Source organism: Ruegeria faecimaris (assembly GCF_900182615.1).
GTDB lineage: Bacteria > Pseudomonadota > Alphaproteobacteria > Rhodobacterales > Rhodobacteraceae > Ruegeria > Ruegeria faecimaris.
In genome coordinates, this window is sequence record NZ_FXTE01000001.1 from 338764 (window position 1) to 395050 (window position 56287).

Below are 56287 nucleotides of genomic sequence, written 5' to 3' on the forward strand. Positions count from 1 at the left end.
GCCGAGATGGCGCAATGACCGGCGGCCAGACAGCGGCTCAGGCCATGGTGGCCGCTACGGCAAGATTGCGTGCGGCTGGTGTGGCTGATCCGGCGCGGGATGCGCGGGTTCTACTCGCCCACGCCGCCAGGATCGAAGCAAGTCGCGTGACACTGATTACACCCGAAGAGCTTTTACCGGATATTGCTGAGCGATACGAGCAACTGATCTCGCTTCGGGCCATTCGTGTGCCCGTTTCTCATCTGTTGGGGGAACGTGAGTTTTACGGCCGTCGGTTCAAAGTTAGCCGGGACGTTCTGGATCCACGCCCGGAAACAGAGACCCTGATCGAGGCCGCGCTGAGCGAACCCTTTGACTATGTCCTCGATCTGGGGGTTGGATCGGGGTGCATCCTGATCACATTGCTGGCCGAACGCACCAGTGCATCGGGTATTGGTGTGGATCTGAGCGAGGCGGCCTGCCTACAGGCCAGTGCAAATGCCGTGCAACACGATGTTCAGAACCGGATCGAAATTAAGCAATCCGATTGGTTTGGAAACATTGAGGCTAAATTTGACCTGATTGTTTCAAACCCGCCCTATATTTCCCTTCCGGAAATGGACACCCTGGCACCTGAAGTGCGGGACCATGAGCCGCGGATGGCATTGACAGACGAAGGTGACGGCTTGGGGGCCTACCGCAGGATTGCTGCCGCCGCCCCGGATTTTCTATTGCCCCATGGTCGGTTACTTGTCGAAATCGGACCCGAGCAAGGGCAGAGCGTCGCATCTTTGTTCGACGCAGCAGGATTGACAGACGTACGGATCATTCCCGATCTGGACGGTCGCGACCGCGTCGTTTTCGCCAGAATGCCTTCATGACGGAACGTTCTGAGGCCGAAATGCGCCGATTGATACAAAAAAGGTACAAAAATTGGGACAAACCTCTTGTCTGCACGCTCTGGACGTGTTTACTCAGGTGTAGTCAGAGAGGTTGACGCTGTTACAGCGGGCCCCTGACGCCAAGCCCAAAAAGCCGACATCGTGTCATAGCTAAGCCCTTGAGCAGTGCAAGACGCGAACTGATCGGCAGCGAACGACAAGGCTGACTAAAGTAGATGAGATCTTCCAAATCCCGCTCTCGGGCAAAGAATAACCGCAATCGTCCTTCTGGCGGCAACGTCGTAAACCGAGTTTTCGACAGTTCGGGCCCAGAGGGCAAAGTGCGTGGCACGCCGCAACAGATTATTGATAAATATAATCAGCTTGCACGCGATGCTCAGTTGTCTAACGACCGTGTAGCTGCCGAAAACTTTCAGCAGCACGCCGAACATTACCTGCGATTGCTTAGCGAAGCTCAGCGTGAAATGGATGCACGCCGTGAGGAGCAAGAGCGTCAGAATCGCGAACGCCAGGCTGAACGAGATCGTGAGCGTACCGAGCGTCAGGAACGCGAAACCGTCCGCCAGTCGGATCCCGCTGAGGCACCTCAACCTGATGTGATGGGGTTTGCCGCTGACGCAGCTGCTCCGGAATCCGGGCTTGTAGAAACGCCTGAAAGCAAAAGCCCTGAAGAGGCCGAGAAAAAAGAAAAACCGGCCCGCCGGCCTCGGGCGCGCAAGCCCAAAGCCGCACCTGCTGCGACTGAGGACGCGCCCTCTGGCAACGGTGATACGCCTGAAGCGGCAGAGTAAATCAGCCAGTATAGAAAAGAAAAACCCTGCGGTCTGTTAGGCCGCAGGGTTTTTTGTTTCAGGATCTTTTGACTTCGCGGGCCAATGCGCAGAACGCTTCTAAAGGCACTTGTTCCGCACGTTCGGTGGGTTTGATCCCGGCGGTTATCAGGCGGTCTTCGATATCGGGTGCGACGCCTTTCAGTGAAGCCCGCAGCATCTTGCGGCGCTGATTAAATGCGGCGGCAACCACGCGGGACAGGGTGGCAGGGTCAGCCGGATATCGTGGTTGAGGCAGGGCGGTCAGGTGGACCACAGCGCTTGAAACCTTGGGGGGCGGGGTGAACGCGCCGGGTGGCAGTGACATGGCGATGCGCGCGTCGGCCCGCCATTGGGCAAGGATGGCCAAGCGGCCATAGGCTTTTCCGCCGGGTTGGGCGACGATCCGTTCCGCCACTTCGCGCTGAAACATCAGGGTCAGGCTTTGCCAGAACGGAGGCCATTGCGGCGGAGTCAACCAGCGGACCAGCAATTCGGTACCGACGTTATAGGGCAGGTTCGCCGCCACACGGATCGGAGGGGTCAGATGCGTAAGCGGATCAATCTCAAGCGCGTCACCGTTGATGACCTCAAGCCTGCCGGGATAGGCGGCGGAGATGTCATTCAGGGCAGCGATACAGCGGGTATCTTTTTCAACTGCAACAACCTTGCGCGCACCTTCTGAAAGTAGCCCACGGGTCAGCCCGCCGGGGCCGGGGCCGATTTCCAGAACATCGCATTCCGCAAGATCTCCGGCCTGCCGCGCGATCTTGGCGGTCAGGTTCAGGTCCAGCAAAAAGTTCTGGCCCAGCGACTTGCGAGCCGAGAGTTGATGCGAAGCGATAACCTCGCGCAGAGGGGGAAGGTTGTCGATAGTGCTCATGATCCGATCACCCTGGCGCGGTTTGATAGGAGAGCGCCAGAGAATTTTTACCTCTGGTCGGGATATTTTCAGCCTGCTGAAGGATCAAGAGCTTTGTGCCATCTTCTGGGCAAGTTTCAACGCTTCGATCAGGCTGGTGGGGTTTGCAAGGCCTTGCCCCGCAATGTCCAGTGCAGTCCCGTGATCGGGTGAGGTTCGGATAAATGGAAGGCCTAGGGTAACGTTCACACCGCGATCGAAATCCAGCGTCTTGATCGGAATCAGAGCCTGATCGTGATACATGGCGATGGCGGCGTCATAGCGCGCGCGCGCTGCGGCGTGGAACAATGTATCCGCGGGGTGCGGGCCGGTTACGGTATACTCTTTGCGGGGCAGCTCTGTGATCAGCGGCGCAATCCAGTCCAGTTCTTCTTGCCCCATCTTGCCGCCTTCACCGGCATGCGGGTTGAGGCCCGCGACGGCTATCCGCGGGGTGGCAATACCGAACTGTGATTGTAGTCCCTGGGCGGTGATTTCGATGGTTTCCCGCAAAAGCTCGGGCGTAAGCTCGCAAGGAACGCGTGAGAGCGGGATGTGGATGGTTGCTGGTACAACGCGCAGCTGGTCGCTGGCCAGCATCATCACAACACGTTGGGACCCAGCCAAGGCGCCCAGAAATTCCGTATGGCCGGGGAATGAGAAACCTGCCCCGTCGATAAGTGCTTTCTTGTGGATCGGTGCGGTACATAGCGCCGATGCAGAACCGGACTGAACCAGCGCTACGCCGGTTTCAATGGCAGTGACAACTGATCTGGCGTTGGCTGGATTAGGGTGCCCAGGCCGGTTGGGGGCTGGAAAGTCCAGTTGCAGTACGGGCAGGGCAGAGCCACAGATCTCGACCGCCTGAGAGGCGTAGCTGATCTGTACCGACGGTGTCTCGGGCGGCAAATGCGCGGCATCGCCAATATAGAAGAAAGGGCAGGTGGTTCTAAGGCTGGCCCAAGCTTTTGCGGCGATCTCGGGCCCAATTCCGGCCGGATCGCCGCAGCTGAGCGCGATTGGCTTCATTGTTCAACAATAGTTGCGTCGGCACGCATTTGCCCCAACAGGCTTTCTGCAAGTGTTTGCAGCCTTTGCTGGGTCAGAGCATTGGCGACATCTGCACGCGTTGTCTCTTCGCCAAGGTTGCGGGTACGTGTGCACAACATCACAAAAGCCAGTGTTTGGCCGTTGTTGCGGGTCAACGTGGTTGAAACTTCGTTCAGGTCCAGTTTGGCCAGTTCCAATGCGATATCGCGCGGGATTTCCGACGGTTTGCTGACATTCCGCTCTAAGACTTCTGCTGGCTTGTTTTGCACGATACCGTACAGATCATCGCAAGTGTCTATTTCTTCTTTCAGCTTTTCGGCTGCGGCCAGTGTTTCCGCACTACGACCACCGGGCATGTAATAGACAGCATAGTCGATCTCGGAATAGGTGGGCGTACTCGCAGCGGTCTCACGCAAACCGCGCATCTGAAACAGTGCAACGGCATTGGGCAGAGGAATGGGCTGGGTGACGTCACCATTTTTGAGCCCGATGATGACCGGCTGCAGCGCCGGGGGCAGATCGGTCAAGTTCAACCAGTCGAGGCGCCCCCCATTGGTGCGAGTTCCGGCCGCCGAGTACTGTGTTGCGGCGGTTGAAAAGGAATCATAGCCCTCGATCAAGGCGATCTCTTCGGCCAGCAGTTGAACCTGTGGCAGGTTTTGTTGGTTCACAGGAATAATGATTTCCGAAAGAAGGACTTGCAGGCCGCCACTTCCAGATTGTCCAAGTGCGCGATTGATCTCGTCTTCCGATGGTCTCGCCTGCGACAGAAAACGCGCGCTGACGAATTCACGCCAGGAAATCTGATCCTCGATGAAATCCCGAACCGTCTCACGGTCAACACCGGCATCCGCCAGAAGCTGCAGGAATTCGTCGCTCGAAAGCTGACCGCGGGCTGCAAATTGGTCTATTCCAACCTGAACGTCTTCGGGGGCGACCACGATTCCAGCGTCGCGCATCGCCTGTTTGCGCAGGCGGTCGTCTATCAGAGCTTTGCGCACGTCTTCCTCGGTTGCGCCGGGAACACCCAGAATCGACAGGAATTGCAGGCGCTGTTCCAGCTCATACCAGGTCACGATGTCTTGATTGACCTTTATGGCAGGCGAGAACAGGTTCTGCGCCACTGCCTTTACAGGTGCTATGGCAATCGAAACTGCAACCAGTGCCGGAGCAACCAGCCCGATATGGCTGGAACGAAAGAAACGTGAAAAACCTGTTATCAACTGCATCTTCTCTTGTACTGTTTGCCGCCACCTTCGACAGAATATCCTGTCAGAGCTACGGTAAAGCCGAATTCGGTCGAAGGCTCAATACTTGATGACGAGGTATAGCGCCTGCTGACCGACATGTTAACCTGAACACACTCGTTCCGGTACGTGATACCCAACCCATATCTGATCGGTTCAGATTCGCTCAGGTCATACCGCGCCTGAGCACGGGTTTGCCAGTTCTGATCGATGTCGTACCGCCCGCGCAACCAGATCTCAGAAATCTCATCGTCGACATTTTCTGCGGGATCGGGTTCTTGCCAGACATAGCTTCCGCTGAGGGCCGTTGTTTCCTTTTGCCATGCTGCACGCAGCTCGGCCTTGGCAAAGCTGAAATCTCCGTTCACCAAACCTCGCCCGGCCAGAGACCACCCATTGGGCGTTTCAAGTTGACCGGCGATCAACACATCGGACGAAGTGCCCTGAAGGCCCGATGTAAGGTTAAAGTCGGGATCAGCATCCGCACGAAAGACCTGACCGATCGTGGCACGCGCTTGCCAGCCCCTGGAGCCATAACGCGCCCAATTCATCCCAACAACGCCGCTGACTCCATCTTCGCGCCTGTCCTCGGCAGGGAATCGGGACAGGGATAACAGGTTACCCTGGTCAAACTCCTGAAACGTACTTTCGTCGATAGGAACATCATTGTCGGAGACATGCGTCCACCCGATCTGCGCGATGGGTTCCAGCAACTGGGTTGCGCCCGACGCCTCGCGGCGAGTCATTGGAAGGCGCAGCGTCAGTGCGGCACGCGGGGTCGTGCGGGTCACCTGATCGGGATAGGCGCTGTCGTGGCGGATATTGAACGTGTCGATTGACGCGCCTACTTGGGCATCTGCACGCAGCCCCCAGCCCAGTATCCAGCTGCGCAGCCATTCGGTATCGAAGGTCGCTCGGGCAACATCGCGCCCGATAACGTCCTCATTGCTCGTTCTTTCATGGGCATGGCCGATGAAAGCCATCCGCACCTCTCCTCCGACAGCTGCCGGGAAGAAGCGTTTGCGATAGTTCAGGTCGAAGATGCGAGAAGGAATCTGATCCTGATCCTCGCTATCTCGCAAGGTTTTATAGTGGTTTAGGCTGGTCCGGAAAGCGGTATCGCGCTTGATCCTTTCCAGGGCAATTTCGCTGCGCAGACGGTCAAAGTCGGGCAGGCCGTAATCAGCCAGATAGGAATCGTCGGACGTGGTTCGGATGTTGAAGGTCAGGCGATAGTCGTCCGGCAGATCAAACCAGCCGTTGGTAAAGAAATATCCGCGCGCCTCGTCCCGTTGAAGGTCATCGCGAGTATGCGCGCCTTCGATTTTGATCCGTCCGTTCTTAAAGGCCTGACGATAGCGATAGCCCAGAGTTCTGGTCTTACCGGAAAGGTAAGGTGTCAGCGTGAGGTCCTTTTGATCTCCAAGCTTGAAGAAATAGGGAACCTTTATGCCTGTGCCCAACTGCGAGGTGGTGCGGACCGATGGGACCAGAAAACCAGTCGCCCGGTCCAGCGTTGGGTCGGGGAGACGCAGGTAAGGGAAATAGAAGACCGGCACATCCAGCACCCGGAATTGCGCACCTTCGAAATAGAGCTGTCGTTCCAACTGATCATGGGTCACCTTGCGGGCACGGATTTGCCAGAGCGGTGGCCGCCCATCCGTGCAGACATGGCAAGACGTCGCCGAGACTTTGCTGAACTGGGTGTATCTGCCGCCAGCACGTGTCGCCTGCACCGAGGCAATTTGCACCTGTTGGTCGAACACCATTCGGGCGCCGATCAAAAGGCCGTTGAGCAAACCCCGGTCGAGTTCTGCGGAATCCGCCAGAACTGTCGTTCGATTGCCCTGATCAATCCGGATCGGTCCTTCCAGTGTAAGCTCACCGCTTTCGCGGTCGTACAAAATCCGACTGGCCGTCATTTTGACGTCACCCTGAAACGCTTCGACATTGCCCTCTGCGATCAGCACACGCTCTGGGGTTATGAAAATCTTGTCGGCGACAAGTAAGGCTGGTGGCTCTTGCTGGGACGCGTCCGTCGTTTGATCCTGTTCCGGCAAAGTCTGGGCCAGGACACCCGAAGGCAAAGACAATGCAACCGCACCCGAGAGCAATAGCAGAGCGAATTTGCGCATCAGCCATCCTCCGCGTGCAACAGCAGGCCAAGAGAAAGAAGGATGGCCGCAAATGGCGGGGCCCAGGCTGCAACGAAGATAGGCAACTGACCGTTTTCTCCCAATATTTGCGCGAAATTACGGACGAAATAGATGGCGAAGCCCAGTAACACAGCCGTCAGCACCGCTATTCCGGTGCCGCCGAACCGGACATGCCGCATGGTAAAGGCCGCGCCAATCAAGACCATTGCGACCAGAAACAGAGGTCTTGCCAGTTGGACCTGAAACCAGACCTCGTATTGCTTGGTCGAAAAGCCCGCCTCGCGCAGGTCTCTGATCAACTGGGGCAAATCGTAGACAGACATCGAATCCTGGTTGGCCAGCCTGTCCAGAATGCGCTGACGTGTCAGGGTGGTCGGAATCTCCAGACGATCATGCTCTTTCGAGCCAGCTTCGGGATTGATGCCGTTCATAAGCGGCCAGATCTTGGCATCCTGTAAAACCCAAAAACCGTCTTCCAACTTGGCCTGTTTGGCAGAGATTTGGCGTGTCGGCTGACCAATCGCGTCGAATGTTATTATGGTGACGTCCTTCAACAGCAGGGTGTTACCGTTGGACGTTCGGCGCGCGTGGACAACCGATTGGCCCTCTTCTGTAGCTTGCCGTAACCACAAACCCTCACTGCTGATCGAAAGAGCTGAGCTGGTGCGGTTACGGTAGGAATCGGAAAGCCGTTGGAATTCTTCGGAAGTTGCGGCAGCAAACGGGTTAAGCACCGCAACCGCCAAGGCTCCGATCAACAGGGCCAAAGTTACAGGTGCAAGCAGGACGCGAATTCCAGATCGCCCGATCGAGCGCGTCACCACCAATTCCGAGCTGCGCGCCAATCCGATGAACAACGCAATCGTGGACAGGATGATCAGCAGAGGCAGCATCTCACCGATGGCGGCGGGCGTATTCAATAGGGTCAGATACAAAAGCCGGCCAAATGACAGATCGACCTCATCAAAGCGCCGTACCTGTTCAATCAGGTCGATCAGAATCATCAGCGTCAAAAAGATACAGCCAATGACCAGAAAGCTCTGGGTGAACCGGCGGGCAAAATATCGATCCAGGATCACAAACGCGCCCCCGGCATCACTGCGTTGCCTGCAGCGGAGGCCTTGAAGTTAAGAGAATCAGCGGTACATGCGCCAGCGCGCAACGGCCTATGCCTGCCCCGATTTGCCAATTCGCCCTCCCGCTCTCCGACCCTGCCGGAACTTTTTCCGCGACTGTAATGCAAATGCCCGGCGGGGAAAACTGCTATCTGGTCAATGCGGTCGCCGCGGGCTAGGTCTTGGGAAACAGATTTTCAGGAGTTCCCAATGAGCAGTCTTGTTCCAATTCAGTTTAAGGCTTTTGACGTGGACGTGATGGCGCAGACCAAAGGGCGCGTCGTGATTATTGTCTCGGATGAAGGCAAGATGAACCCAGCCGCACGCCGCGCCAACCGTCTGACCCGGGGCGCAGTCGCGCGACTTGTCGAAAGCGACCGGTTCGAAAAGGTGAAATCCGGCGATGTAGTCTCTCTTGCCTGGCCAGGCGGAATGGCCGCTGAAGCGCTTGATATTCTCGTGCTGTCGCGCCGTGCCGATGCTGCAGAGGCGCGCAAGGCCGGGGCGAAGCTGGCCAAATTGTCTGATCACCAGCCCTTGTTGGTCATGGCCGGAAATCAGGCTCGGACCGAAGAACTGGCATTGGGGATCGTTTTGCGCAGCTATGATTTCGATGCCCATAAAACCCGAGATTCGGATGAAGCCGGACCAGTAACAATCAGTCATCAGAAACATGATGAGGTCGAAGCCGCATTCGCACCGCTGTATGCGATTGCCGATGGCGTTCGGATGACACGGGACCTGACCAATGAACCCGCCAATGTGCTGACAACGACCGAATTCGCGGATCGTTTGTCCGAAATGAAGGCACTTGGCCTGGACGTCGAAGTGCTCGACGAAGACAAACTGGCCGAATTGGGTATGCGCACCTTGTTAAGCGTCGGGCAGGGCTCGGTCAGCCCGTCCAAGGTTGTGGTGATGCAGTGGAATGGAGGCGACAAGGATGATGCGCCGCTGGCGCTGGTGGGTAAGGGCGTCGTGTTTGACACCGGCGGCATTTCCTTGAAACCCGCTGCAGGCATGGAAGACATGACTATGGACATGGGTGGGGCAGGTGTGGTCGCCGGCACCATGCGGGCGCTGGCCAAGCGCAAGGCCAAAGCCAATGTCGTGGGCCTTGTCGGGCTAGTGGAAAACATGCCTTCGGGCAATGCCACGCGCCCCGGCGATGTCGTCAAGTCGATGAAGGGCGACACGGTCGAGGTCATCAATACCGACGCCGAGGGCCGTTTGGTCCTGTGTGATGTGATGTGGTACGCGCAAGAGCGGTTTGCCCCCGTGGGCATGATCGACCTGGCAACATTGACCGGCGCGATCATCATTGGGCTTGGGCATGAGAATGCCGGTGTCTTTTCGAACAATGACACGTTCTGCAACGCCTTCCTAAAGGCTGCCGGGGCCGAGGATGAGGGCGCATGGCGGATGCCGCTGGGCAAAGCCTATGACGAGCAGCTGAAATCGCGCATCGCCGATATGAAGAATGTCGGTGGACGACCTGCCGGATCTATCACTGCTGCGCAGTTCCTGCAGCGGTTCGTGAAGGACGAAACCCCCTGGATCCATCTGGACATTGCTGGGGTGGCTTCGATTGCAACCGAGACATCCTATGCGCCCAAAGGGGCCACCGGTTGGGGTGTCCGCGCACTGAGCCGGTTCGTGCAGGACAATTTCGAATAATCCAATGGGCGCCGTTTATTTCTATCACCTGACCCGCCAACCGCTGGAAAACACCTTGCCCGTGTTGCTGGACAAGGCGCGGCAGGCCGGGTGGAAGATAGCCGTGCGGGGAACTGATCCCGCACGGATGGATTGGTTGGACGAAAAGCTGTGGCAGGGCCCCGAGGAAGGGTTCCTGCCACATGGCCGCACCGGGGGGCCGCATGACAGGGACCAGCCCATATTGCTGACGACAGGGGCCGAGGCCGCAAATGATCCGGCTTGCGTGATGGCCGTCGATGGCGCGACGGTTGAACCCGAGGAAGTGAACGCGCTGGAACGCGTGTGCATCCTGTTCGATGGGAATGATGATCAGGCTCTCCAACATGCTCGCGGGCAATGGAAAACACTGACCGGGGCGGGCTGTTCGGCGCAATATTGGTCCGAGGAATCGGGCCGGTGGGAAAAAAAGGCCGAGGCATAGGGCCTCCGCAGATTTCAGGAGAATGAGCGATGGAAATGAAGCCCCTGGGCCGTACTGGAATCATGGTGACAGACCTGTGTCTGGGTACGATGACATTTGGTACGCAGACATCCGAGGCCGACGCGCATACTCAGATGGACATGGCACTTGATGGGGGCATTAATTTCGTCGATGCCGCCGAGATGTATCCGGTGAATCCCATCTCGAAAGAGACGGTGGGCCGGACCGAAGAAATTCTGGGCAACTGGAACGCCGCCAACCCGTCACGGCGTGGTGAATATGTTCTGGCAACCAAGCATTCTGGGGCAGGGTTCGCACATGCGCGCGATGGCGCACCGATTTCACCGCAGACAATCCCCGAGGCGGTCGAAGGTTCCTTGCGCCGACTGCAAACGGATTGCATCGACCTTTATCAGTTTCACTGGCCGAACCGCGGCAGCTATATGTTCCGGCAAAACTGGACCTATGCGCCTTCGGGGCACAATACCGATGAGGTTCTGGACAATATGCACGAGTGCCTTGTTGCCCTGAAGGAACAGGTCAACAAAGGAAATATCCGAGCGTTTGGCCTTTCGAACGAAAGCGCTTGGGGCACCGCTCAGTGGTTGCGGATCGCCGAAGCCACCGGCACGCCTCGCGTGGCATCGGTTCAGAATGAGTATTCTTTGATGTGCCGGCATTTCGACACCGATATGGCCGAGCTGAGCGCGCATGAGGATGTGGGGCTGATGGCCTTTTCACCGCTTGCCGCCGGATTTTTGACCGGGAAATACCAAAACGGCATGGTGCCCGAGGGTTCGCGGATGTCATTGGTGCCTGAGGTGGGTGGACGTCATCGCAGACGGGCATTTGAGGCGGTTGCGGCCTATCTAGAGATCGCTGACCGCCACGATCTGGACCCGGTCCATATGGCGCTGGCCTGGTGCCGGACGCGGCCCTTCATGATGTCGGCCATTTTCGGCGCGACAACGGTGGCGCAGCTTGGGCATATTCTCGACGGTAAGGAACTTCGCCTTTCTGGGGAAATTCTGACTGAAATCACCGAAGCGCATCGCGCGCATCCTATGCCGTTTTAGGGACGCTGGCCTCGTCTCCGCAGGCGGAGCCTCCCCCGAGGTATTTCAGCCAGATGAAGCAGATCCGCTTAGTGATGGCTGGGTTGTGTCCTGTCTTGCCTCAGGTCCCGGGCCGAAAGGCCGTGCGCTGTGCGAAAGGCGCGGGAAAAGCTGGATTGCGAGGCGAAACCCGTCGCCAGAGCCACATCCATCAGTGACATATCGGTGTCCGTCACCAATCTGCGCGCCTCGGCCAGTCGGAGCTGCAGGTAATGGTCCTGCGGCGTGGTGTTCAGGCGCAGGCGGAATTGCTGTTGCAGGGTGCGTGAACTGGTGCCCAGGGTTTCGGCGATATCTGCCAATGGCATAGGGTCGTCCAGTGCGGATTGCATCAGCGTATTGGCTTTGGCGGTCAAAGCTGTGTGGCGGTGCGGCGCACCGGTGCGGCTTTGTGGTTTTGTGGGATCAGGCGCACCGTCATAGAGGAACAGACCCGAGACGCGGGCGGCAAATCCGGCGCCATGGCGGGCGGCGATGATATGCAGCATCATCTCGACCGCTGGGATCGCCCCGCCCGAGGTCAGGCGGCCTTCAGAAACGGTAAACCGGTCAGGGCGCACGTCCACTTCGGGGAAGCGGGCAGAGAAGTTCTCCAAATCTTCCCAATGGGTGGTGGCGGCGTGGCCGTCCAGCAGGCCTGCCTCGGCCAGCAGCCAAGGACCGCCATCAATACCTGCCATTGTGGCGCCGGTCTTGGCGATGCGGCGTAGGCCGGCCAGCAAGCTGGGTGTGGCATGGCGGGCCAGTTGGAACCCGGCAACGACAATCATCAGATCGCAGGATTGCAGCCGGGCCAAAGGTACACCCGGAACCGAAAGCGCACTGGTCAGCATGGCCGGTTCAGCAGTGGCTGTCACATAATCCCAGTCAAAGGCCGGACGATCCGCCAACCGATTGGCGGCGCGCATTGGATCAACGGCCGATGCAAAGCTGAGCGTGTTGCATTCGTCCAGCACCAGCACAGCCGTTTTCAGGGCACGATGTTCGGGCTGCAATATGTTTTTTGCGGATTTCATCAAGTTCGATTCGCATTCTGACAAGTGTTTGACCAAAGCTGCGCCAAACTCGGGGGCGAAAGCAAATCGGAATCCGTGGAGAAGCCTGGGGAAAACTCAGGGTTAACCGGGTATAAGCTGGGGAGAACGCCATGCCTTTGGAAATGAACCGCGAAGTCTTCATTACGTGCGCCGTCACAGGCTCGGGTGGGACGCAGGATCGCAGCCCGCATGTGCCGCGTTCGCCAAAGCAGATCGCCGACAGCGCGATAGCTGCAGCCAAGGCAGGGGCGGCGGTGGTGCATTGCCATGTGCGCGACCCTGAGACCGGAGCGCCTTCGCGTGATCTGGCACTGTATCGTGAGGTCACAGATCGCATTCGCGATGCCGAGGTCGACGCCGTGCTGAACCTGACTGCTGGCATGGGCGGCGACATGGTGTTTGGCGGTATCGAAAACCCGCTGCCGCTGGCCGAGGCGGGAACTGATTTGGTTGGCGCGACCGAGCGTGTGGCCCATGTGGCCGAATGCCTGCCGGAAATCTGCACCCTCGACTGCGGCACCATGAATTTTGCCGAGGCCGATTATGTGATGACCAACACGCCGGGTGCGTTGCGCGCGATGGGCCAGATGATGACCGATCTGGGTGTAAAGCCGGAGATTGAGGCCTTTGATACCGGCCATCTTTGGTTCGCCAAGCAGTTGGTGAAAGAAGGCGTTTTGGAACCGAACGCTCTGGTTCAGCTGTGCATGGGCGTGCCGTGGGGCGCGCCGGACGATCTGAACACCTTCATGGCGATGGTGAACAACGTGCCGGACGACTGGACCTTCAGCGCCTTTTCACTGGGTCGGAACGAGATGGCCTATGTGGCCGCCTCGGTTCTGGCGGGCGGCAATGTACGGGTCGGGTTGGAGGACAACCTGTGGCTGGACAAAGGCGTGCTGGCCGAGAACTGGCAACTGGTTGAACGCGCGGGCAGCATCATCGAGAACATGGGTGCGCGCGTGATTGGCCCCGCAGAAGTGCGTGAGAAGCTGGGCTTGGTGAAGCGGGCGCCGAAAAGCTAGGCGCGCCATGTTCCGCCGAGTTCTTTCATGGGTAGTTGGATGCTTGCTCGTTGGATTGATTCCAACGTGTGGCTTGGTAGACAATGAGGGCTTTCGAGCACGTCAATTTAATATTCAACCCGTCGAAGCGGTGAACTGGTCGATCTTTGACGAACCGTATTTTGAGGTTGCTGCGTCCAGACGTAAAAGCAAGGGCAAGCAGCGGCTTTTTGTGAGGCTTGAGGGACAGCCATACCCTAGCTATCAATTGCGTGACCCGGACCGGACCGAATGTTTTGGGTACATCGCAGGAGCAAGTGATTGCTTTGAAAACCACCTGAGCGTGCCTACCCGGCGATCCGAGTCTGCACTTGAATATGACATCACTGCCGCAAGCCCCACAAAGTTTCACATCATCTACGTGGGTGACGGGGAGCAGATGGTTGTATTGGCCCGCCCAGATAGGTCGTTTGCAGTTGTACTGAGCAGAGATTTAACGATCACACAAAATCAACTGACGATTGCGCGTGACGTACTGAGCGAAAATGGGTTTGACCCTCAAGAGTTGAAAGTAGTGAAGTGATGACAAACACAGCAGCAATCATTGGCGGTGGGGTAATCGGTGGTGGATGGGCCGCGCGGTTCCTGCTGAACGGCTGGGATGTCCGGGTATTCGACCCGGACCCGGAAGCCGAGCGTAAGATCGGAGAAGTTCTGGACAATGCGCGCCGCTCGTTGCCGGGGCTAAGCGATGTGCCGTTGCCTCCCGAAGGGGCGCTATCGTTTCATGAGGAAATGGCCGATGCGGTGCAGGGTGCCGCTTGGATTCAGGAAAGCGTGCCGGAACGTCTGGATCTGAAGCTGAAGGTTTACAAGGGCTTGCAAGAGGCTTGTGATCCGGGTGCGATCATCGGGTCCTCAACCAGCGGGTTCAAGCCGTCAGAGTTACAGGAGGGCGCGCTGCGCCCCGAACAGATCGTGGTGACGCATCCGTTCAACCCGGTCTACCTGCTGCCGCTGATCGAACTGGTGCCAACTGGTGCGAACCCGCTGGAGATGATCGAACGGGCGCAAGAGGTCCTGAAATCGGTCGGATTCTTCCCGCTGCACGTCAAGAAAGAGATCGACGCGCATATCGCTGATCGGTTCCTTGAGGCCGTCTGGCGCGAGGCGCTGTGGCTGGTCAAGGACGGTGTCGCCACGACCGAGGAAATCGACGAGGCGATCCGTATGGGGTTTGGCATCCGTTGGGGGCAGATGGGTCTGTTCGAAACCTATCGTGTCGCCGGCGGCGAGGCTGGGATGCGGCATTTCATGGCGCAGTTCGGCCCGGCACTGAAATGGCCCTGGACCAAGCTGATGGATGTGCCCGAATTCACTGACGAGCTTGTCGACCTGATTGCGGATCAGTCGGATGCGCAATCCGGCATGCATTCGATCCGCGAGCTGGAGCGTATCCGCGACAACAACCTTGTGGGGATGATGCGCGCGCTCAAGGCGCAGAACTGGGGCGCGGGGGCGGTGCTGAACCAGCATGACGCGCTACTGAAACCGGGCGCGCTGCCATCATTGGAGCAAGCGGATCTGAGCCAACCGATCCTGACTCTGTCTCGTGCCGTGCCTTTGGACTGGACCGATTACAACGGTCATATGAACGAAGCCAAATACCTTGAGGCCTTCGCCGCCGCCACCGACCGGTTCATGGAGATCATCGGCTGCGATATGGAATATATCTCGTCCGGGGGCAGCTATTTCACCGCGGAAAACCACATTCGTTACATGAATGAGGTCCATGCGGGCGCAAAGATTGAGGTGCGCACCCAGATGCTGTTGGGGCAGGGCAAGAAACTGCACGTGTTCCACAGCATGTATAGCGGTGAGACGCTGCTGGCGACCGGGGAGAGCTTTTTGCTGCATGTCAGCTTGGAAACACGCCGCCCCAGCCCGCCATCGCCCAGCATTGAGGCCGCTATGGCCCGCATCGCCGAAGCGCAGGCCGGATTGCCTTATCCCGAAGGGGCCGGGGTTGCGATCAGGAAACCCTCATGACCTGCCGGGTGTTGGTGACGGCTGGCGCTTCGGGTGTTGGTCGGGCTATGGCAGAGGCGTTTGATGCGGCCGGGTATGATGTCTGGATCACAGATATTGATCGGGCGGCGCTAGATGGCGTGCCGGATCATTGGACAGCCCACCATGCTGACGTGTCGGATGAGGGTGATATGCATGCCGTGTTCGCCGCGATTTCTGATGCGGGTGGTCTGGATTCGCTCTGCGCCAATGCGGGAATTGCCGGGCCAACCAGCGCTATCGAGGATATTGACCTCAAGGACTGGCGGGGGTGCGTTGCGGTCAATCTGGACGGGGCGTTTCTGGCCGCCAAATACGCCGCGCCTATGATGAAATCTGCCGGTGCCGGCAGCATTATCCTGACCTCATCCACGGCGGGGCAATATGGCTATCCCTTTCGTGCGCCCTATGCCGCGGCCAAATGGGCGGTGATCGGATTGATGAAAACACTGGCGATGGAGCTTGGTCCCCACGGCGTCCGCGCCAATGCGATTTGTCCCGGCGCGGTGGAGGGCCCAAGGATGGAAGGCGTTCTGGCACGCGAGGCGGCGACCAAAGGCATGAGCCGGGACGAGGTCTATCAGGGCTATGCCTCGGGCACGTCCATGGGTCGTTTCGTCGAAGCGCAGGACATCGCCAATATGGCTGTCTTTCTGGCCTCTGGCGCGGCGCGGTTGGTGTCGGGTCAGGTGATCGCGGTGGATGGCCACACGGTCAATCCTGACCCGAAGTTGTAAGCTAGCCCTGGTTCGGGCCGCGGATCTGGCGGATGGTTTGACGAACGGCTTGCCAATCGCGGGCTTGCTGGGCGTTTCCGGCAGCCTCGCATTCGCGCATTTTCATCGCGGCTTCTGCCTCGGCCTGGTCACCGTGCGCCGTGTACAAAGCCCGTGCATATTGGGCTGTTTTCAGTGCGTCCATTCCTGTGGTCCTCCGTCTGTGGTCGGAATGCCCGAAAGTTCGCGCCCGGCGACGATACCACAGGTTGTACGGGGATGCATCACATGTCGCGGGAAATCGCTGCTCTGAGCTGTTGCAGGTGCTCTGGAAAGTCCCGCGCGGTCACGACCGCCTCGCGAACCAGAGTGTCGAAATGGCGGCTGAAAATTTCAATCCGGTCGCGATCGCGAAAGGCCATGTAATGGCTTCCTGCGTAAAACACGCAAAGAAGGGGACCGAAAATCGTTACGGGAGCCGAATACAGCCGTTTGGCATCGAACAGATAGATACGCAGCCGTGGGTAGAGCTGTTCACACAACTCCAAAAGGTGGTCAATCTGATCCAGCCGCTTGCGAAGGCTAAGACCTTGATAATAGCCGGTTGCATGCGCAAAGCTGTCGATTTCGTACATCGGCATTGCGATCTCATAATCGGACTGGGCGCTGCGCATCCAGGTCAGTCGATCTTCGGACGCACCTATGGCCTGATCTGCCGTGCGCCCCAGATGCGGTGCGTATTCCCATTCCAGAACGGTGCGGGTCTTGAGCATGTCGGGCAAGGTCGCAGGAACATATCTGATTTTGTAACCCGCTGCCTCTTGGTGCCACTCGAATATGCGCTCATCTACCAGGGCGCGGGGGGCCTCAGTCATGCTCAGCGACAAAGCCAGCAACTCGGCTGCGCTTTCCGGCCGGTCAGACAGGCTCAGCAACCAGTCCGCCGAAACACCCAATGCTGTCGCGCAGCTTCCTACAACATGGGCATTCGGCAACCGTGCCCCGTGATCGGTCAACAGTTGCGATACGGTTGAGCGGTCAACACCGATCTGGCGCGCGAGGGCGCTTCGGCTGATTTGGCGTTCTTCCATTGCGCGGGCCAGGCGCAAACGGAATTGAGCGGCGCGGTCGCGTTTGTCTATTTTATCCTGCATGTGGTGATAAATATCACGTTTGATGAGTTTTGTTAATCATATTCAGAATGTTCAACCTAAGCGGCGGGCCGTATTTCTTAAGCCATAACAATATTATGGGTGACGGAATGGAAACACGACGCAGATCGGTCGTGAAGGCGGTTTTGTGGAACGTGATGGGCCTGATCATCATGTCGGTGGTTGGGCTGGTTGCGACAGGGTCCGCCGCGATTGGCGGAACTCTGGCCGTAGTAAACACGGCGATCGGGCTGACACTCTATGTGGTTTATGAGAGGGTCTGGGCGGGCATTTCGTGGGGGCGCAATGTCTGAGCGCCCGGGTCCGGAATGGGTCACTTTCACGCTGATGCTGGCCTGTTATGCTGCCTGGTTGGCCGTGATCTTCTTCCTGCCCATCTGGTTAGCGGTTCCAGTGATGGGCGCGGTGGCCGCGTTACATTCATCATTGACGCATGAAGCACTGCACGGGCATCCTTTTCGCGCCAGATGGCTAAACGAGGCGCTGATGGCGCTGCCCTTGACCTTGTTCATCCCATATCAGCGGTTTAGGGACCTGCATTTGGCGCATCATCGGGATGCAACGCTGACCGATCCCTATGATGATCCTGAATCAAACTATCTGGACCCAAAAGTTTGGTCGGGGCTAGGTCATTGGCACAGGCGATTGTTATCGGTGAACAATACTCTGTTGGGGCGGATCGTTTTGGGCCCTGCAATCGGACAGGTTGCCTTTGTCAGGGACGAGTTGCGAGGGGCCGCGCGTGGCGAATGGGACATATTGCGCGCATGGGCTTTGCATATGGCAGGCGTGGTTGCGGTTATCTGGATCGTGACCTTGTCGCCCATGCCGGTCTGGGCCTATGTCCTGTCCGCGTATTTGGGGCTTGGCCTTGTCAAAATACGCACTTTTCTGGAACACCGTGCGCATGAAGATGTGGGGGCAAGAACCGTTATCATCGAAGATCGCGGGATACTGTCTTTTCTGTTTTTGAACAACAATTTACATGTAGTTCATCATCTGAACCCGCGTACCCCCTGGTATCAACTTCCGAAGATCTACCAGCAGGGTAAAGAGGGCTATCTGGCCACGAACAAGGCCTATGTATACCCTTCCTATGCCGATGTTTTCCGGGCCTATTTCTGGAAGGTAAAAGACCCGGTGGCGCATCCGCTCTGGCCAAAGGGTTGATTTGCGGCCACAAAAGGCGGCATGAGCCTCTGGATACCTGTCACTATCGCGGCTGCAACGTTTCAGACGGTGCGGTTCATGCTGCAAAAATCGCTGAGCAGTGTAAAGCTGACGGCCGCCGGGGCGACATTTGCCCGGTTTGCCTATTCAATCCCGCTGGTTCTAATCGCTCTGATCGCGGCGCTGCAGTTGACGGGGTATTCCTTGCCGCCGCTGACCGCCCGGTTCTGGGTGTTTGCCACCATTGGAGGAACGGCTCAGATCCTTGCCACGATCTGTGTCGTCGCCTTGTTCAAACAGCGCAATTTTGCTGTCGGCATAACTTTTAAGAAAACCGAAGTAATCCAGACCGCCATCGTTGGTTTTCTGGTCCTGGGCGATCAGGTCTCGTTCTGGGCGCTTGGTGCGATCTTTCTGGGGCTGACGGCTGTGTTGCTGCTGTCGAAAAGTCCCGGAGGAGACGGGGCGTGGTGGCGACATCTGACGAACCGGGCCTCGCGGCTTGGCCTGGGATCAGGTGTGCTGTTTGCGTTTTCCTCGGTCAGTTATCGGGGTGCCTCGCTTGAACTGGGCGAGATTGATGCGTGGTTTCGGGCACTTGTGACGCTGGCAGTCGTTGTCTCGCTTCAGTTCGTCAGCATGGGCCTGTGGCTGTTGTGGCGAGACAGGGCCGAGCTGCGCGCCGTGTGGCAGACACGCCGAACAGGCGTATTTGTCGGACTGACCAGCCTGTGCGGATCGTTCTGCTGGTTCTTGGCATTCACCTTGCAAAACGCCGCCTACGTCAAGGCTCTGGGGCAGGTCGAGCTGATCCTCAGCCTGTTCGCGTCGATCTTGTTTTTCCGCGAAACCATCACCCGGCGCGAGATCGCCGGGATGACGTTATTGGGCGCATCAATTCTGGCGCTGGTTTTGTCTATTTAACCCGTGCGGCGTTCGTCGAAGCTGAGCGCGATAAAGCTGGGCAGGTGATCGCCCATTCCCACGACCGAAGGACCGTTGTCAGCGCGCCGTCCACGGCCTCTGACTTCTTTATCCTTCTTGCGATCTTCTCTTTTATCGTCGCGTTTGGGGGCCTCTGTTGGTCGGACCTCAGTTGGCCGGGTCTTTTTCTCGGGCTTTGGCCTCTCGGGTTTCGGCTCTTCCTTTACCGGATTGTCCAAGCGAGGAATTTCTTTTTGAATCAGCTTCTCGATCGCGGCCAGTGCTTTTTCATCGCGACCCGAACAGATAGTGATCGCTTTGCCTTCGCGTCCGGCGCGACCTGTACGACCGATCCGGTGCACATAATCCTCGGGGTGGCCGGGGACGTCGAAATTGATCACATGACTGACCGAGGGCACATCCAATCCGCGCGCGGCAACGTCCGAGGCGACAAGCAGACGTAGTGTTCCGTCACGGAAACCGTCCAGTGTTTTCGTCCGTTGTGACTGATCGAGATCGCCATGGATCGCGGCAGCATCATAGCCGTATTTCTTCAGCGATTTCGCACAGATATCCACATCGGTCTTACGATTGCAGAAGATGATCGCGTTGGTGCATTTTTCGCCCTCGGAGTCGATCAGCGAACGCAGGACCTGGCGCTTGGCGCTGGCCTCGCGGTCACGGCGACCACCTTTGAACATAACCACACTTTGCTCGATGGTTTCCGAGGCCGTCGCCTGACGGGCAACTTCGATCCGGGTTGGGGCCGACAGGAATGTATCGGTGATCCGCTCAATCTCGGGCGCCATGGTGGCTGAGAAGAACAGCGTTTGGCGTGTGAACGGCGTCAGCGAAAAAATGCGTTCGATATCGGGGATAAAGCCCATATCCAGCATTCGGTCGGCCTCATCCACCACCATGATCTGGACGCCGGTCAACAGCAGTTTGCCGCGTTCGAAATGATCCAGCAGGCGACCTGGTGTGGCGATCAGAACGTCGACGCCACGGTCGATCAGCGCATCTTGTTCCTTAAAGCTGACGCCGCCGATCAACAGCGCTTTGGTCAGCTTTACATTTTTGGCATAGGTGTCGAAATTCTCGGCCACCTGCGCGGCCAGTTCCCGTGTCGGGCACAGCACCAGCGACCGCGGCATGCGCGCACGTGCGCGGCCACGGGCCAGCAACGTGATCATCGGTAGCGTGAAGCTGGCGGTTTTGCCTGTACCGGTCTGGGCGATACCCAGAACGTCCTTGCCCTCAAGCGCGGGTGGGATTGCGCCTTCCTGGATCGGTGTTGGCGTTTCGTATCCGGCTTCCTCAATGGCTTTGAGGACCTTCGGGTTCAGGTTCAGTTCGTTAAACTTTGTCATGTATGTCCGGTTGTTGCGGACACTAAAACCTGGCCCGCGCGTAAAGAATGTGCCGGGCCCGGATGGCCATGCGATGTTTTGTGCATTTCGGCTTGGCGGGACATAACAAAATCACGGGGCAGGGTCAAATGAAGTCACTTTTACACTGCAACACCGGCTGACCATGCGGATTTATCGCAACAATTCAGGTACTTCCGGGGAAATGTTTCGCGACTTTTCCATCCAAATCCAACGGACGGTGCTTAATCAGCCCAAACTTTTCGAGGCGGGTGCGAACTTCTTGGTCGGCGCCACTGATTTCATCATAGAAAGCCCGCAGGCCGTGAGCCCCATCTTCTTCTTCGATCCAGCTCAGCAATTCATTCATGTTCATCCCGCCTTGTTCGCGCGGAACATTGGGTGACATGCCTGGCTGATACGAGCCCTTTTCGAACCGGAACTGATAATGGGCTAGCCAATGATCCCAGTCAGGTGCATGACGGTGGCATAGATCAACCTGGGGCAGCTCGACCTTGGTCGGGAGGATTTCGCCATCCTGAAACAGATTGTGAATCCGGAAATTGATCTTAGGTAAGCCTTTGCGAACAAACAGTTTACCCTGAACATGGCTGAGGAATCCAGCAAGAACAAATCCGCCAAAATTCGGATATAGTGCCTGAACGATCCCATCACGGCCCTGACCAGCGGGGATATAGGCTTTGTACAGGTCTTCGGTTCCGCCCACGGGCTCGATCGGACGAACGCGCACCGCTGGTATATGTTGCGGAATCTCCGCTAATATCACGCCAAGGTCGGATTGCGGCCAGAGGAACTCGTCCAGATCAATATGGGCAAGCCAGTCGACCTCAGCCTTTCTGTAAGTAAAGCTGGCATTTGCGGTTTGCCGGACCTGATGTTTGTCGGGCCTCTCGCGCTTTCGGTTCGACCAGTACCCTTCGTCGCAGTTGCGTATTTCGATCCGTGGGTGGCGGTTCAGGGCGTTGAACGCAGCCGGGCAGGGCTCGTCCAGATACAGATACATCCGGTCGGCCCCGAGATCGAGGTGATAGGCCGCAAACCGAAGTATGTCCGGGGCCGAGCCCCGGATCGTTGATACAATGCCCCAGCTTGGGACATTATCCGGCATATGAAGCTCGTGACCCTGTCACGCCATCATCTCTTTGGTGGCGGTCAGGTTCAGGTCGGGATAGTCCCGCACGACCCGGTCAATGTCCCACTGCAGGCGAGTCAAATAGACGATGTCGCCGTCATGATCATGAGCGATGTGCTGCTTGTTGGCATTGACGAATTTCTCGACCTCAACCTTTTCACCACTGACCCAGCGGGCGGAGGTGAACTGAGACGCCTCGAACCGTACCGGCAGGCCGTATTCCATCTCAATCCGGCTGGCCAGAACCTCGAATTGCAGCGCGCCAACGACGCCGACGATAAAGCCCGATCCGATCGACGGTTTGAACACCTTGGCCGCGCCTTCCTCGGCGAATTGCATCAGGGCTTTTTCCAGATGCTTGGCTTTCATCGGATCGCCTGGTCGCACGGTTTGCAGCAGTTCCGGCGCAAAGGAAGGGATGCCGGTTACCCGGATCGCTTCGCCCTCGGTCAGCGTGTCGCCGATGCGCAGCTGGCCGTGGTTTGGGATGCCGATGATGTCTCCGGCCCAGGCCTCTTCGGCCAGTTCCCGGTCGGATGCAAGAAACAGCACAGGGTTCGAGATTGCCATCGGCTTTTTCGATCGAACATGGGTCAGCTTCATGCCGCGTTTGAAATGGCCCGAGGCCATGCGCACAAATGCCACCCGGTCGCGGTGCTTGGGGTCCATATTGGCCTGAACCTTGAAGACGAACCCAGAGACTTTCTTTTCTTCTGGCGCGATCTGACGGGGTTCCGCGGACTGTACCTGCGGCTGTGGACCATAGGCGCCGATGCCTTCCATCAGTTCCTTGACGCCGAACGAATTGATCGCCGAGCCGAACCAGATCGGGGTCATGTGGCCTTCCAATACCGCTTGGGGGTCAAGCGCGGGCAGCAATTCGCGCGCCATCTCGACCTCTTCCAGGAACTTTTCCAACAGGTGCTCGGGCACGTGTTCGGCCAGTTTCGGGTCGTCCAGCCCATTGATTTCGATGCTTTCGGCCACCTTGTTGCGGTCGGCGCGGTCCATCAGTTCCAACCGATCGCGCAGCATGTCATAGCAGCCGATGAAATCGCGGCCCACGCCGATGGGCCACGCAGCAGGGGTGACGTCGATCGCCAGCATTTCCTGAATTTCGTCGATGATCTCGAACGTATCGCGGCTTTCGCGGTCCATCTTGTTACAGAATGTCAGGATCGGCAGATCACGCAGGCGGCAGACCTCGAAAAGCTTCTGCGTCTGGCTTTCCACGCCTTTCGCGCCGTCGATTACCATCACGGCGGCGTCCACTGCGGTCAGCGTGCGATAGGTATCTTCCGAGAAATCGCTGTGGCCGGGCGTGTCCACCAGATTGAACCGGAAGTTTCCATAGTCGAAGGACATGGCCGAGGCCGAGACCGAGATCCCGCGATCCTTCTCCATCTGCATGAAATCCGAACGTGTCCGCCGTGCCTCACCCTTGGCGCGTACCTGACCGGCCATCTGGATGGCGCCGCCATACAGCAGGAACTTTTCCGTCAGGGTCGTCTTGCCCGCATCCGGGTGCGAGATGATGGCAAATGTCCGGCGCCGGGCGATCTCGGGCGGCAAGGTGGGTTGGTTCGTGGCGGTATCAAGCATAGTCGCGCGTATAGGCGGGGAATTCTGCCGAAGCAAGACAAAGAGGCTGGTTCGAATCGTCTGCCTGTGGCAATAAGAACATATAGTGAACAAATAATGGAGAGGATCAATGAATTTGAAAGAAATCGCCGATGAGCTGGTGGCGGGATGCCGGGAAAACCGGGCCAAGGCCAATCTGGATAAGCTGTATGCGGCAGATGCCGTTTCGGTTGAGGCCGTCGATGCATCCGGTATGGGACGCGAGGCGCATGGGCGCGACGCGATCCGTGGCAAGCACGATTGGTGGGAGAGTTCGACCGAAGTGACGGGCGGAAACGTCAGTGACCCGATGGTGCATGGCGAAGACCGTTTTGCCGTGATCTTTGAGGTGCAGGGCAAGTTCAAGGAAAGCGGTGAGAGCTTCGATATGCGCGAAGTTGCGCTGTATCACGTCGCGGATGGCAAGATCGTCCGGGAAGAGTTCTTCTACTAACCCCTTGTCATCAATCTGTCTTCCCTATCTGCTGGGTGCAAGACATGCGGATAATCACAGATGGGTAGGAACAGATGGATCTGGGAATAGGTGGAAAGCGCGCGCTGGTCTGTGCCAGCAGCAAAGGTTTGGGTCTGGGCTGCGCCGAGGCTCTGGCGGCGGCTGGTGTGAATCTGGTGATGAACGCGCGAGGGGCCGACGCGTTAGAGGCTGAAGCCGCGCGTTTGCGTTCGGAATTTAGTGTCGATGTGCAGAGTGTTGCGTGTGATGTGACCTCGGAGGAGGGGCAGGCGCAAGTGATCGCTGCCGCGCAGGGCGTTGATATTCTTGTGACAAATGCTGGCGGTCCGCCTCCGGGCCTGTGGTCGGATTGGCAGCGCGAGGACTTCATCAAGGCGTTGGATGCCAACATGCTGACCCCGATTGCCTTCATGAAGGCCCTGTTGCCCGGCATGATGGATAAGGGCTGGGGCCGGGTGGTGAACATCACCTCGCAATCCGTACGGGCGCCGATTGCCGTTCTTGGCCTGTCTAATGCGGCACGGACCGGGCTAACCGGATATGTGGCCGGAACGTCCAGGCAGGTCGCACCGCATGGTGTGACAATCAATAACCTGTTGCCGGGGATACATGCGACGGATCGAGCGGATTCTCTGGACGGTGGTGTGGCTGCGCAGCAAGGCATTTCCGTTGACGAGGCACGCGCGCAGCGTGAGGCAACCATCCCCACGCGCCGCTATGGCTCGCGGCAGGAGTTTGGGGCAACCTGCGCGTTTCTGTGTTCGCAGCATGCGGGCTTTATCGTCGGCCAGAACATCCTGTTGGATGGTGGCGCGACCAATCTGACGATGTGACCATGGCGCAAGGGTTTTCACTGAAGGATCAGTTGTTTAATGCAGAAAAGACCGGCTATCTGGCGGGGCTTTTTGCCGAGGCTGATCCAGGGTTCAATGCACAGGCGTTTCAAACGCAGGTGATGTCACGCCTTCTCGAGCTTGAGTTGAAAGAGCGGATGGCGTGGATCGCCGAATGCCTGCAGCAACAGGTTCCGGGTGAGCTGCCAACTGTCGCTCCGACCCTTTTACGGGCCTTGCCGCCGCCGCTGGATCCGAACAAGACCGACGACGATTTTGGCGATTTCATCTTTGCGCCGCTGGGGGATTGGGTCGTGAATGTCGGCCTTGATCACCCCGACCTCGCGCTGGACGTGCTGGCTGAACTGACGCAGAGGTTTTCGATGGAATGGGCCATTCGCCCCTTTCTCAATCGCCACCCCGAACATGTCATGGAGCGGCTGGAGAATTGGTGCGGACATGACAGCTATCACGTGCGGCGTCTGGTGTCCGAAGGAACCCGCCCGCGTTTGCCATGGGGGCAGGCGGTGGGGCTGGAATTAACAGATCCGCTGCCTCTGCTGGATCGGCTGCATCAGGACCAAACGCGCTATGTGACGCGGTCGGTGGCCAACCATCTGAACGACATCTCCAAAAAAGACCCGGATCTGGTACTGGACCGCCTGCAGGGCTGGTCTCGTTCACAGCGTCAAGACGCGGACGAGCTGCGGTGGATGACCTCTCATACCCTGCGCGGTCTGGTTAAGGCCGGGCACCCACGCGCGATGAAGATGCTGGGATATGACCCTGATGCCGATATACAGGTCTCGGTCACGGTAAATGGGCAGGCAAAGATTGGCGGCGCGCTTGAGTTTGATGTTTCATTGGCTGGTGAGGCGAACCAACCCGTTTTGATTGATTATATCATCCATTTCAAACGACCTGGCGGCAAAAAATCGGCCAAAGTTCACAAGCTGAAACAGGCCGCGCTAAGGAATGGAAACCTGACCTTGAGCAAAAAGCACAAGCTCAAAGGCGATGCGACCACGTTCAGGCTTGTTCCCGGCGCACATCTTCTGGAGATTCAGGTGAATGGCCGGGTGCGCGCGGATCTGGATTTTGAGCTGCTGGACTAGCTCAACCTTTCGTCAGATTGCTCGGCTTTTGATTGCACGGTGCGCGGTGCTGGGTTAGCTCAACATCAGTCAGATCAGGGGATGACAGCGATGAAGCATGAATCGGTGCAGAATTATTATGGCGAGGTCCTGCAAAGCAGCGCGGACCTGCAGACCAACGCGTGTTGTACGCCCGACGATATGCCGGATCATCTGAAAAAAATCCTCGCCAAGGTCCATGATGACGTGCTGACCCGCTATTACGGCTGCGGGCTGATCGCGCCGCTGGATCTGGAAGGGATGAGCATCCTCGATCTTGGCTGTGGCGCGGGTCGGGATGTATACGCCCTGTCTGCTATGGTAGGTGAGAAAGGCCGTGTGGTGGGCGTTGATATGACACCCGAGCAGTTGGATATCGCTCGCGCGCATCAGGAATATCACGCCGAAACCTTTGGGTATGCCCAAAGCAACGTGGAATTCCATCACGGCTACATCGAAAAGCTGGATGAACTGGACTTAAAGGCGGGGTCTTTCGATATCATCGTTTCGAACTGCGTGATCAACCTGGCCACCGATAAGGAGGCCGTTCTGCGCGGCGCGCATCGCCTGCTTAAGGACGGCGGAGAGATGTATTTCTCGGACGTTTATGCGGATCGTCGCGTACCGCAGGCAATGGCCGAGGATGAGGTTCTGTATGGCGAGTGTCTGTCCGGTGCGCTGTACTGGAATGATTTTCTGTCGATGTCTCGCAAAGCCGGTTTCGGCGACCCGCGTCGAGTCACGCACCGCTCCTTGACCATCGAAAACCCGGTTCTTGAGGACCGCGTGGCACCGCTCAAATTCCTGTCAGCCACCTATCGTCTGTTCAAGTTACCTGCGTTGGAACCCGCCTGCGAAGATTATGGTCAGGCCGTGATCTATAAGGGCACTGTGCCCAATGCGGCGCACATATTTGAGCTGGATGACCACCACGCAATCGCGACGGGTAAGGTGTTTCCGGTGTGCGGCAACACATGGATGATGCTCAAAGACACGCGGTTTGCGCGGCATTTCGAGTTCCTCGGTGATTTCTCAACCCATTACGGCATCTTCGAAGGCTGCGGTGGTGAAAGCCCATTTGAGGCGACCGGGCAGGCCGAAACGGGCGGCTGCTGCTGATCCCTTGCACCCAAAGGGAGGGGTTGCTATCCCCGCCCAAGCCCGATTGATTTGATCGGGTAAGGCTACGGGGTCCATCGGTGACAGTAAACGCAACTCCTCCGCGTCTGGAAATTCGCAATCTGGTCGCCCGGTACGAAGGTCGGGTGGTTGTTGATGACGTCTCGCTGACCGTGCAGGCGGGGCAGGTGACATGCCTGTTGGGGCCGTCAGGGTGCGGCAAGTCGACGACGCTGCGGATGATTGCCGGTGTCGAGATGCAAGAGACAGGCCAGATCTATGTCGATGGCAAGCTGATCTGCGATACGGTGTTCCGTGTCCCGCCTGAGCGGCGCGAGATTGGCCTGATGTTTCAGGACTTTGCCCTGTTCCCGCATCTTAGCGTAGCTGACAATGTTGCCTTTGGCCTGAAGGGTAGCAAAGATGAAAAACGCGCACGCGTGGATGAGTTGCTGGCCAAAGTCGACCTGATGCGGTTCGCAGACAGCTTTCCACATCACTTGTCGGGCGGTGAGCAACAGCGGGTGGCTCTGGCGCGCGCATTGGCCCCACGCCCCCGGATCATGTTGATGGATGAGCCGTTTTCGGGGCTCGATAACCGGTTACGCGATGGAATTCGGGACGAAACTCTGGCGATCCTCAAGGAAGAGGACGCCGCAGTCCTGTTGGTTACCCATGAACCCGAAGAGGCAATGCGTATGGCCGATGAGATCGCCCTGATGCGCCGTGGCAGAATCGTTCAACAGGGTGCGCCTTACAACGTCTACACCCGTCCTGCGGACAAAGCTGCAGTTGCATTCTTTAGCGATATAAATGTGTTAGGCGCGCAAGTTAACGGAGCTTTGGCCGATACGCCATTTGGTCAGTTTCTTGCTCCGGGTGTGCCGGATGGAACGAATGTTGAGATTGTATTTCGGCCTCAGCACGTCCGTTTGGATTTTGATCGCAATGGCAAAGGTCCACTGCCGACACCGACGGACGGGGTAGCCGCGCGTGGTGTGGTCGAACGGGCGCGTTTTCTGGGCAACGAAAGCTTGATTGAATTCCGTATGGACTATGATGATTCAATCTTGAAAGCGACCGTTCCCAACGTGTTTGTCCCGCAAGCGGGGCGGGTCATGTGGCTGACCATTCGCCGCGATCGGTGCTTTGTATTCCCCAAATAGGGTCTAAAACTTCAGTTTAGGCGCAAGTGGTGCGTGAAAGCCTCAGATTGCGCCTGCGGGTTGCTTGCCGCAGTGCGGGGCTGGGTCTATCAAGGAAAAAACGCTGCGGTGGATGGGGCATATGCGTATTCTTCTAACGAATGATGACGGTATCAATGCGCCGGGACTTATCGCACTCGAGGCGATTGCTGCCGATCTGGCCGGACCGGATGGTGAAGTCTGGGTCGTTGCGCCCGCTTTCGAGCAATCCGGCGTGGGGCATTGCATCAGCTACACGCACCCGATGATGGTTGCCAAGCTGGGAGAACGCCGTTTTGCTGCGGAAGGATCACCAGCTGATTGTGTCTTGGCCGGTTTGCACGATGTGATGAAGGACGCACCACCCGACCTGATATTATCTGGTGTTAATCGTGGGAACAACTCGGCCGAGAATACGCTGTATTCTGGCACAGTCGGGGGCGCGATGGAGGCGGCCCTGCAGGGGGTTCCGGCTATTGCCCTGTCTCAATATCTCGGTCCGCGCAATTTGGGGCTGGATGACCCGTTCGAATCCGCGACCCGATTTGGTGCCGAGCTGGTTCGTAAGATACTGGGGGCGACGCCGGCAGAACAAGGCGATTACCGTTTGTTTTACAACGTCAATTTCCCCCCAGTGCCTGCGGATGAAGTACTGGGCACCCGGATCGCCCCTCAGGGTTATCGGCGTGACACACATTTCTCGGTCGAGCCGCACAGCTCACCTTCGGGGCGGCGGTTTCTGTGGATCAAGGGCGGGTATCAACACAACCCGACTGCACCTGGGACGGATGCTGCCGTCAATCTGGCAGGCTATATCTCGGTCACACCAATGCGTGCGGATCTGACCGCGCATGACGCGCTGGAAGCGTTAAAGTCGATCGAATGAGCGGACTGGACCCTGAAACAACCATGCAGTTCCTGTTTGCCCTGCGCTCGCGCGGAGTGACGGATGCTCGCGTGCTGGCAGCAATGGAGCAGATTGATCGCGGCAGATTTGTCAAAGGCCTGTTTGCAGAACGCGCCTATGAGGATACGCCGCTGCCGATTGCGTGCGGCCAGACGATCAGCCAACCGTCTGTCGTTGGGCTGATGACGCAGGCGCTGGAAGTACGTCCGCGTGATACCGTGCTCGAGATCGGGACCGGATCGGGCTATCAGGCCGCGATCCTGTCGAAACTGGCACGCCGGGTATACACGGTCGAGCGTCATAAGCGACTTGTGCGCGAAACCGGCCAGTTGTTCCGTGATTTGGGGCTGACAAATGTGACGGCAATGTTGTCGGATGGTTCGTTTGGTTTGCCCGAGCAAGCCCCGTTTGATCGTATCATCGTGACTGCAGCTGCCGAGGACCCGCCCGGGCCGCTCTTGGCGCAGCTCAAAATCGGCGGTATCATGGTCTTGCCGGTGGGGCAGTCGGATACGGTCCAGACATTGATCAGGGTCCGGCGCACCGAATCCGGTTTGGACTATGACGAATTGTTGCCTGTCCGTTTTGTGCCCTTGTTAGAAGGGCTTGGGAAGGATGGAGCTTAAGGGAATATTCTGCAAAATGCGCCGGAACCCCGATGAACAGGGGCAGGTGTCGAGGACAATAAAATGAGAGCAGTTTCCAAATCAGCAATGCGCCGCTGTGCGTTAGGAGTGACTAGCCTTGCAATCCTGGCTGGGTGCGAAGGGCCGCTGGATTATGATCTTCGCGGACAGGTAGGCGGTTTTTCCACCGCCGAAGCAGCACAGTCGGCTACGACCAACCGGCCCGCACCGGATGCCAGGGGTGTCATCACATATCCGACCTATCAAGTGGCGATTGCTCGCCGTGGCGACACTGTCAGAGACTTGGCCGCAAGGGTTGGTTTGCCTGAAGGAGAGCTGGCGCGTTTCAATGGTCTAATGCCTACCGATTCCTTGCGCGAGGGCGAAGTTGTGGCACTGCCCCAGACGGTCGGTTCCGCAAGCTCTGTCGATATTGCGACGATAGCTGGTACGGCAATCGACGAGGCCCCCGCAAATGGCTCGGTCCGTACATCAACGCTTGAGCCCGCAAAACCTGCGGCGGCACCGGCACCAACCGGTCCCGAACCGATCCGCCACAAGGTGAAACGTGGTGAAACGGCATTTACAATTTCACGCCTCTATGACGTTCCCGTTGAGGCGCTGTCAGACTGGAATGGATTGGATTCCGATTTTACCGTCCGCGAAGGCCAGTTCCTTCTGATCCCGGTGAAAAGCCAATCCGCACCGCGCAAAGCTGCTGTGCCTGCAACGAATGTGACACAGCCCGGCCAGGGGTCTCCGACACCGACGCCGCCCAGTGCTACGCAGCCTTTGCCTGACGAAACCATTTCCCCGGCCACTCCGGCGCCTGATGTGACCGCCGAGGCACCAACAAACCAAAGCAATTCGGCGCTTGGGCTTCCTGTGAACGGTACGATTATCCGCACATATCAAAAGGGAAAGAACGAGGGGATCGACATCGCAGCGGCTGCAGGATCGCCTGTAATGGCGGCAGAGGCGGGAACTGTTGCGGCGATCACTGCTGATGCAGATCAGGTTCCGATCATCGTTGTTAAACACAACAGTGATCTGCTGACCGTCTATGCCAATGTGGCAGATATCTCGGTCAAGAAAGGGGATCGCGTGCGACGAGGGCAGAAGATTGCCTTGCTGCGGAGCGGGGACAACGCCTATGTCCATTTCGAAGTGCGCAAAGGCTTCGAATCTGTAGATCCAGAGCCCTATCTGAAATGATAAGAATGGCCCCGTCAGGGCCATGCCGCTGGCTGGGATAATCCCAACCCGATGACGGCAGGGTTAAGCGTATGGGTCGTAATCGCTCAGACGCTTTCCCGGCTCGTCTGCAAAAATCTCGGGCAGGGGAAGGACGGTTTCGATCAGGTCAATTCGGAAGACCCGGAAACCATCGCGGAGTTCACACCAGGAAGTCAGCGTCCAGACTCGTCCCCAATACTCCATATGCAATGGCCGAATGGTGCGCTCGGTCAGCACGCCGTCGATCCTGCGGTAACTCAGACGTAATTTTTGTCGTGATTTGATGGCGGCGCGGATCGGGGCCATATGCGCCAGCCCGCGTGCGGCATCGGCAAAGGGGTAGACCGCAAATTTCCAGCTGTCAGCCTCGGAAATCACCTGGGTCGGCAGCACGGCGTCGATCTTTTCAGCCAAAGACTCGGCGGCGGTTTTCAAGTCGGGGTCGGCGGCCTCGGCCACGATTGCCATGCCAAGGTTCAGCGCTTCCAGTTCGGCCGGGGTCAAATTCAGCGGGGGCAGGGTGATCTGCTCACGCACCATATAACCCACGCCGCGCTCACCTTCGACCGGAACGCCCGAGGCGGCCAACGTATCCATGTCGCGATAGATCGTGCGGACCGACACCTCGAGCCGATCCGCAATGTCCTGCGCACGGTGCAGTTTGCCGTCGCGCAGGATCTGGATGATGTCGAACAGACGGTCAGTGCGGCGCATGACACGCCGTTCTGACCGCGATCAGGCGGTCATGTTCCATAGCACGTTCTCGTGGCGCATCTGCATGCCTTCGGGGTTGATCGCTGCGATCAGTGCGGGCGCAAAACCCTGCTGCGGGAACTGCGCAGCTGCGTCCTGTGCGGCCTTCATATCGGTCCAGATCACGTAGTCAGTCCAGCGCCCGTCTTCGCCTTGACTGAGTTGACGATGGGCAAACCCCGGAGCTGCGCGTACAAAGGCTTCGGACGCTTGGCTGAGTTTTACGAACTCTTCCGGGGTTGTCCCGTTGGCGAGGGTGAAGGTGACGATTTCTGCAACATGGGTCATGTGAATCTCCGTTGACCAGGTTTCGATACCGCCTACCTAGCCCCTATCAACTGACACAAACCTGTCAGTTGATCAATCCGAGGCCGTAAAAAACATCGGATCGGATCGAATTTGAACGCAGATTTGAACCAACTCACTTTTGCAGGCGGGCCAGCGGGCGTAGACACGGACCCAGATCACATTTCCGGCGTACGGCGCCGACGTTATAGGAGAAGAGAGATGCTCAACAATATTGGCCTTCCCGGCATTCTGCTGATCGCAGTTGTGGTTCTGGTGCTATTCGGCCGTGGCAAAATCAGCTCGTTGATGGGCGAAGTGGGCAAAGGCATTACGTCATTCAAGAAAGGCGTCAAAGAAGGCGCAGAGGAACTGGATCAGGACGCATCCGAACTGGCCAAGGACGTCACGCCCGAGACCGACAAAGACAAGGTCTGATCCGGTATGTTTGATCTGGGCTGGACCGAGCTTCTGGTCATCGGCGTCGTTGCCCTGATCGTTGTGGGGCCAAAGGATCTGCCGGTTTTGTTCCGTAATGTTGGTCGTTTTGTCGGCAAGGCCCGTGGCATGGCGCGCGAATTCAGCAGTGCCATGAACGAGGCGGCGGATCAGGCCGGTGTAAATGACATCAAAAAAGGTCTCAACGCGGCCACTAACCCTGTAGGCAGCGCCATGGATGGTGTGAAAGAAGCCGCGCAGGACCTGGCCAAAAGTATCGACCCCACCAAGTTCGACCCCGATAGCGAGACCGGTAAGCTGGCCGCCGAACGGGCCGAGCAGGCCAAGAAGATCCAGGCCTCGACCGCACGTGCTGCGGCTGAGCGTAAGGCGAAAGAAGCCGCCAAAGCGATGGCCAAGGCTGAAGAGGCCGAAGCCGCGCTGAAAACCGAAGGCAAATCATGACCGACACAGACGAGATCGAAGACAGCTCGGCCCCATTGATCGAGCATCTGGCGGAACTGCGCACCCGGCTGATCCGCGCGGTCATTGCCTTTGTAATAGGCATTGTCTTGGCCTTTACGGTCGCGGAACCGATCCTGCAATTCCTGGTCCAACCAATCGAGGCAACGCTGCGCGATCTGGGCGATCCGTCTCCGACTTTGCAATATACCTCGCCACAGGAATATCTGTTTACGCTGTTCCGAATTTCGATGGTGTTTGGCTTTGCGCTGGCCTTCCCGGTGATTTCCTATCAGTTGTGGCGCTTTGTGGCACCTGGTCTGTACAGGTCTGAGAAGGGCGCTTTCCTGCCATTCCTGGTCGCCTCGCCGTTCATGTTCCTGCTTGGGGCATCATTTGCACAATTCGTGGTAACGCCGCTGGCCATGCAGTTCTTTTTGGGCTTTGCGGATGTCAGTTCGATTTTCGCCAATCTGTTGTCGGCGACTACCGGAGATGTTCCGGAAGAGATCGTGGTTGTGCCCGAAACCACCGAGGGCGTGAAGATCACGTTCTTCGGCAAGGTGAATGAATCGCTGGATATCACGCTGAAATTCATCCTTGCCTTTGGTCTGTGTTTCCAACTGCCTGTGCTGCTGACCTTGATGGGTAAGGCCGGACTTGTCAGCGCCGAGGGTTTGGGCAGTGTCCGAAAATACGCCATGGTAGGTATTCTGGTGCTTGCTGCCCTTGTGACACCGCCAGACGTGATCACTCAGATCATCCTGTTTGTCGTGGTCTATGGCCTCTATGAGGTGTCGATTTTCCTTGTCGCCCGAGTTGAGAGAAAGCGCGAGGCCGAGCTGCGCGCAGAAGGATACTATGACGACGAAGAAGAGGCTGATGCCGATATCATCCACGAAGAAGACGGCAAATAAAGCTGCGATCAAGCAATGAACAGGCGCGCCCAGCCCGGCGCGCCTTTTTCATGCGCCGCTCTTGTCGCGCCGGGCGGAACATGGTTTGAGACCCTCCAAACACGACCGGAGGCCCCAATGGATACACAAGCCCTGAACCGTATTGCCGACGCGCTGGATCGTATGGCCCCGGCGCCTTTGGCCGCGCCCGATTTTGCCGCAGCTCCGGCTTTTGTCTGGCATGTCGAACCCGACCGCCTGGAACCGGTTAAGCAGGTCAATCGGGTCGATTTGGATCTCTTGGTGGGTATCAACCGGTCTCGCGATACACTTTTGGACAATACACGCCGCTTTGCCGCTGGATTTAAGGCCAACAATGCACTGCTCTGGGGTGCGCGCGGTATGGGCAAATCCAGCCTTGTCAAAGCGGTCCACGGCACCCTGCAGAACGAACATCCCGATCTGAAACTGGTTGAGCTGCAGCGCGAGGATATGGGCTCGGTCGCGCGTCTGCTGAACCATCTACGCGCCGCGCCGCATCGGTTCATCCTGTATTGTGATGACCTGTCCTTCAGCCACGATGATCAGCACTACAAATCGCTCAAGGCAGTGCTGGACGGTGGCATCGAAGGTCGCCCGGAAAATGTGGTGTTCTACGCCACCTCAAACCGCCGCCACCTGATGCCGCGGGATATGATCGAAAATGAACGTTCCAGCGCCATCAACCCGTCTGAGGCCGTAGAAGAGAAGGTCTCACTGTCGGACCGGTTCGGGCTATGGCTGGGTTTCCATCCTTGCGATCAGGACGAATACCTTGCCATGATCGACCGCTATTGTGCTTCTTACGGCGTCTCGGTCGACGCAAACACCCTGCGCGCCGAAGCGATCGAATGGCAGGCCACACGTGGTGCGCGCTCGGGCCGTGTGGCATGGCAATTCTTCGTCGATCTGGCCGGAAGAAACGGTGTTCACATCGCGTAATCCGCCGGCTTCATCTGGCTAAAAATACCTCCGCCGGAGGCATGGCCCAATGGGCCATTCCTATAACAGAGCCAGAATGCGCGCCGCTTCATCTGCGGTGCTGGTCAATGCCTCCCGATCCTCACCGGGATGAAACCGGGCACGCACGGCAGTTGGCATAGCAGCCGGTTCCATGATGCTTACACGCGGCCCGGTGCGCTCTGTTTCCAGCGCCCAGCTACGGGCCAGAGCCATCTGCGCCGCCTTGGTGGCACCGTAGATGCCATAGAATTTCTCGCCCGCCTTCGGATCATCGAAAAATACCGCATGGCCGGCCTCACCCAGCAAAGGCGCAACATAGGGGATCAGGACCGACGTGGCGGTTGCGTTGGTGTTGATGGCTTTGGTCCATTCCTTGGGGTCAATGAAATGGGTCGGCGTCAGGGCCGAAGTGTGAACCGCAGTATGCAGCCACAGGTCCACCTTGCCCCAGCGATCATGGATGCCACGACACAGTGTCGCCATCGCATTCGGATCGGCAATATCCATCGGAGCCAGGGTGGCTGAACCGCCCTTTACTTTGATGCGGTCGTCCAGTTCTTCCAACCCGCCGGTGGTGCGGGCGACAGCGACGATGTGGTACTCTGGTGCCAGCGCCTCGGCCAGGGCAGCGCCCAGCCCGCGAGAGGCCCCGGTGATGAGGGCGATTTTAGTCTGATCGGTCATGACTGCGGTTTGAACCCAAGCGCGCAGCGCGTCAAGACAGGATTAGCTGCCTGGGATCGCTATGCGCGTCGTCTGACCGCTTTGTCGCAGCATGATGCCCTCGGCATCAATGGCCACAATAGTACCTGAAGACACACGGCTGCCCAGCTTGACCTCTTTGACCCGGCCAGAAGACATCCGCATCAGCGCGCGCATATCGGCTTTTGGCCCAAACACCCCAAGCAGGGTGATAGAGTTTTTGCTAAGCGCGCCCTGTTGCGTGGCCGCGCTTGTGACGGTTTTGTTTGACATAGAGTGCGGTTGCGGCACGCGGCCCCAACCCCTTTTGATGAGTGGTTGGAGGCGGACTATCAAACGCAACAAGGGAACAAAAGGTCTGGTGAATTGTCCGTTCCGTCACTTTCAAAAGGCAATCGGTGAACCCATTGCGATTGCATTTCCTTCGCCAAAAAGTTGTGCGCGGAAACTAAGCGAATTTACACCGATGCAGGTCGGAAACCGCCCGGCTTGGACCGGGCAGAGAGCTACCGATTCGCCGGAAACTTATCCCGAAGCCAGCTTCGCCGCATTCCAGGATCCGCCGGGCACTTGCATGTCTTCACGTTTCTTACTAACGCGTGAGCTGCTTTCGAGCGTATCCAGATAGTCTTTGCTGACGCTTCCGGTGATGTATTTTCCGTCAAAACACGAACAGTCGAACGCTTCGATTTCTGGATTTCCTTCCTTGGCGGCCCAGATCAGATCGTCCAGATGCTGATAGATCAGGGCGTCTGCACCGAGCTCTTGCCGGATTTCCTCGACCTCTTTGCCATGGGCAATCAGCTCATGTTTGGTGGGCATGTCGATGCCATAGACATTGGGGTATTTCACCGGCGGTGAGGCGCTGGCAATGTAGACCTTCTTGGCTCCAGCCTCGCGGCACATTTGCACAATCTTCTTGATCGTGTTCCCGCGGACGATGGAATCGTCGATCAACAGAACATTGTGTCCGTCAAACTCCAGCGGAACCGCATTCAGTTTGCGGCGCACGGATTTCTGACGTTCGGCCTGACCGGGCATGATGAACGTTCGTCCGACATAGCGGTTCTTTACCAGACCTTCGCGATAGGGAATGCCGGTGATCTTGGCCGCCTCAAGCGCGACCGGGCGGGCGCTGTCTGGGACCGGGATGATCCGATCAATCTCAAGCCCTGATTCCTGGATCTGTTTGGCCAGCGTCTGCCCCATACGCATCTGCGTTTTATAGACAGAGACGCCGTCCAACAGAGAATCCGGACGCGCCAGATAGACATATTCAAAGATACAGGGTGTCAGCTTGCCTTCGACCGCCTGGAATTCGTGCATGTTGCCGTCCAGGTCGATCAGAATCGCTTCGCCAGGGCGTAGGTCGCGCATCTTGTTGAAGCCGTTGATGCCAAAGGCCACATCTTCCGAGGCAAACGCAAAGTCGTCGCCACCGTTTTCGGTTTCGCGGATGGCCACCGAGAGCGGGCGAATTCCGTGCGGGTCGCGGAAGGCCAGCATTCCGACACCTGCAATCAGGCAGATTACCGAATAGGCGCCCTGCACCCGTTCCATCGTCATCTTCACACCGGCAAAGATATTCCGAATGGGCTCGGCGTTGCCATTGACCTTGATTGCGTCAGCGACCTTGTCCGCCAGAACGTTCAGCAGAATTTCCGAATCTGACGTTGTGCGCAGGTGGCGGCTGTATTTTCCGGTGACTTTCTCACGCTGTGCGGCGGTGTTGGTGATATTGCCGTTATGAACCAGGTAGATGCCATACGGGGCATTCACGAAGAATGGCTGCGCCTCGGCCGCGCTGAGCGACCCGGCAGTCGGATAGCGCACATGGCCAATGCCGACCTTTCCAAGCAGGGTATCGGCGTCCTGAGCGTTAAACACGTCCTTGACCAGCCCGTTGGCTTTCTTTTCGCGGAAGAACTCTCCGGTATAAGTGACGATACCCGATGCATCCTGACCCCGGTGCTGCAGCATCAGAAGCCCGTCATAGATTTCCGCAAACACATCATGTGTTCTGCTTGCGATCCCCAAAATCCCACACATGTACGGGCTCCAAATTACTATGACGATTTAAGTTGTGGCGGTGTTCGGAACATCAGCATGGCGGTGTCTTTGCCTGATACTTCCCATAGATCTTGGGATGCAGACGCGCCCTGGTCGCAAGCGGCAGGCGCGAAAGAAAACAGATACAGCAAGATCGGCAGCTCCGATTCCATGTCAGTTCGGACTTCACATAAAGCCTTACGGAGGCTGTGTCATCAAAGGATCACATTTGCGATTTGACGCAGGTGGAATTTGCCACAATGGCCGAACAAAAGGTGACAGGTTTCGCAGCTTGTGCTGTCATAGAGGAAACAATCCGAAACAATAGTTTCTTCAAGCCAAGCGGATTTCAGACATGTGGCAAAACAATCAAGGTCAGAAAAAGCAAGAACCGGTAAAACGCCGGTGCCACCGATGCCGTGGAATGGGGCGCGCACCCTGTCAGATTTGCGGAGGCGCAGGTGAAGTGATCAAAAGTCGGGACATTTTTGGCAAGCCCGTCATGTCCCGTTGCGAAGGGTGCTTTGGGCTGAAAAACATCAGATGCACCGTTTGCGCCGGAGAAGGGTTTGTCTAAGTCGAATTGAAAAAGCCCGGCTTTGACCGGGCTTTTGCTTTATTCCGCTGCAGGTGCTTCAGGGGCGGCAGGTGCGTCGGATGGATCGGCGCTTTCACCACAGCTGGCTACCAGTTCTTCATATTGGGATGTTACCCACCCCAGCGCGGCTTCGGGGTTTTGCTCTTCGATTTTGTCGCTGAATTGTTCGAACACTTTGGCTGACCGGCTTTCGTCGACGATGGTGTAGGATTGGCCCGTCATGACTGTGTCATAGACGAAGAAGGCAATCGCCACCAAAAGGATGCCGCGCGCGATTCCAAAGAAAAACCCAAGTGCCTGATCCAAGCCGCCCAGTGCAGACCGTTGCACAAGAGATGAGAACAGTGGGGTAAATATACTAACCACGATCAGGGCAATGGCAAACACGCCAGCGAACCCGGTGATAACCGACAATTCACAACTGTCGCGCAGGAAATCTCCGACAACGGGGATTTCTTTGACCAGTGGAACGGCCTGTGGTGCGAAAATGAATGCCAAAACTGCCGCCGCAACCCATCCCGCGATCGCGAGAATTTCCCGCAACAGGCCACGGGAATAGGCCAGCAGACCCGATATAACGATGATCAGGGCAACTACCCCGTCAATTATTGTAAAACCTTCCATGGCCCTCGCCCGTAATTTTTTCTGCCCCTCAAGGCGTTACCTTAACCTGCTCCGAAGGTTTCGCCAACAAACCCTACCAAATCAGAGGGCCGGGTGAGTGTCAGACCTGCCACAGTACCGGTTTTCCCGCCTGCCGGAGCTATGGCGGATGTGAAACCAAGTTTTTGGGCTTCTTTCAACCTGTTTTCTGTCTGAGGGGCTGGTCTAAGTGCCCCGGACAACGAGATTTCTCCGAAAACGACGGTGTCCGTTGGCAGGGCTGTGTCCTCGCGCGCGCTGAGTAGCGCGGCAGCAACGGCAAGGTCCGCGGCTGGCTCGGTGATTTTAAGCCCGCCTGCGACGTTGAGATAGACATCAAGCCCGGCAAAGGGGATGCCGCAACGGGCTTCGAGCACGGCAAGGATCATTGCCAGCCGTCCGCTGTCCCAGCCGACGACGGTTCGGCGAGGCTGAGAGTGGGGGGATGGGGCAACCAGCGCCTGAAGCTCGACCAGAACCGGCCGTGTCCCTTCGATACCAGCAAATACGGCCGATCCGGGGCTGGGCTTGCCGCGTTCAGATAGAAACAGGGCCGACGGGTTTGTGACTTGTGCCAGACCCTTGCCTGTCATCTCGAACACTCCAATCTCATCGGCTGGACCAAACCGGTTCTTGACCGCGCGCAGAATGCGGAACTGATGCCCGCGTTCGCCTTCGAAATAAAGAACGGTATCAACCATGTGTTCAACCACGCGGGGGCCAGCGATCTGACCATCTTTGGTGACATGGCCAACCATGATGATTGAAACTCCGTGTCGTTTCGCAAACGTGGTCAATTCATGTGCTGCGGCGCGGACTTGTGACACTGAACCCGGTGCGCTGTCGACGTTGTCGGCCCACATGGTTTGAATTGAGTCGATGATTGCGAGACCGGGTTTCTCGGCTTCCAGCGTGGTGAGGATGTTACGCAGGTTGGTTTCGGCGGCCAGTTGCACGGGCGCATCTTCAAGCCCTAACCGGCGCGCGCGCATCCTAACCTGCGCGCTGGCTTCCTCGCCCGAGACGTAAATGGTTTTCACACCTGCACGCGAGAACCGGGCCGCGGCCTGCAGCAAAAGGGTGGATTTGCCGATGCCCGGATCCCCACCTACCAGCAAGGCCGAGGCGGGGACGAGTCCGCCTCCCAACACGCGATCCAGCTCCTCGACCCCGCAGAGCGTGCGGGGAGGGGGCGTTTCCTCGGTCGACAGGTCCGTGAGTGTGATAGACTGGCCGCGCTTACCACCGAGGGATTTTTTGGCCGGGCCAGCCGAAAGGGGTACGTCTTGCGTGATGGAATTCCATTCACCGCAGCCGTCACAGCGCCCGGACCACCGTGAATGAGTGGCACCGCAGGCCGAGCATGAAAAAGTTGTCTTTGCCATGGCGCCCTTGGTGCCCGAGGAATGGCGGTTCTTCAAGCCCTCGTGGGCCTTCATCTCCACCGGTAGCGCGCCATATCCTCAGGCCCGTTTGGGCCATCGTCCATGGCGGGCGCTGTCGCGCCTATTCGGCGGCGCGAGGTGGCGACATAGCTATGACGCTCGACGGCTTCGATGCACCGTCCTTGGGCTGCTGCAGTTGCGCCGACAATTCCGGCAACAGTTCGAAAAGTTCGTCGCGCAGGCGGGTTAGCTGAGAACGAGCGATGGATTCCTCGATTTCAACATCATGGGTCCACTGGCGCAGCTCGTGCTGAATGGTTTGCGCCTCTTCCAGCCGTTGCTGAAACAGTTCGATCTCTTCCTGGCGTTGCTGCAGGAATGTGCGGGCACGGGCGATGCGGGTATCCCCGTAAGTTTCGGCCAGTTCTTGGCTTATCTGGCTCATTTGCGCGGCCAACTCCAGAATCTCAGGTTCGAGCGATTGCAGGTTGGGATGTTGGCGCAGGAAGGCCATCCGCTCTTTGACCGCATCAAATTCGGACGACAGGATAAATGCCCCGCTGCGGTCCTGCGCATGGGCCAGCTGATAGGCATGGGCGATGTCGTGCATGTTCAGCGCAAATTTACGGTGCGCGTTTTCCAGCGCCATCATCCGGGCATTCGCAGGAAGGTAGAAGGCCAGCATCAGGATCAGAGCGGTCAGGCCAATCTGAACATAGATCCCGGCGTCGATGATGGTACCGCCTGCCAGTCCGGCTTGCATGGAAAGCCATGGCAGCACGCCCAGGGCGGATAGCATAGTGGTTGCGACGGCCAGAAAAGCCGCGGAACAAATCAGAAAAAATGTCAGTCGTAAAAATGCGTTTTGAAACTGTAATGTTAACGTGTGGAGTGCGGTCATGTTCGACGATCTCCTTCTCAAACCGATACATATCGGGCCGAAGCGGACAAAGTTTGAACATATTTTTTGATCCGCTACGGACCGATCACTACAAGAAACTGGCTGCTCGAAATATTAAGATGATACTCAGATAAGTGTTTTCAATCAATTAGGTCTGATGATTTCGTGATCTGGATGTCATCTCGGTAATAATACCCAAGCCGATTGAGGCCAAAATACAGGCCGTAAACAGGTAAAGCCCCCATGCGGTTTCGATGGTCGCGTAAGAGATGCCTTTGGCCAGAGTGATATAGAGCGCGATCAGGAAGATGTCTGCCATTGCCAGCTTACCGAGAATATTCAGCGCTGGTTGAACGCGCGCATCCAGCAGGTCCCATTGGATCAGGGCGGTGCCGATGGTTTTCAGATAGGGGGCAAAAAGGGCGAAGACGGTGACGATCAGCGCGAGGAAGATATCGGACTTCCAAAGCGACTGGAGCCCGGTGATGACGCTGATTTCGCTGAGGCCGAAGATGGGCAGAAACCCCGCACGCATCAGCGGGGCGAACCACGCGATGGGGTAGAGGATAAGCAGGGAGAGGGTGACGAGGCGGAGGGTCATATTCAAATCTCTAAGCCTTCAAACTGCCAGCAATCGCTACCCAACCTACTATGTAAATGAGGGCGATGGCGCCAACAATGCAGTGGGCAGCCAATTTATCGGATACAGACTGGTGAAGTTTTCTGTGCAAAAGCAACCCTGACACCACATAGCCAACCTCTGTTGGTACCAGCACTAAAGGGCCAACAACACCAAATACCTCAGACAAAACAATGGACAGAAGAATCCCGGGCACGAAGCCTTTCAGCACTGAGAGAAAGATTGGATAGAAGATCACTTCAGCTTTTATCGCGCGTGGTATACCGGATTTTTCACCTATAGTATGAACGAGGAACCAAGCTGCCACTACAGATATTAGGTATGTAAATGGCAGTGGGTAGAGGATGAAGGAGAGTGCCTCCACTACCGAACCGCCTCAATCGGCCCTTCAGCACTCCCGCTGATGAACTGTTCCACATAGGGATCGCCCGAGGCGTCCATCTGCCCGACGGGGCCGGTCCATTGGATAACGCCTCCGTGCAACATGGCGACGTTGTCGGCAATCGCGCGGACCGAGCTCATGTCGTGGGTGATGGTCATCGCGGTGGCGCCCATTTCGGTAACGATCTCGCGGATCAGGTCGTTGATGACACCGGACATGATGGGATCAAGGCCGGTGGTGGGCTCATCGAAGAAAATGATCTCGGGCTCGGCGGCGATGGCGCGGGCCAGGCCTACGCGTTTTTGCATACCGCCCGACAGTTCGGCCGGGAAACGATCGGCCACATCCGCTTTCAGACCCACGCGGCGCAGTTTCTCGATGGCGATCTCGCGCGCCTCGTCCACGGGGCGTTTGAGCGAACCGCGCAGCAGGCGGAAGGCGACGTTTTGCCAGACGGGCAGCGAGTCGAACAGCGCTCCGCCCTGAAACAGCATTCCAAACCGGGCCAAAAAGGCATCGCGGTCGCCTTTGGTGGCATCTTTGCCGTCCACATAGATCGTGCCGCTGTCAGGTTTGATCAGGCCAAGAACGCATTTCAGCGCCACAGATTTGCCGGTGCCCGACCCGCCGATAATGACCATCGAGGTGCCCTTGGGGATCTCGATATTGACGCCTTTCAGGACCTGATTAGACCCAAAGGCTTTATGTACACTCTCCATCCGGATCATATCGAGAAGAACACCCCTGTCAGAACGAAGTTTGCAGCCAGAATCATGATTGCGGCAGCCTCGACCGAAGATTTGGTCGCAGCGCCTACTCCCTGCGCGCCCCGGCCCGAGTTCATGCCGTAGTAACAGCCCATGGTCGCCGTGATCAGGCCAAAGGCCGCGCCCTTGGTAAGCGAAGAGACGATGTCATGAAATTCGAGGAAATTCATGGTGTTTTGCAGGTAGGCCGCGGCGTTGAAGCCCAGGCTTTGGGTCGCCACGATATATCCGCCCGCAATGCCGATCACATCGCCAACCGCAACCAGAATCGGCACTGTGATGACGGCGGCCAGCACCCGCGGCGCGGTGAGGTATTTCATCGGATGGGTGGACAAAGTTACCAGCGCGTCGATCTGCTCGGTCACTTTCATGGTCGCAATTTCCGCAGCGATGGACGATGTGACCCGCGCTGCAATCATCAGACCACCCAGAACAGGCCCAAGCTCGCGCACCATGCCAATCGCTACGATTTGTGGCACCACAGCTTCGGCATTGAAACGCGCACCACCTGCATAGATCTGAAGCGCCAATGCACCGCCGGTAAATATCGCCGTCAGGCCAACCACCGGCAGGGACATCCAACCGATATTCATAAGAGCGACCGCAAATTCGCGCGGATAATAGGGGGGGCGGAAAATATGCGAGATTGCGTCAACGAAGAACAGTGCGACCTTGCCGAAATTTGCAAGCAAAGACAGGGCTGTACGTCCCAACCCGCCCAGCATTGAAAGAGGGTTCATTCGATATAGCCCCGAGAGTAGCGCGCGCCTAGAGATGTCAGAATTTCATACCCGATGGTGCCGGCGGCCTCGGCCAGATCATCCACTGTCTGGTGGCCGTTGAGAATACGCAGGCGTTCCGGATCCTCGGGCAGATCCGTTACGTCGATGGTGATCAGATCCATTGAGATTCGGCCAACGATAGGGCAGGGCCTGTCCGCCACAAAGGCATCAATGCCGCCTCCGATAGCGCGGTGAAGCCCGTCCGCATACCCGGCCGCAACCGTGGCAATACGGGATTTGCGCCGCGCGACCCAGCTGTTGCCGTATCCCACACTTTCGCCGGGCTCGACCTCGCGCACCTGAATGACCGGAAGGTCGACGGTGACGACGGGTTTCGCATGGGCAAAGGGTTGTCCGCCATACATCCCGATACCGGGACGGCACAGGTCGAAGTGATAATCGCTGCCCAGAAGGATACCGCCGGTGGCCGCAAGCGATCTGGGGGCCGCACTTCCATCGGTCAATTCGCGGAACACCCGCAGTTGGTGGCGATTCATCGGGTTGTCAGGTTCATCCGCACAGGCGAGATGCGACATCACCAGCGACGGATTAAGCGGCTCGATCTCTGTGCGCAACGCGGCCCAGTCCGCAGGCTCAATCCCCAAGCGATTCATGCCGGTATCCAACTGGATTCCAAAGGCGTGTTCAGGCAAGGCTTGACGATGGCGGCGGAACTGTTCGGACGAATTCAGCAATGGCGTCAAATTGTGTTGGCGCAGAAGGTCGCTGTCGCCTTCCATATGCCCGGAAAAAACACTTATCGTTGCGTCGGGCCCGACAGCCTCGCGCACGGCGGCGCCTTCTTCGGCAGCCGCGACAAAGAAATTTCTGACACCTTCTTCAGCAAGTGCGGCAGAGACAGGACCAGCGCCCAGGCCATAGGCGTCGGCCTTGACCACAGCACCTGTTTCACAGGACGTCTTTGCATCAAGTGCCTGCCAGTTGCTGGCCAGCGTATAAAGATTGATCGTTAAGCGTGCAGTACTCATGCGTCTGTTCATGACATTGGATCGCGTCAGGTCAAGGGGGGTCGCAGCGATAATTGACCTGTACGTTGCGCATAACGGCACCTTAAGGCCGGGAAGCAGGTTGAAACAGCGTAATTCAGCGTATTGATCATCTGAGGGCACCAAATCACTATTGTGCGCACATCGTGGTCAACCATGATTGGGTCAAGGTGATCGTTCACTAATGCCCAAAGGGGCCTGTTGGGATGAAAACATGATTGAACTCTCGTTTGGGTACAAAAACCAGAGCAGTAGGTTGCCTGATTTCTTTTATGATGTGTTCTCTGCTTCAGTGGGGGGCGAGGAAGGACGGGCCATTCAATCTTTGATCAGGGAATTGCTGAAAACCGAGCCCGATCAGGATCTGCAGGGATGTGTTGCAACTGATGGGGGCGATCTTCTGGGATGTATCATGTTCTCACGCCTGACCTTTGATCAGGATCCGCGACGGGTGTTTCTGATGTCGCCCGTGGCCGTGCGGACGGATCGGCAACAGGGTGGGATCGGGCAGAAGCTGATCACCTTTGGTCTGGACCAACTGCGGGCCCAAGGCGTCGGTTTTGCAATAACCTACGGAGATCCGTCGTATTACGGCAAAACCGGTTTCCTGCCCATTTCTGAGGCATTCGCGCAGCCGCCAATGCCGCTTAGCCAGCCGATCGGATGGCTAGGGCAATCTCTGTCCGGTTCACAGGCTGATCCAATGGTGGGGCCGTCACGCTGTGTCAGTGCATTTGACCGGCCCGACCTTTGGTGACGGTCAGTAGCCTTCGATCTGGCCGTCCTGCTGCCAGGGTTTGACGAGGTTCCCGAAGCGGGTGAACTGTGCTTCGAAGGACAGCTCGACCGTACCGATGGGGCCGTGGCGCTGTTTGCCAACGATAACTTCGGCCTTGGCGTGCAGGCGTTCCATGGCCTGCTTCCACTCTTCCATCTTCTCCAACTCATGATCGCCGGGCTTTTCCCGTTCTTTGTAGTATTCCTCGCGGAACACGAACATCACCACGTCGGCATCCTGTTCGATCGAGCCTGATTCCCGCAGGTCGGACAGTTGAGGGCGCTTGTCGTCTCGGTTTTCAACCTGCCGGGATAGCTGAGACAATGCGATGACCGGGATGTTGAGTTCCTTGGCAATGGCTTTCATACCCATCGAAATCTCAGCGATTTCGTTGACGCGGTTTTCGGCCATGCCGCGGCACAGCTGCAGATAGTCGATCACCAGCAGGTCCAATCCATGGGTCCGCTTCAACCGCCGTGCACGCGCGGCGAGCTGTGATATCGGTAGTGCCGGGGTGTCGTCAATGAACAGCGGGCAGGCTTCCAACTCCTTGGCCGCATCAACAAAGCGGCGAAACTCACCCTCGGTCATGTCACCCTGGCGGATCTTGTGGCTCGAGATTTCCGAGGCTTCGGCCAGAACCCGGCCCGCCAACTGCTCGGCGCTCATTTCCAAGGAAAAGAACCCGACCACACCGCCGTCAATCGCACCTTCGGTGCCGTCGGGTTTCAGCCCGCGCTTGTACGCTTTGGCCACGTTGAACGCCACGTTTGTCGCCAATGAGGTTTTCCCCATCGACGGACGCCCGGCCAGAATGATCAGGTCGGACGGGTGCAAGCCACCCAACTGCTTGTCCAAATCGGTCAGACCGGTGGAAATCCCGGCCATTCCACCACCGCGCTGATAGGCCTCGTTGGTGACGTTGACAGCCTCGGTGACCGCCTTGAGGAAGGATTGAAACCCCTGTTCGGTCTGGCCTTGTTCAGACAGCTGATACAACTGCTGTTCAGCCTCGACGATCTGTTCCTTGGGCTCGCTCGCCACATCGACCCGCGCCGCCTTGTCCGAGATATCGCGGCCAAGCCGGATCAACTCGCGCCGGATGGCAAGATCATAGATCATCTGGGCATAGTCATGCACAGCAAAGGCACTGATCGAGGCCCCGGCCAGCTTGACCAGATAGGCCGGACCGCCCAGTTCCTTCAGGCCTTCATCCTCGGCCATGAAAGATTTCAGCGTGACGGGCGAAGCCAGCGCGTTCTTGGCGATACGGGTCGCGGCGACCTCGTAAATACGCGCATGGACCGGATCATAGAAATGCTCGGCCCCGATGATCGAGGCGACCCGGTCATACAGATCATTATTGGTCAGGATCGCACCCAGAAGCTGTTGTTCAGCCTCAATAGAATGCGGCATTGTATCGGCGTTTTGGATCTGTGCCGCTGCCTGCTCGATGCTGCTTATCTCGTTCATTTTGTCCCCGCTGCCCGTCCCGAGGTTCTATACGCGAAACGCCATTGCAAGCTATCTGGAAATACCTGTGGCTAACTGGGGGTAAGGCCTAGGGATAACTTTCCAGACAGTTTGGACGCTGTGGTGTGCTTGGCCTATTATGTAGGAAAGCGGGGAAAAGTCACCAGATATCGTATATGCTCAGCCGATTCTTTGGCGCTTATCCCCAATCCATCCACAACAGGTTTAGGAAGGTTTATTGGCCTCTTGCCAGCCGCGAGGGTCGTTCAGGAAGGCTTCGACACCGTCAAGTGTTTCCGTATCAAAGGCTTTCTGTGCTTTGGCCTCGGCCAAAACATCCCACCAGGTGCACAGCGAATGCAGTTTCACCCCATGATCGCCCAGAGTTTTCTCGGTTTCCGGAAAGATGCCATAATAGAAGATCACCGCCGTATGCCCGCAGGTCGCGCCGGTTTCGCGGATCGCATCAACGAAGGACAGTTTGGATCCGCCATCGGTGGTCAGATCCTCAACCAGCAACACACGCTCGCCCTCGTTCATCGCGCCTTCGATCCGGGCGTTGCGGCCATAGCCTTTGGGCTTTTTACGCACATATGTCATCGGCAGGGCCATGCGTTCAGCGACCATCGCGGCAAAGGGAATGCCCGCAGTTTCGCCGCCAGCGATATTGTCGAACGCCTCAAAACCCGCATCCCGCATCACTGTGACGGTCAGGAAATCCATCAGGGTCGACCGGATTCGCGGGTAAGAGATCAGCTTGCGACAATCGATATAGGTCGGGCTGGGCAGTCCGCTGGCCAATGTGAATGGCTCGCGCGAATTGAAGTGAACGGCCTTGATCTCCAGTAGCATCCGCGCGGTCAGACGGGCGATTTCGGTGCTGTCGGGAAAGGAACTGGGGATCATGGCGGGACCTCTGAGCTGAAAAACCTTCGGGGCTGATAGCCTGCTGCTGCCGTCAGAGTCGAGGGGGCAGGCAAAAGAAAAGCGGGCCCAAATGGGGCCCGCTGTAAGCTTTCATAATGGCTTGGTGATTAGCTTGACATGTCGTAGGCACGTTCGCCATGCACCGACAAGTCAAGGCCATTGGTCTCAGTCTCGGCATCCACACGCAGCGGCGTGACGGCTGAGACCAGCTTGATCAGCACAAAGGTCACCACAGCGGTAAAGACGCCCACGATTGCCAGCCCGCCAAGCTGCGCGGTCCAAGTACCCAGACCGAACAAGGCGATCATGATCGTGCCAAAGATGCCGCCAACGCCATGCACTGCAAACACGTCCAGCGTGTCGTCGATTTTCAAAATGTTGCGCATGACATAGACCGCTTCCTGACACAGGATACCTGCGACGCCGCCGATGATCAGCGCCTGAACCGGGCCGACGAAACCCGATGCTGGGGTAATCGAGGCTAGACCGGCGATGGTTCCGGTCACAAGACCCACCATCGAGGCTTTGCCAAAGCGAATTTTCTCCCACAAGGCCCAGGTTAGGGATGCAGTGGCCGCCGAAAGATGCGTCACGGTCATCGCCATCGCCGCACCACCATCTGCCGCCAGTTGCGAGCCGCCGTTGAACCCAAACCAGCCGACCCACAGCATTGCGGCGCCGATCATGACATAGCCAGGATTATGCGGAGGCGTCGTGCGGTTGCGGCGCGGGCCGAGTGCAACGGCAATGATCAAAGCGGCCAGACCTGCCGTTTCATGCACCACAATGCCTCCGGCAAAGTCGCGCACACCAATCTCGCCAAAAATGCCGCCATCGCTGAGTATCCCGCCGCCCCAGATCCAATGCACCACCGGCGCATAACACAGCAGCATCCACAGGGCCGAGAAGGTCAGAACAAAGCCAAAGCCGACCCGTTCGACATAAGCACCGACGATCAGGGCGGGGGTGATAATGGCAAAGGTCATCTGGAAGGCAAAGAACAGAATTTCGGGCAGGGTGCCGGCCAGGCTGTCGGCATCAACACCATTCAGAAAGGCCTTGTCCAACCCGCCCCAAATCCCGCTTTCACCGGGGCCAAAGGCGATGGAATATCCTGCGACCAGCCAGAGAATGCTCATCAAGCAGGCGATGCTAAAGCAGTGCATGAACACGCTCAGCACGTTGCGAGCGCGTACAAGGCCGCCATAGAAGAGGGCCAGGCCCGGAAGTGTCATGAACAGGACCAGTGCAGTTGCTACTATGATCCAGGCGGTATCGGCTCCATTCATCAGCCACTCTCCTTTACAGAATGCGTGGCGGGGCTTGAAGCGGATTGCGACTGGGGAAAAAAGAGGCAGAGCCCAAAAAAGCAGCCTATTTCAGGGGCCTTTTTTGAAGAGTTGATTAATTGGGCGTTAAATTGTCGAACATGCCCGATTATTGGGCAGTGCCGAAAAGTGCCTTTGACAGCAATGCCAGCGCGTGATCCCGCGCGGCTCGACGCACCCGATCGCGGCCCAATGCGCCGAATTCGACGGTTTCTGTCATGGGTGGTATGCAGTCACCGGCCACACCAAAACATACCCGGCCTTCGGGTTTAAACTCGGATCCGCCCGGGCCTGCAATGCCGGTAACCGACACTGCCAGTTGCGCCTGTGAATTCCGCAAGGCACCCTCGGCCATTTCGCGCGCGACCTGTTCAGAAACCGCGCCATAGGCATCCAATGATTCCTTGCGGACACCCAACATTTGCTGTTTGGCAGTATTTGTGTAGGTCACAAAACCGCGCTCAACGACCGCAGAGCTGCCGGGGATGTCGGTCAGAGCCGCAGCGACCATCCCGCCAGTGCAGCTTTCGGCGGTGGTGATCATCACCCCTTTCGCTTTGGCGCTTTCTAGCAGGTCGGAAACGGTCACAACCCCAGAACTCCGTGGCTGAACCCGGCGGCCAACATGATGCCTATGGCCGCGAATACCCCGGCAATCACATCGTCCAGCATAACGCCCATGGGATCGCCGCGCCGGTCAGCCCAACCCACGGGGCCGGGTTTCAGGATGTCGAACAGGCGGAACAGTACAAACCCAGTTACCCAACCTGGCCACAGCGCTGTAATGTCGATCCCGTGCGCCCAACTGGGATAGGATATCGCCCAAAGTGCGAGGAACTGACCTGCGACCTCGTCAATCACAATCTCGGAAGGGTCGTGGTCTTCTTGCCCGGCGGTCATCACCCGCGTGGCCCACAGACCGCCGAAAAACACCGCGACTGTCGCGACCGCCAGTAAGGGGAAGCCGCCCAGAGTATGCAGAACCCATACCAAGGGCAGGGCAACCAAAGACCCCCAGGTGCCGGGGGCGGGTCGCAGATATCCGACGCCACAAACAGTGCCAATCAGTTGTGCAACGGTCATGATTTCACCAAACAAGCTGTTGCAATAGAAGCAATTCCTTCAGCACGCCCGGTAAAGCCCAAACGCTCGGAGGTTGTGGCCTTGACCGAAATCTGATCCTGGCGCAATTCCATGATCTTCGCCATCTCTGTCTGCATGGCCGCGGCGTGAGGCCCGACCTTGGGGTATTCGCAGACCAGCGTGCAGTCGACATTCGATATACGATATCCCATCTGCCCGGCCAACTCGACCGCGTGGCGCAGGAATATTTCGCTTGCCGCGCCTTTCCATTGGGGATCTGAGGGCGGAAAGTGCTGTCCGATATCCCCTTGTGCCAATGCTCCGTAAATCGCATCGGTGACTGCGTGCATACCGACATCCGCATCAGAATGGCCTTGAAGCGATCGGTTATGCGGAACTTTGATACCGCACAGGATTACGTGATCCCCGTCACCAAAACGATGCACGTCGTAGCCGTTCCCCAGCCTTACATCCATATCCGTTCCCAATATGCGTTCCGCCCTGGCAAAATCCTCGGGTCGGGTGATTTTCAGGTTGTCCGTATCGCCCGGCACGATGCAGACGTCCAGCCCGGCGGCGCGCGCGACTTCCACGTCATCCGCTGAACCTCCGGGATGCGCGGTGTGGGCAGCGACGATTGCGTCATAGTGAAAGCCCTGCGGGGTTTGCGCTGCATGCAACCCGGATCGATCCTGCGTGCCAGTGACCATAGTGTCGCTTGCTGTCCACAAGGCGTCCGTCACCGCAAGGCCAGGTGCGGCACCGGGGAAATTGTCCAGAGCGGCCAGAACGGCATCAATGATCTCGGTGCTGACACAAGGACGTGCGACATCGTGGATCAAGACGCGGGTCACATTCATCCCGTTCAACGCCGACAACCCGCTGCGCACCGATCCTGCTCTGTCTGACCCGCCTTCCGCGAGGATCAGATCGGCGCTTTCAAATTCTTCCCAGGCGGGGGCATCCTCCTTCGACAGCACAAGGACGATGTGATCGACTTGCCCGCGGAATCGGTCGATGGTCCAGTCGGCCACCCGACGACCTGCCAGATGGCGCCACTGTTTTGGCGTGCCGCCTCCGGCGCGTTGACCGCGTCCTGCGGCGACAATGATAGCTGCGGTCGTCATGTGTCGTGCTCTCCGACGAGTTAAGGGCAATGTTTAGGGTGCGGTGAAAGCAGAGGCAATCACTCGGTTTCATCTGCTTAAAAAATAGGCAAACGATGATTTTGCATGCTTGTTCATGGCGGTTTTGTTGTTCATATGCACTCAATTCGATATCAAAGCTGCAACTGCTCAAGGATTAAGCACGTTGACTCTGCGACTTGCCGACAAAGATTTGAACCCGCCCGTACTACTGGCGCCCATGGCTGGAATCACTGATCGTCCGTTTCGCGATCTGGTGATGCGCTTTGGTGCCGGTATGGTGGTCAGCGAAATGGTGGCTAGCCAGGAAATGGTGCAGGCCAAACCCGGTGTGCGCGAACGGGCCGAGCTGTCTGCGGATGTGGAAAACACAGCTGTCCAGCTTGCCGGACGCGAGGCGTATTGGATGGCCGAGGCGGCCCGCCAGGTCGCTGATCGGGGTGCGCGCGTGATTGATATCAATATGGGCTGCCCGGCCAAGAAGGTGACAAATGGATATTCGGGCTCGGCCCTACTGAAGACACCTGACCACGCGCTGACATTGATCGACGCCGTTGTCAGCGCCGTGGACGTGCCCGTGACGCTGAAAACCCGGTTGGGATGGGATGACAAATTGCTGAACGCGCCCAATGTGGCAAGGCGGGCGCAGGATGCTGGGATACAAATGGTCACGATCCATGGCCGCACACGTTGCCAGTTCTACAAAGGGCATGCCGATTGGAGCGCAATCCGGGCGGTCAAAGAAGCGGTCTCGATTCCGGTGATTGCGAATGGTGACATAGTTGATTCTGGCGCTGCACGCATAGCGCTGGATCAGTCCGCCGCCGATGGGGTCATGGTTGGGCGTGGGGCGCAAGGTAAACCGTGGCTACTGGCGCAGATGGGGCATGAGCTATACGGGGCAGACGCGCCAGTCATTCCCGCTGGTAGTGATCTGATCGACATGGTTCGTGCCCATTATCAGGCCATGCTGGGGTTTTATGGTTTGGATCTGGGCCTGCGCGTCGCTCGCAAGCATCTCGGCTGGTATATGGATGAGGCTGGAACACCGGCCCCGTTGCGCCGGGCGGTGCTGACTTCGCGCAACACGGACGAGGTGATGCACCTGTTGAGTGCTGCACTTGGCAGTGATGCAGAGGTGGCGGCATGACCTCGGATCACAGCATCTGGACCTCGCTACCCGTTCCTGCCTTTGTCATAGATGCAGGTGACCGGATCGCAGATATTAATTCCGCCGGTGAAGGGTTCCTGAACGCCTCGCGCAAATCCGTGATCGGGCATCCCGTCTGGGATCAGATTGCCGTGGACGCTCCATTAGAAGAAGCGTTTCTGAGAGCGCGTCAGCAAGGTACGCCACTATTTGTAAACGATGTGGATGTGGGGTCAGGCAACCGCGCGCCGTTGCAATGTGCGCTTCAGATCGCGCCGCTTGTCGGACATCCGGGGTCAATGATCATGATCATCACGCCGCGTGAACTTGCTGGGCGTATGACCCGTGGAAACACGGTGAAATCTGCTGCGCAATCGGCGATCGGCATGGCCGAGATGCTTGCGCATGAAATTAAGAACCCTCTGGCAGGAATTACCGGCGCTGCACAGCTTCTCAGCATGAATATCTCGCAGCAAGACCTTGAATTAACAGATCTTATTGTCGAAGAGAGTCGTCGTATCGTAAAACTGTTGGAGCAGGTTGAACAATTTGGAAATCTCTCTGAGCCCGATTTCAAACCGGTCAACATACATGACGTGCTGGATCGGGCACGGCGGTCGGCCCTGTTGGGTTTCGGTGCCCATATGACGATCATCGAGGATTACGACCCGTCGTTGCCACTTGCTTATGGCGACCCGGATCAGTTTCTGCAGGTCATCTTGAATTTGTTAAAGAATGCCTCGGAAGCCGCTGACCCTGAAGGGGGAACCATACGTTTAAGAACGTATTTTGAACATTCTTTCCGCCTGCGGCGCAGCGACGGGTCAGGTCATTCTCTGCCACTGCAAATCGAAGTGACCGATGACGGCCCCGGTCTGCCGGAGAAGATTCGGGGCGAGATATTCGACCCGTTTGTGTCGGGCAAGGAAAACGGCACCGGCCTGGGGCTGGCGCTGGTCAGCAAGATCATTTCGGACCACGACGGCTGGATTTCGGCCGAGTCGGTTCCGGGACGAACGGAATTTCGCATCTCTCTGAGGCGCGCGCCGCGTGACGCGAAATAGTGAATGAATCGCCGGAAAGAGCAAGAATAAGGAAAGCACCTGATGGATGGAACAGTACTGGTTGCAGATGACGACCGCACAATTCGGACCGTTCTGACACAGGCCCTGACACGCGCTGGGTGTAAGGTGCATGCAACCTCGTCGTTGACCACTTTGATGCGTTGGGTGGCCGAGGGCAAAGGTGACGTGGTCATATCCGATGTAGTTATGCCGGATGGCAATGGGCTCGAGATGTTGCCAAAAATCGCTCAGGACCGACCGGGATTACCGGTCATCGTGATTTCGGCGCAAAACACGATCATGACGGCCATCCAGGCAGCCGAGGCGGAAGCTTATGACTATCTGCCGAAACCCTTCGACCTGCCGGATTTGATGAAGCGTACCGCGCGCGCGCTGGAACAGAAACAGCGCACGCCGTCAGATGCCGGTAACACGTCCCAAGAGCGTCCGGAAGAGCTGCCTCTGGTGGGGCGGACACCAGTGATGCAGGCGCTGTATCGCTTGGTGGCGCGGGTGATGAATACCGATCTGTCGGTCATGATTTCGGGCGAGAGTGGAACGGGCAAGTCGTTGATCGCCAAAGCGATACATGATTTTTCCGATCGCAGGACGCTGCCATTTGTAACGGCCGCTGCCACCGACCTGCGGGATCTTGAAGGCCCGGCGCGCGTCATGGCACGGGTGCGGGGCGGTACGCTGCTTATCGACGAGATCGCGGATATTGATGACGAATTGCAGGCGCGTCTCGTTCGGATGATGGACACTCCAGGCGATCATGTTCCTCGGTTCATGGCTACGAGCCAATCGGACCTGACCGAAGCCATGGAGAACGGGCGCGTCCGGCAAGACCTGTATTATCGCCTTTGCGGTGCGACAGTGCATGTTCCGGCCCTTCGCGAAAGGGTCGATGATATCACCTTGCTTGCGGATCATTTCCTGGCGCGTGAAGAACGCGAACATGGCGCGAAACGCTGGTTCAGTCCGGATGCGGTCGAGCTGGTACGGCGCTATTCCTGGCCCGGAAATGTACGGCAGCTTGAAAATGCGGTCCGTCGATTGAGCCTGACCAGCCGCGCCGATGAAATCTCCAAAACCGAGGTCGAGTCGGTGCTGGGCAGCCAACCCGAAGCCGAGCCAGTGCTGGGCAATGGAGAACGCGAAAAGCTCTCGGCTTCGGTCGAACGCCACCTGCGCCGCTATTTCGATCTACATGGAAATATGTTGCCACCTCCGGGTCTGTATCAGCGTATTTTGCGTGAGGTTGAGGCGCCTTTGATTGAACTGGCCCTGGATGCGACCGGGGGAAATCAGGCAAAATGTGCTGATCTTCTAGGGATTAACCGGAATACGCTGCGCAAAAAGATAACAGAGCTCGATATTCAGGTGACACGGCGGCGCAAACTGATGTAATATCGCCACACAAAGCGTGGCATCCGGGTTTCGACCGGGCAACGACCACGACATATGGCGGTAAGTCGCGCAAGCGGCACATCAGGATGAGGGCAGACGGTGGCAACCCGAGCACAGAGCGGGCTGATTTTATCAGTCAATCGGTGGCGAAAATCCCGAAGGCTGCGCAATTTTGGAACTTTGGGTCTGGTTTTGCTGGGCCCGGTGCTGGCTTTGACTACCTATCTGGTCATTGGTCCATTCGATCTGGGTGCAACCGCGCCCTCATTGCGCTTGATCCTGCTTGCGGATCTGGTCTATGTTCTCGTGGTTGCGGCGCTGGTTCTGGGTCAGGTAGGCAACCTGATTGCAGCGCGCCGGGCCAAATCCGCGGGGTCCCGTTTGCACCTGCGACTGATCGGAGCTTTCACGCTGTTGGCTCTGGTGCCGACTGTCACGGTTGCAATCTTTGCCGGTCTGACGGTGAATATTGGTCTTGAGGGCTGGTTTTCCGACCGCGTAAGGCAGGTTGTCGGATCCTCGCTTACTGCTGCGGAAGCTTATGAACAGGAACACCGAGAGGGCCTGACGCAAGACGCCGTCGTATTGGCGCTTTTTCTGGACAATGCCCGGACGCGCGATTTCTATATTTCCGATGCTGAACTGCGAGAGGTTCTGGCGCAAGGGCAGGCGCAAATCCAGCGCGGTCTGCGTGAGGCCTATGTCATTGATGGAAATGGCGAAATCCGATCCCGGGGGGATCGCTCTTATCTTTTCAACTTCGAAAGGCCGACCTCCGAACAGATGGCCCAAGCGACTGAGAATGAATTGCTGATCATTGCCGATTGGCAAAACAGTGAATTTCGGGCGCTTGTGCCTTTGAAGGCTTATCTTGATCGGTATCTCTATGTCAGCCGGGAAGTGGACGGGCAGTTGCTGACGCTGCTGGACGATACCAAGGAAACAGTTCAGTTCTATCAACAGCTTGAAAGTGAACGCGGACGGGTTTTGTTTGAATTCGGCCTGCTTTATCTGGGTTTTGCCGTGATCCTGATCCTGGCTGCAGTGTCGCTGGGAATGTGGTTCGCCGAGCGTCTCTCGC

General features: G+C 57.5%; 60 protein-coding genes (2 of these 60 running past the window's edge). 30 read left to right on the forward strand and 30 right to left on the reverse strand.

Going from position 1 to position 56287, the window contains the following annotated elements; all coding sequences use genetic code 11:
• From prfA to FN806_RS01710, 3 genes are all read left to right on the forward strand, one after another.
• Positions 1–18, forward strand: the end of a protein-coding gene (gene prfA, locus FN806_RS01700) for a peptide chain release factor 1 (protein WP_142633399.1). The gene continues 1038 nt to the left of window position 1, outside the view; 18 of the gene's 1056 nt are visible here — the last part of the coding sequence; its start codon lies off the left edge, out of view; its stop codon occupies positions 16–18.
• Positions 15–860 carry a peptide chain release factor N(5)-glutamine methyltransferase gene (gene prmC, locus FN806_RS01705; protein WP_142633401.1) on the forward strand — a complete coding sequence of 282 codons (846 nt, stop codon included), beginning with the start codon at positions 15–17 and terminating at the stop codon, positions 858–860. The genes prfA and prmC overlap by 4 nt, the downstream gene beginning before the upstream one ends.
• Positions 861–1096: 236 nt before the next feature.
• Positions 1097–1672, forward strand: coding sequence for a DUF4167 domain-containing protein (locus FN806_RS01710; protein ID WP_142633403.1), 576 nt, complete (start codon positions 1097–1099; stop codon positions 1670–1672).
• 58 nt (positions 1673–1730) lie between these two features.
• Here FN806_RS01710 and rsmA read toward each other — a convergent pair whose 3' ends face one another.
• From rsmA to lptG, 5 genes are all read right to left on the reverse strand, one after another.
• Positions 1731–2573, reverse strand: coding sequence for a 16S rRNA (adenine(1518)-N(6)/adenine(1519)-N(6))-dimethyltransferase RsmA (gene rsmA / locus FN806_RS01715; protein ID WP_142633406.1), 843 nt, complete (start codon positions 2571–2573; stop codon positions 1731–1733).
• Positions 2574–2657: 84 nt separating this feature from the next.
• On the reverse strand, positions 2658–3620 hold the full coding sequence (gene pdxA, locus FN806_RS01720; protein ID WP_142633408.1) for a 4-hydroxythreonine-4-phosphate dehydrogenase PdxA: 963 nt from the start codon (positions 3618–3620) through the stop codon (positions 2658–2660).
• Complete coding sequence (locus FN806_RS01725; RefSeq protein ID WP_142633410.1) at positions 3617–4870, reverse strand: peptidylprolyl isomerase; 1254 nt, start codon at positions 4868–4870, stop codon at positions 3617–3619. Before FN806_RS01725 ends, pdxA begins: the two co-directional genes overlap by 4 nt.
• A complete protein-coding gene (locus tag FN806_RS01730; RefSeq protein WP_142633417.1) occupies positions 4861–7023 on the reverse strand; it encodes an LPS-assembly protein LptD in 2163 nt (720 codons plus the stop codon). Before FN806_RS01730 ends, FN806_RS01725 begins: the two co-directional genes overlap by 10 nt.
• Positions 7023–8123, reverse strand: coding sequence for an LPS export ABC transporter permease LptG (gene lptG / locus FN806_RS01735; RefSeq protein ID WP_142633419.1), 1101 nt, complete (start codon positions 8121–8123; stop codon positions 7023–7025). The genes FN806_RS01730 and lptG overlap by 1 nt, the downstream gene beginning before the upstream one ends.
• 246 nt (positions 8124–8369) lie before the next feature.
• On the opposite strand from lptG, the gene FN806_RS01740 reads away from it, so the two are divergent.
• From FN806_RS01740 to FN806_RS01750, 3 genes are read left to right on the forward strand one after another with little or no spacing between them, the layout of a single operon-like run.
• The gene (locus tag FN806_RS01740) at positions 8370–9836 is read left to right on the forward strand and encodes a leucyl aminopeptidase (protein WP_142633421.1); all 1467 of its coding nucleotides are present in this window, start codon (positions 8370–8372) and stop codon (positions 9834–9836) included.
• Between the two features lie 4 nt (positions 9837–9840).
• Positions 9841–10299, forward strand: a complete 459-nt coding sequence (locus tag FN806_RS01745; protein WP_142633423.1) for a DNA polymerase III subunit chi — start codon at positions 9841–9843, stop codon at positions 10297–10299.
• Between the two features lie 29 nt (positions 10300–10328).
• Positions 10329–11375: an aldo/keto reductase gene (locus FN806_RS01750; protein ID WP_142633424.1), complete on the forward strand. Its 1047-nt coding sequence runs from the start codon at positions 10329–10331 to the stop codon at positions 11373–11375.
• Between the two features lie 68 nt (positions 11376–11443).
• Here FN806_RS01750 and FN806_RS01755 read toward each other — a convergent pair whose 3' ends face one another.
• Positions 11444–12430 carry a GlxA family transcriptional regulator gene (locus tag FN806_RS01755; protein WP_142633426.1) on the reverse strand — a complete coding sequence of 329 codons (987 nt, stop codon included), beginning with the start codon at positions 12428–12430 and terminating at the stop codon, positions 11444–11446.
• A 131-nt stretch (positions 12431–12561) separates the two neighbouring features.
• Here FN806_RS01755 and bcoG point away from each other — a divergent pair, with 131 nt between their 5' ends.
• The 4 genes from bcoG to FN806_RS01775 are packed head-to-tail and all read left to right on the forward strand — an operon-like array spanning position 12562 to position 16259.
• Positions 12562–13476, forward strand: coding sequence for a 3-dehydrocarnitine:acetyl-CoA trimethylamine transferase BcoG (bcoG, locus tag FN806_RS01760; protein ID WP_142633428.1), 915 nt, complete (start codon positions 12562–12564; stop codon positions 13474–13476).
• A 7-nt stretch (positions 13477–13483) separates the two neighbouring features.
• Complete coding sequence (locus FN806_RS01765) at positions 13484–14038, forward strand: lipocalin/fatty acid-binding family protein (RefSeq protein ID WP_142633430.1); 555 nt, start codon at positions 13484–13486, stop codon at positions 14036–14038.
• Positions 14038–15504 carry a carnitine 3-dehydrogenase gene (locus FN806_RS01770; protein WP_142633432.1) on the forward strand — a complete coding sequence of 489 codons (1467 nt, stop codon included), beginning with the start codon at positions 14038–14040 and terminating at the stop codon, positions 15502–15504. The genes FN806_RS01765 and FN806_RS01770 overlap by 1 nt, the downstream gene beginning before the upstream one ends.
• Entirely contained in the window at positions 15501–16259 is a 759-nt protein-coding gene (locus FN806_RS01775) for an SDR family oxidoreductase (RefSeq protein ID WP_142633434.1), read from the forward strand. Before FN806_RS01770 ends, FN806_RS01775 begins: the two co-directional genes overlap by 4 nt.
• A gap of 1 nt (position 16260) precedes the next feature.
• Here FN806_RS01775 and FN806_RS01780 read toward each other — a convergent pair whose 3' ends face one another.
• Together FN806_RS01780 and FN806_RS01785 are read right to left on the reverse strand one after the other, a co-directional pair.
• Positions 16261–16443 carry a hypothetical protein gene (locus tag FN806_RS01780; protein ID WP_142633436.1) on the reverse strand — a complete coding sequence of 61 codons (183 nt, stop codon included), beginning with the start codon at positions 16441–16443 and terminating at the stop codon, positions 16261–16263.
• Between the two features lie 79 nt (positions 16444–16522).
• A complete protein-coding gene (locus tag FN806_RS01785; RefSeq protein WP_142633438.1) occupies positions 16523–17392 on the reverse strand; it encodes a helix-turn-helix domain-containing protein in 870 nt (289 codons plus the stop codon).
• A 107-nt stretch (positions 17393–17499) separates the two neighbouring features.
• Between FN806_RS01785 and FN806_RS01790 the strand changes: the two genes are divergently transcribed.
• Genes FN806_RS01790 through FN806_RS01800 form a run of 3 tightly spaced genes read left to right on the forward strand, consistent with a single transcriptional unit; the run spans position 17500 to position 19504 of the window.
• Positions 17500–17703: a DUF2061 domain-containing protein gene (locus FN806_RS01790; protein ID WP_142635106.1), complete on the forward strand. Its 204-nt coding sequence runs from the start codon at positions 17500–17502 to the stop codon at positions 17701–17703.
• Complete coding sequence (locus tag FN806_RS01795; RefSeq protein ID WP_142633440.1) at positions 17696–18580, forward strand: fatty acid desaturase; 885 nt, start codon at positions 17696–17698, stop codon at positions 18578–18580. Before FN806_RS01790 ends, FN806_RS01795 begins: the two co-directional genes overlap by 8 nt.
• 21 nt (positions 18581–18601) lie before the next feature.
• Complete coding sequence (locus FN806_RS01800; protein WP_142633442.1) at positions 18602–19504, forward strand: DMT family transporter; 903 nt, start codon at positions 18602–18604, stop codon at positions 19502–19504.
• Here the strand turns inward: FN806_RS01800 and FN806_RS01805 are convergent.
• The 3 genes from FN806_RS01805 to FN806_RS01815 form a co-directional block, all read right to left on the reverse strand.
• Complete coding sequence (locus FN806_RS01805) at positions 19501–20874, reverse strand: DEAD/DEAH box helicase (RefSeq protein WP_142633444.1); 1374 nt, start codon at positions 20872–20874, stop codon at positions 19501–19503. The genes FN806_RS01800 and FN806_RS01805 overlap by 4 nt on opposite strands.
• Before the next feature lie 184 nt (positions 20875–21058).
• Positions 21059–22000: a glycosyltransferase family 2 protein gene (locus tag FN806_RS01810; RefSeq protein ID WP_142633446.1), complete on the reverse strand. Its 942-nt coding sequence runs from the start codon at positions 21998–22000 to the stop codon at positions 21059–21061.
• An 18-nt stretch (positions 22001–22018) separates the two neighbouring features.
• Positions 22019–23626, reverse strand: coding sequence for a peptide chain release factor 3 (locus FN806_RS01815; RefSeq protein ID WP_142633448.1), 1608 nt, complete (start codon positions 23624–23626; stop codon positions 22019–22021).
• A 109-nt stretch (positions 23627–23735) separates the two neighbouring features.
• Here FN806_RS01815 and FN806_RS01820 point away from each other — a divergent pair, with 109 nt between their 5' ends.
• The 8 genes from FN806_RS01820 to FN806_RS01855 all read left to right on the forward strand — a co-directional run bounded on the left by FN806_RS01820 (position 23736) and on the right by FN806_RS01855 (position 31136).
• Positions 23736–24098, forward strand: coding sequence for a nuclear transport factor 2 family protein (locus tag FN806_RS01820; protein WP_142633450.1), 363 nt, complete (start codon positions 23736–23738; stop codon positions 24096–24098).
• A gap of 74 nt (positions 24099–24172) precedes the next feature.
• Entirely contained in the window at positions 24173–24952 is a 780-nt protein-coding gene (locus FN806_RS01825; protein ID WP_142633452.1) for an SDR family oxidoreductase, read from the forward strand.
• Positions 24953–24954: 2 nt separating this feature from the next.
• Positions 24955–26067, forward strand: a complete 1113-nt coding sequence (locus FN806_RS01830) for a DNA alkylation repair protein (RefSeq protein ID WP_142635108.1) — start codon at positions 24955–24957, stop codon at positions 26065–26067.
• Positions 26068–26157: 90 nt separating this feature from the next.
• Complete coding sequence (locus FN806_RS01835; RefSeq protein ID WP_142633454.1) at positions 26158–27204, forward strand: methyltransferase domain-containing protein; 1047 nt, start codon at positions 26158–26160, stop codon at positions 27202–27204.
• An 80-nt stretch (positions 27205–27284) separates the two neighbouring features.
• The gene (locus FN806_RS01840) at positions 27285–28370 is read left to right on the forward strand and encodes an ABC transporter ATP-binding protein (protein WP_185956606.1); all 1086 of its coding nucleotides are present in this window, start codon (positions 27285–27287) and stop codon (positions 28368–28370) included.
• Between the two features lie 121 nt (positions 28371–28491).
• A complete protein-coding gene (gene surE / locus FN806_RS01845; protein WP_142633456.1) occupies positions 28492–29274 on the forward strand; it encodes a 5'/3'-nucleotidase SurE in 783 nt (260 codons plus the stop codon).
• Complete coding sequence (locus FN806_RS01850; RefSeq protein WP_142633458.1) at positions 29271–29921, forward strand: protein-L-isoaspartate(D-aspartate) O-methyltransferase; 651 nt, start codon at positions 29271–29273, stop codon at positions 29919–29921. The genes surE and FN806_RS01850 overlap by 4 nt, the downstream gene beginning before the upstream one ends.
• Positions 29922–29984: 63 nt before the next feature.
• Positions 29985–31136 carry a M23 family metallopeptidase gene (locus FN806_RS01855; RefSeq protein WP_142633460.1) on the forward strand — a complete coding sequence of 384 codons (1152 nt, stop codon included), beginning with the start codon at positions 29985–29987 and terminating at the stop codon, positions 31134–31136.
• Positions 31137–31199: 63 nt separating this feature from the next.
• On the opposite strand, the gene FN806_RS01860 is transcribed toward FN806_RS01855, so the two are convergent.
• Complete coding sequence (locus FN806_RS01860) at positions 31200–31871, reverse strand: helix-turn-helix transcriptional regulator (protein WP_142633463.1); 672 nt, start codon at positions 31869–31871, stop codon at positions 31200–31202.
• A gap of 21 nt (positions 31872–31892) precedes the next feature.
• Positions 31893–32198, reverse strand: coding sequence for a hypothetical protein (locus FN806_RS01865; RefSeq protein ID WP_142633465.1), 306 nt, complete (start codon positions 32196–32198; stop codon positions 31893–31895).
• Between the two features lie 219 nt (positions 32199–32417).
• Between FN806_RS01865 and FN806_RS01870 the strand changes: the two genes are divergently transcribed.
• The 4 genes from FN806_RS01870 (at position 32418) to FN806_RS01885 (ending at position 34972) form a co-directional block, all read left to right on the forward strand.
• Positions 32418–32633 (forward strand): twin-arginine translocase TatA/TatE family subunit, encoded by a 216-nt coding sequence (locus FN806_RS01870; RefSeq protein WP_142633467.1) that lies wholly within the window; start codon positions 32418–32420, stop codon positions 32631–32633.
• Positions 32634–32639: 6 nt separating this feature from the next.
• A complete protein-coding gene (gene tatB / locus FN806_RS01875) occupies positions 32640–33098 on the forward strand; it encodes a Sec-independent protein translocase protein TatB (RefSeq protein WP_142633469.1) in 459 nt (152 codons plus the stop codon).
• The gene (gene tatC / locus FN806_RS01880; protein ID WP_142633471.1) at positions 33095–34012 is read left to right on the forward strand and encodes a twin-arginine translocase subunit TatC; all 918 of its coding nucleotides are present in this window, start codon (positions 33095–33097) and stop codon (positions 34010–34012) included. Before tatB ends, tatC begins: the two co-directional genes overlap by 4 nt.
• A 117-nt stretch (positions 34013–34129) precedes the next feature.
• Entirely contained in the window at positions 34130–34972 is an 843-nt protein-coding gene (locus FN806_RS01885) for an ATP-binding protein (RefSeq protein ID WP_142633473.1), read from the forward strand.
• Positions 34973–35032: 60 nt separating this feature from the next.
• Here the strand turns inward: FN806_RS01885 and FN806_RS01890 are convergent, their stop codons facing one another.
• The 11 genes from FN806_RS01890 to alr form a co-directional block, all read right to left on the reverse strand.
• Positions 35033–35677 (reverse strand): SDR family NAD(P)-dependent oxidoreductase, encoded by a 645-nt coding sequence (locus tag FN806_RS01890; protein ID WP_142633476.1) that lies wholly within the window; start codon positions 35675–35677, stop codon positions 35033–35035.
• Positions 35678–35719: 42 nt separating this feature from the next.
• Entirely contained in the window at positions 35720–35968 is a 249-nt protein-coding gene (locus FN806_RS01895; protein ID WP_142633478.1) for a hypothetical protein, read from the reverse strand.
• A gap of 252 nt (positions 35969–36220) precedes the next feature.
• Complete coding sequence (gene purF / locus FN806_RS01900; RefSeq protein WP_142633480.1) at positions 36221–37744, reverse strand: amidophosphoribosyltransferase; 1524 nt, start codon at positions 37742–37744, stop codon at positions 36221–36223.
• Between the two features lie 616 nt (positions 37745–38360).
• A complete protein-coding gene (locus tag FN806_RS01905) occupies positions 38361–38966 on the reverse strand; it encodes a CvpA family protein (protein WP_142633482.1) in 606 nt (201 codons plus the stop codon).
• A 41-nt stretch (positions 38967–39007) separates the two neighbouring features.
• Positions 39008–40369 (reverse strand): DNA repair protein RadA, encoded by a 1362-nt coding sequence (radA, locus tag FN806_RS01910; protein ID WP_142633484.1) that lies wholly within the window; start codon positions 40367–40369, stop codon positions 39008–39010.
• A gap of 121 nt (positions 40370–40490) precedes the next feature.
• Positions 40491–41270: a DNA repair protein gene (locus FN806_RS01915; RefSeq protein ID WP_142633486.1), complete on the reverse strand. Its 780-nt coding sequence runs from the start codon at positions 41268–41270 to the stop codon at positions 40491–40493.
• Between the two features lie 148 nt (positions 41271–41418).
• Positions 41419–41871: a paraquat-inducible protein A gene (locus FN806_RS01920; RefSeq protein ID WP_142633488.1), complete on the reverse strand. Its 453-nt coding sequence runs from the start codon at positions 41869–41871 to the stop codon at positions 41419–41421.
• Between the two features lie 10 nt (positions 41872–41881).
• Complete coding sequence (locus FN806_RS01925) at positions 41882–42274, reverse strand: hypothetical protein (protein ID WP_142633490.1); 393 nt, start codon at positions 42272–42274, stop codon at positions 41882–41884.
• Complete coding sequence (locus FN806_RS01930) at positions 42274–43020, reverse strand: ABC transporter ATP-binding protein (protein ID WP_142633492.1); 747 nt, start codon at positions 43018–43020, stop codon at positions 42274–42276. The genes FN806_RS01925 and FN806_RS01930 overlap by 1 nt, the downstream gene beginning before the upstream one ends.
• Positions 43017–43799, reverse strand: coding sequence for an MlaE family ABC transporter permease (locus tag FN806_RS01935; protein WP_142633494.1), 783 nt, complete (start codon positions 43797–43799; stop codon positions 43017–43019). The genes FN806_RS01930 and FN806_RS01935 overlap by 4 nt, the downstream gene beginning before the upstream one ends.
• On the reverse strand, positions 43796–44830 hold the full coding sequence (gene alr, locus FN806_RS01940; RefSeq protein ID WP_142633496.1) for an alanine racemase: 1035 nt from the start codon (positions 44828–44830) through the stop codon (positions 43796–43798). The genes FN806_RS01935 and alr overlap by 4 nt, the downstream gene beginning before the upstream one ends.
• A gap of 232 nt (positions 44831–45062) precedes the next feature.
• Here alr and FN806_RS01945 point away from each other — a divergent pair, with 232 nt between their 5' ends.
• Positions 45063–45605, forward strand: coding sequence for a GNAT family N-acetyltransferase (locus FN806_RS01945; protein WP_221929470.1), 543 nt, complete (start codon positions 45063–45065; stop codon positions 45603–45605).
• Positions 45606–45608: 3 nt separating this feature from the next.
• Here the strand turns inward: FN806_RS01945 and FN806_RS01950 are convergent, their stop codons facing one another.
• The 6 genes from FN806_RS01950 to FN806_RS01975 all read right to left on the reverse strand — a co-directional run bounded on the left by FN806_RS01950 (position 45609) and on the right by FN806_RS01975 (position 51564).
• Positions 45609–47099, reverse strand: coding sequence for a replicative DNA helicase (locus FN806_RS01950; protein WP_142633499.1), 1491 nt, complete (start codon positions 47097–47099; stop codon positions 45609–45611).
• A 225-nt stretch (positions 47100–47324) separates the two neighbouring features.
• Positions 47325–48005 carry an orotate phosphoribosyltransferase gene (locus tag FN806_RS01955; protein ID WP_142633501.1) on the reverse strand — a complete coding sequence of 227 codons (681 nt, stop codon included), beginning with the start codon at positions 48003–48005 and terminating at the stop codon, positions 47325–47327.
• 128 nt (positions 48006–48133) lie between these two features.
• Complete coding sequence (locus FN806_RS01960) at positions 48134–49315, reverse strand: ammonium transporter (RefSeq protein WP_142633503.1); 1182 nt, start codon at positions 49313–49315, stop codon at positions 48134–48136.
• Between the two features lie 148 nt (positions 49316–49463).
• Positions 49464–49943 carry a CinA family protein gene (locus FN806_RS01965; protein WP_142633505.1) on the reverse strand — a complete coding sequence of 160 codons (480 nt, stop codon included), beginning with the start codon at positions 49941–49943 and terminating at the stop codon, positions 49464–49466.
• On the reverse strand, positions 49940–50437 hold the full coding sequence (locus FN806_RS01970; protein ID WP_142633508.1) for a phosphatidylglycerophosphatase A family protein: 498 nt from the start codon (positions 50435–50437) through the stop codon (positions 49940–49942). Before FN806_RS01970 ends, FN806_RS01965 begins: the two co-directional genes overlap by 4 nt.
• Positions 50434–51564, reverse strand: coding sequence for a bifunctional 2-C-methyl-D-erythritol 4-phosphate cytidylyltransferase/2-C-methyl-D-erythritol 2,4-cyclodiphosphate synthase (locus FN806_RS01975; RefSeq protein ID WP_142633510.1), 1131 nt, complete (start codon positions 51562–51564; stop codon positions 50434–50436). Before FN806_RS01975 ends, FN806_RS01970 begins: the two co-directional genes overlap by 4 nt.
• Positions 51565–51748: 184 nt before the next feature.
• Here FN806_RS01975 and dusB point away from each other — a divergent pair, with 184 nt between their 5' ends.
• The 4 genes from dusB to FN806_RS01995 all read left to right on the forward strand — a co-directional run.
• On the forward strand, positions 51749–52732 hold the full coding sequence (dusB, locus tag FN806_RS01980) for a tRNA dihydrouridine synthase DusB (protein WP_425471928.1): 984 nt from the start codon (positions 51749–51751) through the stop codon (positions 52730–52732).
• Entirely contained in the window at positions 52729–53796 is a 1068-nt protein-coding gene (locus tag FN806_RS01985; RefSeq protein ID WP_142633514.1) for a two-component system sensor histidine kinase NtrB, read from the forward strand. The genes dusB and FN806_RS01985 overlap by 4 nt, the downstream gene beginning before the upstream one ends.
• Positions 53797–53838: 42 nt before the next feature.
• The gene (locus FN806_RS01990; protein ID WP_142633516.1) at positions 53839–55206 is read left to right on the forward strand and encodes a response regulator; all 1368 of its coding nucleotides are present in this window, start codon (positions 53839–53841) and stop codon (positions 55204–55206) included.
• A 99-nt stretch (positions 55207–55305) separates the two neighbouring features.
• Positions 55306–56287, forward strand: partial view of a sensor histidine kinase NtrY-like gene (locus FN806_RS01995; protein ID WP_142633518.1) — the beginning only. The gene runs 1307 nt beyond the window's last position; the window shows 982 of its 2289 coding nt (coding positions 1–982); it begins with the start codon at positions 55306–55308; its stop codon lies beyond the right edge, outside the window.

Bases quoted from the DNA above. Each gene is read 5' to 3' on its own strand.
- prmC (WP_142633401.1), top strand. From the start codon at position 15: ATGACCGGCGGCCAGACAGCGGCTCAGGCCATGGTGGCCGCTACGGCA.
- tatB (WP_142633469.1), top strand. From the start codon at position 32,640: ATGTTTGATCTGGGCTGGACCGAGCTTCTGGTCATCGGCGTCGTTGCC.
- FN806_RS01945 (WP_221929470.1), top strand. From the start codon at position 45,063: ATGATTGAACTCTCGTTTGGGTACAAAAACCAGAGCAGTAGGTTGCCT.
- alr (WP_142633496.1), bottom strand. From the start codon at position 44,830: ATGAGTACTGCACGCTTAACGATCAATCTTTATACGCTGGCCAGCAAC.
- FN806_RS01745 (WP_142633423.1), top strand. From the start codon at position 9,841: ATGGGCGCCGTTTATTTCTATCACCTGACCCGCCAACCGCTGGAAAAC.
- FN806_RS01975 (WP_142633510.1), bottom strand. From the start codon at position 51,564: ATGACGACCGCAGCTATCATTGTCGCCGCAGGACGCGGTCAACGCGCC.
- FN806_RS01850 (WP_142633458.1), top strand. From the start codon at position 29,271: ATGAGCGGACTGGACCCTGAAACAACCATGCAGTTCCTGTTTGCCCTG.
- pdxA (WP_142633408.1), bottom strand. From the start codon at position 3,620: ATGAAGCCAATCGCGCTCAGCTGCGGCGATCCGGCCGGAATTGGGCCC.
- FN806_RS01725 (WP_142633410.1), bottom strand. From the start codon at position 4,870: ATGCAGTTGATAACAGGTTTTTCACGTTTCTTTCGTTCCAGCCATATC.
- FN806_RS01950 (WP_142633499.1), bottom strand. From the start codon at position 47,099: ATGAACGAGATAAGCAGCATCGAGCAGGCAGCGGCACAGATCCAAAAC.
- FN806_RS01865 (WP_142633465.1), bottom strand. From the start codon at position 32,198: ATGACCCATGTTGCAGAAATCGTCACCTTCACCCTCGCCAACGGGACA.
- FN806_RS01830 (WP_142635108.1), top strand. From the start codon at position 24,955: ATGGCGCAAGGGTTTTCACTGAAGGATCAGTTGTTTAATGCAGAAAAG.
- FN806_RS01985 (WP_142633514.1), top strand. From the start codon at position 52,729: ATGACCTCGGATCACAGCATCTGGACCTCGCTACCCGTTCCTGCCTTT.
- FN806_RS01835 (WP_142633454.1), top strand. From the start codon at position 26,158: ATGAAGCATGAATCGGTGCAGAATTATTATGGCGAGGTCCTGCAAAGC.
- purF (WP_142633480.1), bottom strand. From the start codon at position 37,744: ATGTGTGGGATTTTGGGGATCGCAAGCAGAACACATGATGTGTTTGCG.
- FN806_RS01885 (WP_142633473.1), top strand. From the start codon at position 34,130: ATGGATACACAAGCCCTGAACCGTATTGCCGACGCGCTGGATCGTATG.
- FN806_RS01765 (WP_142633430.1), top strand. From the start codon at position 13,484: ATGTTCCGCCGAGTTCTTTCATGGGTAGTTGGATGCTTGCTCGTTGGA.
- FN806_RS01820 (WP_142633450.1), top strand. From the start codon at position 23,736: ATGAATTTGAAAGAAATCGCCGATGAGCTGGTGGCGGGATGCCGGGAA.
- FN806_RS01770 (WP_142633432.1), top strand. From the start codon at position 14,038: ATGACAAACACAGCAGCAATCATTGGCGGTGGGGTAATCGGTGGTGGA.
- FN806_RS01970 (WP_142633508.1), bottom strand. From the start codon at position 50,437: ATGACCGTTGCACAACTGATTGGCACTGTTTGTGGCGTCGGATATCTG.
- rsmA (WP_142633406.1), bottom strand. From the start codon at position 2,573: ATGAGCACTATCGACAACCTTCCCCCTCTGCGCGAGGTTATCGCTTCG.
- FN806_RS01810 (WP_142633446.1), bottom strand. From the start codon at position 22,000: ATGCCGGATAATGTCCCAAGCTGGGGCATTGTATCAACGATCCGGGGC.
- FN806_RS01915 (WP_142633486.1), bottom strand. From the start codon at position 41,270: ATGACCGCACTCCACACGTTAACATTACAGTTTCAAAACGCATTTTTA.
- FN806_RS01870 (WP_142633467.1), top strand. From the start codon at position 32,418: ATGCTCAACAATATTGGCCTTCCCGGCATTCTGCTGATCGCAGTTGTG.
- FN806_RS01905 (WP_142633482.1), bottom strand. From the start codon at position 38,966: ATGGAAGGTTTTACAATAATTGACGGGGTAGTTGCCCTGATCATCGTT.
- FN806_RS01750 (WP_142633424.1), top strand. From the start codon at position 10,329: ATGGAAATGAAGCCCCTGGGCCGTACTGGAATCATGGTGACAGACCTG.
- FN806_RS01755 (WP_142633426.1), bottom strand. From the start codon at position 12,430: ATGAAATCCGCAAAAAACATATTGCAGCCCGAACATCGTGCCCTGAAA.
- FN806_RS01890 (WP_142633476.1), bottom strand. From the start codon at position 35,677: ATGACCGATCAGACTAAAATCGCCCTCATCACCGGGGCCTCTCGCGGG.
- FN806_RS01805 (WP_142633444.1), bottom strand. From the start codon at position 20,874: ATGACAAAGTTTAACGAACTGAACCTGAACCCGAAGGTCCTCAAAGCC.
- tatC (WP_142633471.1), top strand. From the start codon at position 33,095: ATGACCGACACAGACGAGATCGAAGACAGCTCGGCCCCATTGATCGAG.
- FN806_RS01815 (WP_142633448.1), bottom strand. From the start codon at position 23,626: ATGCTTGATACCGCCACGAACCAACCCACCTTGCCGCCCGAGATCGCC.
- FN806_RS01710 (WP_142633403.1), top strand. From the start codon at position 1,097: ATGAGATCTTCCAAATCCCGCTCTCGGGCAAAGAATAACCGCAATCGT.
- radA (WP_142633484.1), bottom strand. From the start codon at position 40,369: ATGGCAAAGACAACTTTTTCATGCTCGGCCTGCGGTGCCACTCATTCA.
- FN806_RS01730 (WP_142633417.1), bottom strand. From the start codon at position 7,023: ATGCGCAAATTCGCTCTGCTATTGCTCTCGGGTGCGGTTGCATTGTCT.
- FN806_RS01855 (WP_142633460.1), top strand. From the start codon at position 29,985: ATGAGAGCAGTTTCCAAATCAGCAATGCGCCGCTGTGCGTTAGGAGTG.
- FN806_RS01955 (WP_142633501.1), bottom strand. From the start codon at position 48,005: ATGATCCCCAGTTCCTTTCCCGACAGCACCGAAATCGCCCGTCTGACC.
- FN806_RS01960 (WP_142633503.1), bottom strand. From the start codon at position 49,315: ATGAATGGAGCCGATACCGCCTGGATCATAGTAGCAACTGCACTGGTC.
- FN806_RS01990 (WP_142633516.1), top strand. From the start codon at position 53,839: ATGGATGGAACAGTACTGGTTGCAGATGACGACCGCACAATTCGGACC.
- FN806_RS01785 (WP_142633438.1), bottom strand. From the start codon at position 17,392: ATGCAGGATAAAATAGACAAACGCGACCGCGCCGCTCAATTCCGTTTG.
- FN806_RS01780 (WP_142633436.1), bottom strand. From the start codon at position 16,443: ATGGACGCACTGAAAACAGCCCAATATGCACGGGCTTTGTACACGGCG.
- FN806_RS01775 (WP_142633434.1), top strand. From the start codon at position 15,501: ATGACCTGCCGGGTGTTGGTGACGGCTGGCGCTTCGGGTGTTGGTCGG.
- FN806_RS01800 (WP_142633442.1), top strand. From the start codon at position 18,602: ATGAGCCTCTGGATACCTGTCACTATCGCGGCTGCAACGTTTCAGACG.
- FN806_RS01825 (WP_142633452.1), top strand. From the start codon at position 24,173: ATGGATCTGGGAATAGGTGGAAAGCGCGCGCTGGTCTGTGCCAGCAGC.
- FN806_RS01860 (WP_142633463.1), bottom strand. From the start codon at position 31,871: ATGCGCCGCACTGACCGTCTGTTCGACATCATCCAGATCCTGCGCGAC.
- surE (WP_142633456.1), top strand. From the start codon at position 28,492: ATGCGTATTCTTCTAACGAATGATGACGGTATCAATGCGCCGGGACTT.
- FN806_RS01920 (WP_142633488.1), bottom strand. From the start codon at position 41,871: ATGACCCTCCGCCTCGTCACCCTCTCCCTGCTTATCCTCTACCCCATC.
- bcoG (WP_142633428.1), top strand. From the start codon at position 12,562: ATGCCTTTGGAAATGAACCGCGAAGTCTTCATTACGTGCGCCGTCACA.
- FN806_RS01795 (WP_142633440.1), top strand. From the start codon at position 17,696: ATGTCTGAGCGCCCGGGTCCGGAATGGGTCACTTTCACGCTGATGCTG.
- FN806_RS01895 (WP_142633478.1), bottom strand. From the start codon at position 35,968: ATGTCAAACAAAACCGTCACAAGCGCGGCCACGCAACAGGGCGCGCTT.
- FN806_RS01935 (WP_142633494.1), bottom strand. From the start codon at position 43,799: ATGAACCCTCTTTCAATGCTGGGCGGGTTGGGACGTACAGCCCTGTCT.
- FN806_RS01790 (WP_142635106.1), top strand. From the start codon at position 17,500: ATGGAAACACGACGCAGATCGGTCGTGAAGGCGGTTTTGTGGAACGTG.
- FN806_RS01930 (WP_142633492.1), bottom strand. From the start codon at position 43,020: ATGATCCGGATGGAGAGTGTACATAAAGCCTTTGGGTCTAATCAGGTC.
- FN806_RS01740 (WP_142633421.1), top strand. From the start codon at position 8,370: ATGAGCAGTCTTGTTCCAATTCAGTTTAAGGCTTTTGACGTGGACGTG.